Genomic DNA, 57671 nt, shown 5'->3' with positions numbered 1-57671 from the left:
GGTGGCGTCGCCAGACATGATCAGTTCAAAGGCGTCGCTTGCCTCGCTGCGGGTCAATGCTTCGCCGCCGGCGAGCTTGGCGATAAAGGGCTTGAGACCGCTCATATCCTCAACTTTCCTTGCCGTTTCACCTAGCGGACAATGGCTTGCTGGGCCAGGTTCTGGTTGACCGAGACGCCGTATTTCGTCTGCAAGCCGGAGACCATCTGATCGAGAATGTCATCGCCGGCAGCGTTGGCAAGCGTCGTGGACTGCTGGTCGTCGTTGTTCAATACTGAGGTCGTCGGCTGGTCATTCACTTCGGTCACCTTCAACACAATCTGTGTCGTTGGATCATTGCCGGGCGCAGAGGCGACGGTACCTTCCGGACCGCTAAACGCTGCCGATACTGCAGCGCTGCCAAGGACCGGATCATCCGTGCCGCGCTGGATTCCGCTTTTGCTCTCTACAGCGATTGCAAGTTCGGCAGCAACGGCGTCCATGGTTTCACCGTTCTGGATACGGGTCTTGATGTTTTCAGCCTTTGCGCCGAGCGCAGTCTTTTGCTGTTCCGCAGTCCAGTCGGCCACGGCCTTGTCGTGGACTTCTTCAAGGGTGCGGTCGCGCGCTGGTTCGATGCCGGTAACTTCAAACCAGATATATCCATCCTTGCCGAAATTGATCGGCAGTGGCTCCACACCGACTTCGGTCTGGAACGCCTCGCTCAAGAGCTTTGCACCGGCTGTCAGGTCAACATCCTTGCCATCGGGATCAAGTCCCCGGGCGTCGACATTGGCCACCTTCACAACCTTCAGATTGAGTTCCTTGGCAACATCATCCAGCGATGAGCCGGAGGCGCGCAGGTCCTCGAAACGGTCGTGCACATCGAGAATATCTTCGACAGCTGCAGCATCGGCAAGTTCCTTGCGGATCTCGTCCTTGACCTCGTCGAAGCTGCGCGTGCGGCCATTCTTGATATTGGTGATCCGCAGGATTACCGGGCCAAAGGCGCCGTCGATCACGGGCGTTATCGTTCCTTCCGTCTCGACTGCAAAGGCAGCATCGGCAATTGCCGGATCCGGCAGTTGTGCCTTGGTGAAATCGCCAAGGAGAACGTCTGTCGCTGTCTTGCCCTGATCGGAGACCAGTTGATCGAAAGTGGTTCCCGACGCCAGTTCCTCGGCTGCTGCATCAGCGACCTTGCGGTTTTCAAACGGGAGCTGTTCGATCGTACGGGTGCCGGGGATTTCGTAGGTCGCCTTGCGACGGTCGTAATCCGCGCGAACGGCGTCTTCCGTGATGGAGGCCGGCGCAGCAATATCCGAAGGCTCAAGCTTTACATATTCCAAGCCGCGATATTCAGGCGCGCGATAACGGCTCTTGACGGTCTCGAACCATGTCTTCAGCGTGTCTTCCGAAGGAGCCGCGACGGGATCGATATTGGCGTTGGTGAGCAGCAGGTAATTGATCCCGCGGCTTTCCGTGCGGTATTTCTTCAGAGCATCGATGAGGACGGTCGGTGCTGTAAAGCCATCGGCCGTTGCCTCGACAATCTGGGTGCGCACAGCGACCTTGGAGCGCTCCTTGATGTAGTCGTTCTCGTTCAGGCCGGAATTGCTCAGCCGTGTCGAGAAAAGCTGGCGACTGAATTTGCCACTGGCGTCCTTGAATGCAGGATCATCGGCAATGAGGCTTGCGAGACGATCTTCGGAGAGCCCGATATTCATGTTTTTCGACAGCTGATCGAGGGCGGCACCGGCGGCGAGCTGCGAGTAGACCTGGCTCTCGACGCCCAGGGCGCGAGCCTGTTCCGATGTGAGCTGCGTGCCAAAGCGGCGGCTCATATCCGAGAGCGTGCGCTGATAGGCCAAGCGAAACTCGCTCGAGGATATCTTCTGGTCGCCGACCGACATGACGGTGTCGGAGGTGTCGCTGACCAGCGAGCGCGAGACGCCCCAGATGCCGAAGGATGCGACCAGCAGCAGGAGAAGGATCTTGGCTACCCAGGTTTTGGCAGCTTTTCTCAACATGTTTAACATCGGGACGCGAACCTCGTGTCTTTTTATTGCCTGCGCGCGAAGCGGTTGACGTTCCTTAAAGCAAAGTTTCAAGGAAATGAAGGGATAGCAGGGGAAAAGGCTGCGGCTATTGCGCAAAGAAAAAGGCCCGGCAAATGCCGGGCCTTCATCAGGTGCCTGATCTCTTGGCTTAACGCTTGGAGATCGGTGTGTAATCGCGAGTCGGTGCGCCGGTATAGAGCTGGCGAGGACGACCGATGCGCTGTTGCGGATCTTCGATCATCTCGTTCCACTGGGCGATCCAGCCGACTGTTCGGGCAAGCGCGAACAGAACGGTGAACATGGTCGTCGGGAAGCCGAGTGCGCGAAGCGTGATACCCGAATAGAAGTCGACGTTCGGGTAGAGCTTCTTTTCCTTGAAGTAGTCGTCGTTGAGCGCATATTTTTCGAGCTCCAGCGCCACCTGCATCAATGGATCGTCGCCACGACCGGTTGCATCAAGTACCTCATACATCGTCTTCTGCATGATCTTGGCGCGTGGATCGTAGTTCTTGTAGACGCGGTGACCAAAGCCCATCAGACGGAACGGATCGTTCTTGTCCTTGGCCTTGGCGATGTATTCAGGGATGCGTTCAACAGAGCCGATTTCGATGAGCATGTTGAGCGCGGCTTCGTTGGCGCCACCGTGAGCAGGCCCCCAGAGGCAGGCAATGCCGGCTGCAATACAGGCGAACGGGTTGGCACCGGAAGAACCAGCGAGACGAACCGTGGATGTGGAGGCGTTCTGCTCGTGATCGGCATGCAGGATGAAGATACGGTCCATGGCACGGGCCAGAACCGGGTTCACCTGATATTCCTCGCAGGGAACGGCAAAGCACATGCGCAGGAAGTTTGCCGCATAATCCAGGTCGTTTTTCGGATAAACGAAGGGCTGGCCGATATGGTACTTGTAGGCCATGGCGGCAATTGTCGGCATCTTTGCGATCATGCGCAGCGAGGCAACCATGCGCTGATGCGGATCGGTGATATCGGTCGAGTCGTGGTAGAAGGCCGACAGAGCGCCGACGGTACCAACCATGACAGCCATCGGATGGGCGTCGCGGCGGAAGCCGGTGAAGAAGCGGCTCATCTGTTCGTGCACCATGGTGTGATGCGTGACGCGATGATCGAAATCCTTCTTCTGAACAGCTGTTGGCAGCTCGCCATAAAGCAGCAGATAGCAGGTCTCGAGGAAATCGCCTTGTTCGGCCAACTGTTCGATGGGGTAACCGCGGTGCAGCAGAATGCCTTCGTCACCATCGATAAAGGTGATCTTGGATTCGCAGGATGCGGTGGACGTGAAGCCCGGGTCGTAGGTGAAGGCGCCAGTGTTTTTGTAGAGTGCGCCAATGTCGACAACGTCTGGACCAAGGGTGCCAGTTTTGACAGTCAGGTCGACAGTTTTGCCACCGAGATTTATTTCAGCGCTTTTGTCCGTCATGCTAATCCTCCGAATGGGCGGGAGATGCCCTCAAATTGGGCACCACAGGTTAAGCGTCAGGCATTAGCTATATGATCCGAAGGTTAATGCCAAGCTATCGACCCGCCAAATTGTGCACTGCACTGCATGCGCTGCACTATCTGACCTGATGAACGCGCGTATACCGCGAGCATGTTCTGCTTAACAATCAACCGCTTCGCGAATAAGCTGTCCTCCGTGACTTGGTGTCGGCTTGGTTGTTGCCGTGAGCCGGACACTTCGTGGGGGCCGTACCATGCATGAAGCGTTGGAAAAGCACCTGGATACGATGCGGTCTGTTGGCAGGCCGCGCCCTGTCGCGCCTGTGCCTTCACGTCTGCGCCATACGCGCGAAGGAATGACGCGGCCGCGGTCTGCCCCCGAGTTCAGCGCGTTTTTTTCACGCCTTGCGAGCAGAAGCGCGGCATGCCTGGAAGACGAGCGTGATCACGGCCATGTTTTCCTGTTTCTGCCGGTTTTCATGGGTACTGGCGCTATTTTATGGTTTGCGGCTGATGATCCGCCCAAGCTTTTCGTGTTGATTTTGCTCTTTTGCGGTCTGGCTTGTCTCGGAGTTGTCAGCCGCTATCGCAATCCGTGTTGGCACTACGTCTTGCTGGCCTCGATGCTCATGACCGCCGGGTCTTTGTTTGCTGTTTGGGAAACGGCGCGTCTGGATACGGTCATGCTGGACAGCCCGGTCACGACTCATATCACAGGCATTATCGAGCAGCGAGAGGAGGGGGCGAGCGGCGAATGGCGCTATATCGTCCGTATTGCACAGACCCGAGAACCCCAGTTACGGCGCCCGCCTTCGAGAGTTTCGCTGGTGGCGCGCGCGGATCATAGACCATTTATGATCGGTGCCGCGATTGAGGGGAGGGCCAGATTATCTCCTCCCTCGGGGCCTGCGCTACCCGGACTGAATGACTTTGCCTTTTCTGCCTATTTTGACGGCATTGGCGCTATCGGCTTTTTCCTCGGCGCGCCTGATGTCGGCGATTCGACCCTATCCGACCAACCGCAAACGGATTTTTTGACCTCTGCGCAACGGGCATTGGCATCCAATCTACTGTCGGTGCGTGGCGCTATCGGCGAGCGGATACGAACGGCAATCGGCGGAGACGAAGGTGCTTTTGCTGCGGCGATCGTGACAGGTGAGCGGCGGGCGCTTTCAGAGCCCGTCCTGGACGACCTGCGGCGCTCCGGCCTTGCCCATGTGATTGCGATTTCCGGCCTGCATATGGCGCTGGCGGCTGGATTGTTCTTTGTCGGTCTACGGGTGGTGTTGAGCCAGTTCACAGGCTTTGCGCCATCCAGACCGATCAAGAAGTATGCAGCCGCTGGCGCGCTTGTCGCGGCATTCTTCTATCTGATGATTTCGGGTGCCCAGGTGTCGGCGCAGCGCGCTTTCGTGATGATGGCAATCATGCTCATGGCTGTGCTATTGGACAGGCCAGCGATCAGCATGCGCAATGTGGCACTGGCGGCCACGATCATACTGGCAATCTCGCCCTCCGAAGTGATGGGGCCAAGCTTTCAGATGTCATTTGCAGCAACCGTGGCGCTGGTGGCTGGATATTCCGCGTGGCGTTTCCGCAGATCCCGCGACGGCTATTTCGACTTTTTGCCTGATATGCCCTTTGCCGGTGCGATCATCCGCGTGGTTGGCGGGCTGATCCTCACTTCCGTGATTGGTGGTTTGTCGACGGCGATCTTTTCGTTGGAGCATTTCCACCGCCTCGCCGGCTATAGTTTACCGGCCAATCTGTTGGCGATGCCGATCATCACATTTGTGGTGATGCCGGCCGGCCTGGTGTCGATGTTGCTGATGCCCATCGGCCTCGACAGACTTCCGCTTGACGTCATGGGGCATGGACTCGGTCTCGTCATCGCGATCGCCCATACTGTCGCCGAATGGGGTGGCGATGTCGGTAGCGCGCGACTGGCCCGTTGGGTTTTGCCGTTAGCGGTTACGGGCATGCTGATACTGGCACTGCTTCGAAGTCGCATCAGGCATATTGGCACCGCCATCCTCGCAGGTGGTCTGATCACCGGATTGGCGCTTCCTAAAGACAGGACTGCCGATCTGCTGATCTATGAGGACGGTCGTCTGGTTGGGTTGATCGGCAATGGGGTCGACAATGCGGACGTGATCGCCACTACGAGCGCCCGACCGCCGGGCTTCATATTTACCCAATGGCAGAACGGTTTGCAGCGCCACAGCCATCAAAAACCTGCTTTCGAAGAGGATGCCTTGCTTGCCGAGGCGATTGCGCCGCGGGACATCACGACCCCTGATGGTGGTCGCCGCTTTCCCGTGCTTTCGGAAAATGCGATACGCTACGCCAGCGCGAAACTCGCGCATATGTTGGACATGTCGGTCGACGGCCAGTTCAGCTGCCTGAACAAGGTCTGGTGCGTTGCCCGTATCAGCGGGGGATGGCGGGTGGTCACACTTGAGGAGCCACGGCTTTCAGGCCTGGCCTGCGATCTCGGTGATATTGTTATTTCTGCGCGACGGCTTGGCTATGACCATTGCCGCTCGGGCGCGAGATTGATCACGCCCGATACACTTCGCAAAACGGGCTCTTTGGAAATATGGCTGGGCCCACACAGCAACGGGGCAATCGCTTTGCGCTCTGCTTTTTCCGGCCGTGCAAGGCCTTGGAGCCTGCATCGCAGATATGATTGGCGCAGCGGTCGCTATGATATGAAACTCGTGGAGACCGTGCTCACCGACCTCAGTGGTAGCGGCGGATCAGGCCGACCAGCTTACCCTGAACCTTGACCCTGTCAGGCCCAAAGATCCGTGTTTCGTAAGCCGGATTGGCCGCTTCCAGAGCAATCGACGCACCCTTGCGACGGAAGCGCTTCAGGGTTGCTTCCTCGTCATCGACCAGCGCCACGATGATATCGCCCGGACTGGCGGTCGAGCCGTTGCGGATGATCACGGTGTCGCCGTCAAGGATGCCGGCCTCGATCATCGAGTCACCCTTGACCTCAAGCGCATAATGCTCGCCGCTGCTGACCATTTCGGCGGGAATGCTGATTTCATGAGTGTTGTTCTGAATGGCAGAGATTGGCACACCGGCGGCAATGCGGCCCATTACCGGAACGGAAACCGTATTGTTGTTGTCTTCGCTCGGCTGGCGCAGCATCGGCGGTGGCGTCTTGCCGCGGCTGCCTTCAATGACGCTGGGCGAGAAACCGCCGCGACGTGGCTGCATGCTGGGTGAATAGGCTTCGGGAAGCTTGATCACTTCCAGTGCTCTTGCCCTGTTGGGTAGCCGGCGAATGAAACCGCGCTCCTCCAGCGCTGTGATCAGACGATGGATGCCGGATTTGGAGGCCAGATCCAGTGCATCTTTCATTTCATCAAAGGATGGCGGCACGCCGGACTCCTTCATTCTTTCGTGAATGAAGAGCAACAATTCCTGTTGTTTGCGGGTCAGCATTGCGATTCCCTTTGATGAAACAAATCCAGAACATACACTATCTGTTCCAGTTGTGTTCTGCAAGTGACTAAATTTTTGTGAGGCTGGCAACAATGGAATTGATGGGTCGGCGCGTGCGCATCAGGGCTACAATGCTCGATAAATTGCGATGTCTTGTGTTTGAGCCTGCGATGGCGCACAACCGACGCGTTTTTATGCTGAGGAACCGTTTATGGATTCATCGTCTGTTTCGCCGGCCCGCGCGCTCGATCATATTGTCCTGCCTGTCGGCGCGCTTGGGGTCGCACGCAACCGGTTGACGGCGCTCGGTTTTACTTTCGCAGCCGATGCGCTCCATCCATTCGGCACCGAAAATGCCTGTGTTTATTTTTCCGAAGGCGGATATCTGGAGCCTCTGGGTGTTGCCGATCCTGAGAAATGCCACGACGCGATACGGCAGGGCAATGTGTTTGTGGCGCGCCATGAAGCGTTTCGGGCAGATCGTGGCGAGGGGCTGTCGGCCATTATTGCCGAGAGCCGCGACGCGGATGCGGATCACGCAAGGTTCGAGGCAGAGGGACGGTCTGCCGGCAAGATGCTGTCTTTCGAGCGACCTGTTCAAGCGGCCGATGGAAGCGAGGCGAAAGCCGGTTTCAAGCTGGCTTTCGCCAGGGATGAACAAGCGCCTGACCTGCTGCTGTTTGCCTGTGAGCGACTGTTGCCGCTGGCCGTCGACAAGGAGGCGCTGGCGCGACACGACAATGGCGCAGTGCGTGTGAGTGGCGTGATCTTGACGGCGGAAGACCCCTCAATATTTGAGGGTTATATCGATGCTGTGTTGCAGACGCATGCTTCAGCAACCCGTGGCGGCAGACTGGAATTCGCTGCCGGCGGCACTCAGATAGAAGTGATGACGCCGGACGGATTTACCCGCAGCTATGGTCTATCTGTAATGAGCAGGACCGCCGGTCTCGAGGGCGCGGGATTAGTCTTTGCCGTGGGCGATCTTGGCGTGACAGGTGCGCTTCTTGCCGCTAATGGCATTTCTCACGAAGCCCGGGAGGGTCGCCTTGTGGTTCCACCATCGGCGGGTCAAGGCGTAACATTCATATTCGAGGACAAGGCATGAGCATTTCACCAAATTCAAGCGTGGTCGTTGGCGATGGCGCAAGCAAGGTCACCTTTTCCAATAGCGCGCGATTTTCGTTGATCGCCGGCCCTTGCCAGATGGAGAGCCGCGACCATGCCTTTATGATGGCTGGCGAGATCAAGGAAATCTGCGACACGCTCGGCATCGGCCTCGTCTACAAGTCCTCCTTTGACAAGGCCAACCGGACATCTCTGTCTGGAAAACGCGGTATCGGGCTGGAGCAGGCACTTGAGGTGTTTGCAGACCTTAAAAAGGAATTCGGCTTTCCTGTGCTGACCGACATTCACACCGAGGAACAGTGTGCCATCGTCGCGCCGGTGGTGGACGTGTTGCAAATCCCGGCCTTCCTCAGTCGCCAGACCGACCTGCTGGTCGCTGCTGCCAAGACTGGTCGTGCGATCAACGTCAAGAAAGGCCAGTTCCTCGCGCCCTGGGACATGAAGAACGTGCTCGCCAAGATCGTCGAAAGCGGCAATCCGAACGTGCTCTTGTGCGAGCGCGGTGCATCCTTCGGATACAATACACTGGTGTCTGATTTCCGCGCCTTGCCGATCATGGCGGCCATGGGGGCACCGGTGGTGTTTGACGCGACCCATTCCGTGCAACAACCGGGCGGGCAGGGTGGATCGACCGGTGGCCAGCGCGAATTCGTTGAAACGCTTGCGCGTGCCGCCGTTGCCGTTGGCGTTGGCGGGCTGTTCATCGAAACCCATCAGGATCCGGATAACTCACCTTCTGACGGCCCGAACATGGTTCATCTGAAAGACATGCCGCGGCTTCTGGAAACCCTTCTGGCGTTTGACGCAATCACCAAGGGGTGAGGCTGCGAAGTTTCGACACTGAGGCGAAGGCACTGTCGATGACCTCGGCTTGTCTCGCTTCAGGCGACACCAAGCTTTCATACTCTTGCCATTGTATTTTTCTCTTCTTCGATTAATACAGGCCCATCCTCAATCCCACCCAGAAACCGGGAGGTCCCCATGACTGCAATCACCGACATCATCGGCCGCGAAATTCTCGATAGCCGCGGCAATCCGACTGTAGAGGTCGATGTCTTTCTTGAAGACGGCAGCATGGGCCGCGCAGCCGTTCCGTCGGGTGCCTCGACCGGTGCGCACGAAGCCGTCGAGCTTCGCGATGGTGGCAAGCGCTATCTTGGCAAGGGCGTCGAAAAGGCCGTCGAAGCCGTCAACACCGAGATCTTCGATGCCATTGGCGGCCTGGATGCAGAAAACCAGATCCAGATCGACAACATCATGATCGAGCTGGACGGCACGCCAAACAAAGCGCGCCTCGGGGCAAATGCTGTTCTCGGTGTGTCTCTGGCCGTTGCCAAGGCTGCTGCCGAAGCCTCCGGTCTGCCGCTTTATCGTTATGTTGGCGGCCCGAACGCCCGCACGCTGCCAGTTCCGATGATGAACATCATCAACGGCGGCGCGCATGCCGACAACCCGATCGACTTCCAGGAATTCATGATCATGCCCGTGGGCGCGGACACCCTGCGCGACGCCGTTCGCATGGGCTCGGAAGTGTTTCATGTGCTGAAGAAGGAATTGAGCGCCAAGGGCCTCAACACCAATGTCGGCGATGAAGGCGGTTTTGCGCCAGACCTGAAGAGCGCGCCTGAAGCGCTCGACATTATCATGAAGGCGATCGAAAAGGCTGGCTACAAGCCTGGCGAAGACATCAGTCTCGCTCTCGATCCGGCGTCGACCGAATTCTTCAAGGACGGCAAATACGATCTGCAGGGCGAGGGCCGTGTGCTCGATAGCGCCGAGATGGCCGGTTATTATGCCGAACTGGTTGCCAAATATCCCATCATCTCCATCGAAGACGGTATGGCCGAAGACGACTGGGATGGTTGGAAGACCCTGACCGACATGATCGGCGACAAGTGCCAGCTGGTGGGTGACGATCTGTTCGTGACCAATTCGGCGCGTCTGCGTGACGGCATCAAGATGGGCGTTGCCAACTCCATCCTGATCAAGGTCAACCAGATCGGCACACTGACGGAAACGCTGGATGCCGTGGAGACCGCGCATAAGGCCGCTTACACAGCCGTCATGTCGCATCGCTCGGGCGAAACGGAAGACTCGACGATTGCCGATCTCGCTGTTGCGACCAATTGCGGACAGATCAAAACCGGCTCGCTGTCGCGTTCGGATCGTCTGGCAAAGTACAATCAGCTGATCCGTATCGAAGAGGGTCTCGGTCCGCAGGCTTTCTACGCCGGCACGTCGATCCTCAAGGGCTGATCGGTCCTCGATCGTTGAATTGAAAAGCCCGCGCCGGGAAACCGGGGCGGGCTTTTTGTCGTGACCGTGCGGCGTGCGACAGACAAATTCTACCGGTTTCTGACAGGGTCAACGATCGGTTAAACAATCAGAGCTAATTTGAACGCTTAGTTGAGTACCGCGTATCAAGGCCATACCCCCGCATGTGGACCCGCCATCATAAAAAACGTAAAATCGGTCGCCTGGTTCTCCCAGCGGTGACCATCGCCTTTCTGGGCTATTTCGGCTATCATTGCATTCATGGCGACTACGGTCTGATTGCCGCAGAGCATTTCGAGAAGCGTAGGGTCGTGCGTGAGCGAGAGCTTGCAGCGCTTGTGGATCAGCGGAAGACGCTGGAGAATCAGGTGGCGCTGATGAGCGATGGGTCGCTTGAGAAAGACATGATCGATGAGAAGGCGCGATATCAATTGAATATGTCGCGTCCCGATGAAATTGTGATCTTCAATAGCTATTTCAAGAATTAACTTGAATTCGGTTAATCTTCAATTTCCGTTAAAAAACATAGACTTATTCGGAATGCTAGGCATGCATTTATGGCATTGCCGGGCTGCCGTTTCTTGCTTATTGTACGCGACAACAAACATATCGCCCATAAAACCCAGGGAGGGATGAATGGCGCCGCGAAAACCCGCGTCTACCGCAGGACGCAAACCTGCTTCCAAAACAACCAAGACGGATTTTGAGCACGGCGCAGTCGCCGAGTTCAAGAAAGATCAGGAGCTTTCCGCCTATCGGCAGATGCTTTTGATTCGCCGTTTTGAAGAAAAAGCCGGCCAACTTTATGGCATGGGCTTCATCGGTGGTTTCTGTCACCTCTATATCGGTCAGGAAGCTGTCGTTGTTGGCATGCAGATGGCGCAGAAGGATGGTGACCAGGTCATCACCGGTTATCGCGACCACGGTCACATGCTGGCAACCGGCATGGAAGCGCGCGGCGTGATGGCGGAACTGACGGGACGCCGGGGCGGCTATTCCAAGGGGAAGGGTGGCTCCATGCACATGTTCTCCAAGGAAAAGGCCTTCTATGGCGGCCACGGCATCGTTGGCGCGCAGGTGTCGCTCGGAACCGGTCTGGCCTTTGCCAACCGCTACCGCGACAACAAGTCGGTCTCGATTGCGTATTTCGGCGATGGCGCGGCCAACCAGGGCCAGGTCTACGAGAGCTTCAACATGGCACAGCTGTGGAAGCTTCCGGTGGTCTATGTGATCGAGAACAACCGTTACGCCATGGGTACGTCGAACGCACGTTCGACTGCGCAGACCGATTACTCCAAGCGCGGCGCATCGTTCGGCATTCCCGGCATGCAGGTCGATGGCATGGACGTTCGGGCCGTGATGGCTGCAGCCGAACAGGCTCTCGAATATGCCCGCAGCGGCAAGGGTCCGGTCATTCTGGAAATGATGACCTATCGTTATCGCGGCCACTCGATGTCCGACCCTGCGAAATACCGTTCCAAGGATGAAGTGCAGAAGATGCGTTCCGAGCACGATCCGATCGAGCAGGTGAAAGCCCGTCTTATGGACAAGGGCTGGGCGAGCGAAGACGAGCTTAAGGCTCTCGACAAGGAAGTGCGCGACATCGTTGCCGATAGCGCCGATTTCGCACAGTCGGATCCAGAGCCGGATGTATCCGAGCTTTACACCGATATTTTGCTTTGAGCGGGGAGGCCTAGTTTATGACCGTAGAAATTCTCATGCCTGCCCTGTCTCCGACAATGGAAGAGGGCACCCTGTCGAAATGGCTGAAAAAGGAAGGTGACAAGGTCACGTCCGGCGACGTCATTGCGGAAATCGAAACTGACAAGGCGACCATGGAAGTGGAAGCCGTGGATGAAGGCACGATCGGCAAGCTGCTGATCGAAGCCGGCACCGAAAACGTCAAGGTGAACACGCCGATTGCTGTTCTTCTTGAAGATGGCGAAAGCGCCGATGACATCAAGGCTGGCGGTTCCGCATCCAAGGCCGAAGAAGCGCCTGCCGCTTCCGATGCGTCCGGCGGCAAGGCTCGCGAAGCCAAGGACGAGGCTCCGTCTGAAAAGGCACCGGCTGCGCCCAAGGTCGATGTTGCCTCCGATCCGGACATTCCGGCCGGTACCGAAATGGTGATGACGACCGTTCGCGAAGCACTTCGCGATGCGATGGCCGAAGAAATGCGCCGCGACGAAGACGTCTTCGTCATGGGCGAGGAAGTGGCTGAGTACCAGGGCGCCTATAAGATTACGCAAGGCTTGCTGCAGGAATTTGGCGCCAAGCGCGTCGTCGACACGCCTATTACCGAACACGGCTTTGCCGGTGTCGGCGTCGGTGCGGCGATGGCCGGTCTGAAGCCGATCGTCGAGTTCATGACCTTCAACTTTGCCATGCAGGCGATTGACCAGATCATCAACTCGGCCGCCAAGACGCTTTACATGTCGGGCGGTCAGATGGGTGCGCCGATGGTGTTCCGTGGTCCCAATGGTGCTGCTGCCCGCGTTGGTGCACAGCACAGCCAGGATTACGCGGCATGGTATAGCCAGATCCCCGGTCTCAAGGTCGTCATGCCGTATACGGCTGCTGACGCCAAGGGCCTGCTCAAGGCTGCGATCCGCGATCCGAACCCGGTTGTCTTCCTTGAGAACGAAATCCTCTACGGTCAGTCCTTCGAAGTGCCGAAGATGGATGATTTCGTTCTGCCAATCGGCAAGGCGCGCATCCACAAGAAGGGTAGCGATGCAACCATCGTCTCCTTCGGTATTGGCATGACCTATGCGCTGAAGGCCATCGAGGAACTGGAGAAGGACGGCATCGACGTCGAGTTGATCGATCTTCGCACCATTCGTCCGATGGATATTCCAACGGTGATTGAGTCGGTGAAGAAGACCGGTCGTCTGGTGACTGTCGAAGAAGGTTATCCGCAGTCGTCCGTCGGCACTGAAATTGCCACGCGCGTGATGCAGCAGGCCTTCGATTATCTCGATGCGCCGATCCTGACGATTGCTGGCAAGGACGTGCCGATGCCATATGCGGCAAACCTCGAAAAGCTGGCGCTGCCGAATGTCGGTGAGGTCGTACAGGCCGTTAAAACCGTCTGCTACAAATAAGGGGAGGCCTACACCATGCCGATCAATATCACGATGCCGGCGCTTTCCCCGACCATGGAAGAGGGCAATCTCTCCAAGTGGCTGGTGAAGGAAGGCGACAAGATCGGTCCCGGCGATGTCATCGCCGAGATCGAGACCGACAAGGCGACCATGGAAGTGGAAGCTGTTGATGAAGGCACGATCGCCAAGCTCGTTGTTGAAGCGGGTACCGAGGGCGTGAAGGTCAATGCCCTGATCGCGATCCTTGCCGAAGAAGGCGAAGACGTGAAGGAAGCAGCCGCCTCCGGTGGTGGTTCAGCAGCCCCGAAAGCCGATGCCGCGCCGGCCAAGCAGGAAGCCGCGTCAGCGGCTGCACCTGTCACGGATCAGGCACCGGCACCGTCTACACCTGCTCCGGTGACGAAATCCGGCGACCGGGTTTTTGCGTCGCCATTGGCACGCCGTCTGGCCAAGGAAGCGGGTCTCGATCTCACCGCTGTCTCCGGCACCGGACCTCATGGCCGTATCGTCAAGAGCGACATCGAAAAGGCCAAGTCCTCCGGTGGCGCGAAGGCTCCCGCTTCGGCTCCGCAGACGGGTGCAGCAGCACCGCAGGCGCCTAAGGGTCAGTCCGACGAGGCCGTTCTCAAGCTGTTCGAGGAAGGCTCTTACGAGCTTCTTCCTCATGACGGCATGCGCAAGACCATCGCTGCACGTCTGACAGAATCGCACCAGACTGTGCCATCCTATTTCGTGTCGATGGATTGCGAGCTGGATGCGCTGATGAAACTGCGTGCCGAGATCAACAAGTCGGCGCCGATGAATAAGACCGAGAAGGGCGAGGTTCCGGCCTACAAGCTCTCCGTCAACGACTTCATCATCAAGGCCATGGCGCTTGCGCTGCGTGACGTTCCATTGGCAAACGCCTCATGGACCTCGACGGCTCGCGTCAAGCACAAGCACTCGGATGTCGGCGTTGCCGTTGCCATTCCGGACGGTCTGATCACGCCGATCATCAAAAAGGCGGAGACGAAGACCCTGTCGACGATCTCCAACGAGATGAAGGACCTGGCCCGTCGTGCGCGTGACAAGAAGCTGAAGCCGGACGAATATCAGGGCGGCACGACTGCCGTGTCGAACCTGGGTATGTTCGGTGTCTCCAATTTCACCTCGATCATCAACCCGCCGCATGCCTCGATCGTGTCGATCGGTGCAGGCGTCGAGAAGCCGGTGGTGAAGAACGGTGAGATCAAGATTGCCAATGTCATGACAGCAACCTTCGCCTTCGATCATCGCGTGATCGACGGGGCGCTGGGCGCGGAACTGGCAGCGGCCTTCCAAAAGCACATCCAGAACCCGATGGGCATGCTGGTGTGATTTTTCTGACGCACCCCGTTCTCGGGGTGTGTCAGGGTCTCTGAGCCGGACTGTTTGGTCTTCATCTTTTGGTTGGAAATGGCGTGAGCAACATGAAATCCGTTCTGTGCTTTGGTGATTCCCTGACCTGGGGCTATGACCCGGTGAATATGGGACGGCATGCCTATGAGGACCGCTGGACAAGTGTTCTGCAAAAGGGGCTTGGGCACGGCGTTCGTGTTCTTGCCGAAGGATTGAACGGGCGCACCACAGCGTATGACGATCATCTCGCCGATTGCGAGCGCAATGGCGTGAAGCTTTTGCCGACCGTTCTGGAAACGCACAAGCCAGTCGATCTCGTCATTATCATGCTTGGCACCAATGACATGAAGCGCGGGATCGAGGGCACGGCCATCGGGGCTGCGAGCGGTATCAAGCGCCTGGTCAGCCTGGTGCGCAACCATGACTGGGGCTTCAATTTCGAGGGACCCGATGTTCTGATCGTCGCTCCGCCTGTTATCCGCGAAACGGCCAATGCGTTTTTTGCGGCCATGTTCAATGATGCGCTGGACGAAAGCGCGATGTTGGCAAGTCTTTATCGCGACATGGCGGATGAATTGAATTGCGGATTTTACGACGCAGGTTCGGTGGCCGAGACAACACCGCTGGATGGCATTCATCTGGATGCCGAGAATACGCGCGCAGTCGGTCGCGGTCTTGAGCCCGTTGTGCGCATGATGCTGGGCATTTGATCGGGATCAAGGAGAGAGACGAGGGAAAGTCTAGACTGGTGACATGAAATTCCAACACGGGAGAGATCACCATGTCGAACACACCCCACAAACTGGCGGATGAATTTCCGCAGTTCACGGCACTGATGCATCATCTGAAGGAGACAGATGGTCATTTTGCAAGATTGTTTGAGAACTACCAGACGGTGAACAGCGAGATCCATCGCGCCGAAACGAATATTGAGCCGACAGACGACGCCCACATGGAAGTCATGCGGAAAGAACGGATGCAGCTCAAGGATGAAATCTACGGGATGCTGGTTCGTCATGAACCGGAAGCCGAAATGCCGGATGTGAAATAACGCTGGCACGGGTGCTTCCAATCCCCAAAAGGGACGAGCGGTCAATCGCTTGGCCCATATGCAACGAAGGAGTGGAAGCACCCATGGCCAATGCTTATGACATCATCATTATCGGCTCCGGTCCCGGCGGCTATGTGGCGGCAATCCGTGCAGCGCAGCTTGGCATGAAGGTTGCCGTTGTCGAGCGCGAGCATCTGGCCGGCATCTGCTCCAACTGGGGCTGCATACCGACCAAGGCGCTGCTGCGCACCGCCGACGTGATGCACACGGCAACGCATGCCAAGGATTACGGGCTTTCTCTCGAAGGCTCCATCAAGCCGGATGTGAAGGCAATTGTTGACCGTTCGCGCGGTATCGCGCATCGCATGAACAATGGCGTCGGCTTTCTGTTCAAGAAGAACAAGGTCGACATCATCTGGGGTGAGGCCAAGATCACCAAACCCGGCGAGATCGTGGTCGGCAAGACGACCAAAGAGCCCGTTCTGCCCATGGGCCCTGTGCCGAAGAACACGCTGGGTGAGGGCACCTACACCGCCAAACACATCATCATTGCCACCGGTGCGCGTCCTCGTGCACTTCCGGGGATCGAGCCCGATGGCAAGCTGATCTGGACGTATTTCGAGGCGATGAAACCGGAAGAAATGCCGAAGTCTCTGCTGGTCATGGGATCGGGCGCGATCGGCATCGAATTTGCCTCCTTCTACCGCACCATGGGCGTTGACGTGACCGTGGTCGAAATCATGAAACAGGTCATGCCTGTCGAAGATGCGGAGATCTCGGCCTTTGCCAAGAAGCAGCTGGATAAACAGGGCATGAAGATCCTGCTGGAAGCCAAGGTTGCCAAGGTCGAAAAGGGGTCCAATTCCATCACGGCAACGATTGAGACCAAAGACGGCAAGACCCAGCAGATTACCGCTGACCGTATGATTTCCGCCGTGGGCGTTCAGGCCAATATCGAAAATATCGGACTTGAGGCCGTTGGCGTGAAGACTGATCGCGGATTCATTGTCATCGATGGCTACGGCAAGACAAATGTGCCGGGCATCTATGCCATCGGGGATGTCGCCGGTCCGCCGATGCTGGCCCACAAGGCCGAGCATGAGGGTGTCGTGTGCGTTGAAAAGATCGCCGGACTTCCAAATGTTCATGCCACCGACAAGTCCAAGGTTCCAGGCTGTACCTATTGCAATCCGCAGGTCGCCTCCGTTGGCATGACGGAAGCCAAGGCCAAGGAAGCCGGTCGCGATATCCGTGTGGGGCGGTTCTCCTTTGCCGCCAACGGCAAGGCCGTGGCGCTGGGCGAAGACCAGGGCATGGTCAAGACCATCTTCGACAAGAAGACCGGCGAATTGCTCGGTGCGCATATGGTCGGCGCTGAAGTGACCGAACTGATCCAGGGCTTTGTCGTTGCCATGAATCTCGAGACGACCGAGGAAGAGCTGATGCACACGATCTTCCCGCATCCGACGATTTCGGAGACGATGAAGGAAAGCGTGCTGGATGCCTATGGACGCGTGCTGAACGCTTAATGCATCTGCGTCTGGAACCATTTGTCGTCAACGGTGTTTGCGTTATGAATTTATTCAATCATCAAGGGGGCACACATGGATCTGAACGGCGTAGGACTACTAGGCGCAATCGTCATCGGCGGACTTGCCGGATGGCTGGCGGAACGCTTCATGCGCAGCAATATGGGGCTGCTCATGAATATCATCCTTGGGATCGTGGGAGCAGCGGCACTCAACTTCGTGCTGAAACTGGCGGGCATTTATACCGGCACTGGTTTGCTTGTATACCTGATCGTCGGTTTCATCGGGGCCTGCCTGTTGATCGCGATTGCGCGAATGGTTCGCCGTTAGCGTTCAACCTCCACCTATGCAAAAAGCGTTAGGCCGTCTTGCGTGAGACGGCCTGACTTTTTGCGTCTGACCGTCTATATTGATTGAAAGAAGTTCGCGGACGCGAGCAGTCTACAGGATATTTGATGGTTACCATTCTCGACAATATCACAGCGCCCAAAGAGCGCGCACGCCATCCGGAAAAAGCACACAAGCCCGACACCGAAGTGATGCGCAAGCCGGAATGGATCCGCGTTCGCGCGCCGACCTCCAAAGGTTATCAGGAGACCCGCGATCTGGTGCGCAGCCATAATCTGGTGACGGTTTGCGAGGAAGCGGGCTGCCCGAATATCGGTGAGTGCTGGGACAAGAAACACGCCACCTTCATGATCATGGGCGAGATCTGTACCCGAGCCTGCGCGTTTTGCAACGTGACCACCGGCCGGCCGAATGCGCTGGATATGGCGGAACCTGAAAATGTTGCCAAGGCCGTCAAGCAGATGGGCCTCAACCATGTGGTCATCACCTCCGTCGATCGCGACGATCTGGATGATGGCGGTGCCGAGCATTTCGAAAAGGTAATCTTCGCCATTCGTGCAGCATCGCCTGAAACGACGATCGAGATCCTGACGCCGGACTTCCTGAAGAAACCGGGTGCTCTTGAACGCGTTGTCGCTGCCAAGCCGGACGTCTTCAACCACAATATGGAAACCGTGCCGGGCAATTATCTGACGGTTCGGCCCGGCGCACGCTATTTCCACTCGATTCGTCTGTTGCAGCGGGTCAAGGAACTGGATCCAACCATGTTCACCAAATCCGGTATCATGGTGGGACTTGGAGAAGAGCGTAACGAAGTGCTGCAGCTCATGGATGACCTGCGCACTGCGGATGTCGATTTCCTCACCATTGGTCAGTATCTGCAGCCGACCCGAAAGCATCACAAGGTCGAAAAATTCGTCACGCCCGACGAGTTCAAGTCTTATGAGACCGTCGCCTATGCCAAGGGCTTCCTGATGGTGTCGTCTAGCCCGCTGACGCGCTCTTCGCACCATGCCGGCGACGACTTTGCCAGATTACGCGAGAACCGCGAAAAGAAGCTGGCGGCAGCGATTGCTGCTGAGTAAGCGTTTTTGATTCCAGCGTTTGAAAGCCCGGAGCGGTGGCGCTTCGGGCTTTCGTGTTTCGGTGTCGGGCCATCGTACTGCCAAATTCAGCCTGATCTCGAATGGCTGACTGACGCAGCGTCTGAGGGTGGGCTGCCCAAGGCGCTCAGGCGACAGCCGATCGCGTGCATCGCTGGACGTCAGTTCTGTCGACATGGGCGGATGAAGGCGCTAGACTTCGGGCGGGGGACTATATTTTCGGAGGTATGTCGCTACATGCTCCAGCAGATTAAGACTGCAGTGCTCTTACCATGGTATGCAATTTCCATCTTCACAGGAGAGAAGTCGTTTCGCCGCAATCCCATTCTCGGCTCCGTCCGGCTTAACAGACGCGGTCTCCATGTCTGGCGCGTCAAGCTGGCAGCGAGGATCGTCGCCTGGCGGCGTCAGTATCTCGAATATATGATCTCAGACGACGACCGTAACGCCTATGACGCGAACGGTTACATCGAAAAGCGCGACCTCTTGCCGCCGGACCTGTTTGCAGCTCTTGTCACGGAGATTGAAAATCTGCGGGTGCCTGCGCGAGAAATGTATGAAGGCAATGCAGTGACCCGTCGCACGCCGCTGACGCCGGACGTGGTCAAGGACAATCCGGCTATCAAGGCGTTCTTGGAGAGCAAGGAGTGGACCGGTCTGATTCGTTATATCGGCGGCTTCGATGTGGAGCCGGTGATCAGTGTGCAGACGATCTTCGCCGAGGCAACACCCAAGGGCAAAGGCAAGGATCCGCAGACAAACCTGCATATGGATACCTTTCATTCGACCGTTAAGGCCTGGTTTTTTCTCTATGATGTACCGATGGACGAGGGACCGTTCACCTATGTTCGGGGCTCGCACAAATTAACAAAGCGGCGTCTCGCCTGGCAGAAGCGCAAGAGCGTGCTTTCGGCACAGAATCATGCCGGTGGAGCCTTTCGCATTTCTCCAGGCGAACTCAAATATCTGCATTTGCCTGAACCGACCGCCTTTGCCGTGCCGGCCAATACACTGGTGGTTGGTGATACATTCGGCTTTCATGCGCGCGGCGCTTCAAGCCGGGCATCTGTGCGCGTGGAGATATATGCATCGCAGCGACCCAACCCGTTCCTGCCGGTCGTCGGCCTGGACACGGCGGCACTTCCTCTCGTGAAAGGCCGCAAGCAGGTCATTCCATGGGTGTTTGAAGATCTCGCCGTGAAGTTGGGGCTGGGCAAACAGAAGTGGTTTTCCGTTGGCAGACCAAAGCCGGGTGAGCCTGTCGCGAACGGAAAGGGGTGATCGGCTGTTGCGGCTATGCTGTCCTTGCGAAATGCAAATAGCTGCGGTGGTTGTGGACATTTACCGTTGAAATACAGACCAGAACCGGCGCTGTGCCTTGATCTGCAACGTATTGCCGCCTAAGTGGCATTTATGCCTCAATTTGAAACCACTCGTCATGTCCGCCACTCGCCCGATCGCATGTTCGATCTTGTGGCTGACGTGCAGCGCTATCCGGAATTCTTGCCGCTTTGCGATTCGCTTTCGGTGCGCTCGCGCAAGGAACGTGACGGCAAGATCCTGCTGGTGGCCGATATGACTGTTGGCTACAAGGCAATTCGCGAAACCTTTACGACCCAGGTGCTTCTGAACGAGGCCGAGCACACTATCGACGTCAAATATATCGATGGGCCGTTCCGCTATCTCGACAATCGCTGGCGTTTTCTGGCCGCGGGCGAGGGAGAGTGCGATGTTCATTTCTACATCGACTATGAATTCAAGAATCGCATTCTAGGGGCTCTCATGGGCTCGATGTTCGATCGCGCATTCCGCATGTTTGCCGAGGCTTTCGAGACCCGCGCAGACAAGATCTATGCGGTGTCCTGAGCGACTTTCATCAGCATTTCCAGCGCTGTTTTCACGGTCGCCAATCGCACGCCGTCACGGCCGAGATCGCCATAGCGCATGTCGCGGTGGAGCAGGGTACCCGTACGCGATTTGGCGGCCAGATGGACAAGACCGACCGGCTTGTCGGCCGAACCACCGCCAGGACCGGCAATGCCTGTGACAGCGACGGCCAGAGATGCACCCGATCGCTTCAATGCTCCATCAACCATCTGCAGTGCTGTCTGGCGGGAAACCGCGCCATATTCCATAAGGACCGCATTCGAGACGCCAATCATCTCGATCTTTGCGGTGTTGGAATAGGTGATATAACCGCGGTCGACGACGGCAGACGAGCCGGCGACCTCGGTTAGCGCGCCGGCAATCAGTCCGCCCGTGCAGGATTCGGCAGTGGCCACAGTCAGATTACGCTGCGTGAATTCGGTCACGATGCGGGTGGCCAGTTGTTCGATGTCGGCTGGGAACAGGCTCACGGCGTGTCATTTCGATAAATCACGGTCGCTGTGGCAATCGCCGCGATGCCTTCATTGCGACCGACGAAGCCGATCTGCTCATTGGTGGTGGCCTTGACCGAGCAGCGCTCGAGCGAGATGGAGAGGGTTTCTGCCAGTTTCTCCCGCATGGCCTGTCTATGCGGTCCGATCTTTGGTGCCTCGGCGATCAGCGAGACATCGGCATTCATGATCGTGCCACCGTTTTTGCGAACGATCTCGGCGGCGTGTTTCAGAAAGATATGTGAGGCTGCACCCTTCCATTGTGGATCGGATGGCGGAAAGTGGTCGCCGATATCGCCGGCACCGCAGGTCGCCAGGAGTGCGTCGGTCAGCGCATGAAGCGCGACATCTGCGTCAGAATGGCCATTCAGTTTGAGGTGGTGCGGGATGAATATGCCGCAAAGCCAGACACCATCACCGGGCTCCAATCGATGGACATCATAGCCGTTTCCGGTACGCACGTCGGGCAGGGCGCCATCCATACGGTGCTGTCCGGATAATGTCTGGTCGGCCATGTTGATATCCTGTCTGGTGGTCAGTTTGACGTTTTCGGAAGAGCTTTCGGCAATGCGAACCGGCACGCCTGCCCATTCTGCAATGGCTGCGTCGTCTGTGAAATCATCGCGGTTTTCGGCTGCTGCTCTTTCATGGGCGTCCAGGATTGTCTGGAAGTCGAAGCTCTGCGGGGTCTGGGCACCGTAGAGGCGTTCGCGTGAGACCGTTTCAGCGACCGTGCCATCCAGGTTGCCGCGCTTCAACGTATCTGTGACCGGGGCTGCGGGCAAAACGGCGGCTGCGCCGTCGGCCAGCATCGTCGCGATGCGGTCGAGAGTCACATGATCGATGAAGGGGCGCACAGCGTCGTGGATCATCACGTGCTGGACATTCTTGTCCTTCATCGCTTGAAGGCCGGCTCGCACACTTTGCTGCCGGGTGGCGCCGCCGATAACGGTTGTGATATTCGCATCGGATGTCAGAGTTGAGCGCGCTTCCTCGAAGAGGGCGCGATCATCGCCGTGAATGACTACGATGATTGGCCCCGCATCCTTCCAGGCGAGAAATCTCTCCAGCGTATGCACGATGACCGAACGTCCGCCGATCCGGCGATATTGTTTTGGCCCCTCAATGGAGGCGCCCGCGCGCTCGCCACGTCCGGCAGCGACAACAACTATCCCCGTGGTGTTTGCCTTCATGTGTTGCATCTGCACAAAAAATCCCGGACAAGTATCGGCGTTTCATGGCCCTGCTCTATCCCCGGGCGTTGGGCTTTTCCAGCAGTCGCTGTAAATTTTATGCATAGATTGACGAAACCCCTTGGCAAGCGCGAAAAGGGTGGCTAAAAATAGTGCATATTTTCCGCGTGCCCGAAAGATAATCACTTGTCTTCCAAAGCGCTTCATACTCCATTCGATATCGGGCCCATCGCAATTCGCAACCGTATCGTACTGGCTCCCATGTCGGGAGTGACCGACCTTCCGTTCCGCAAACTCGCACTGCGTTTTGGCGCCGGACTTGTCGTGACCGAGATGGTCGCTAGCCGCGAGCTTGTGCACAACACCGCTGAGTCCTGGTCGCGCCTGAAGAGTGCAGGCTTCAAACCGCATATGGTTCAACTCGCCGGACGCGAGGCCCTATGGCTGGCAGAGGCCGCCCGGATGTGCGAAGCCGAGGGTGCCGATATCATCGATATCAATATGGGCTGCCCGGCCAAGAAGGTGATCGGCGGCTATGCGGGCTCTGCCTTGATGCGCGACCCTGATCACGCGCTGTCTTTGATCGAGGCAACCGTGAAAGCGGTAAAGGTGCCAGTGACCTTGAAAATGCGTCTCGGCTGGGATGAAAACTCCATCAATGCGCCCGAGATCGCCCGTCGGGCTGAAGAGGCCGGTGTGCAGCTGATTACCGTACATGGGCGGACGCGCATGCAGTTTTACGAGGGGCGCGCCGATTGGGATGCGATTGCGGCGGTGCGCGACGTGATCTCGGTGCCGCTGATTGCCAATGGCGATGTCGACACGGTCGAGGATGCTGACGAGATCCTGCGGCGCTCTGGTGCAGATGCCGTGATGGTCGGTCGGTCCTGCCAGGGGCGTCCATGGCATGCCGGTGTGCTGGCCGGCGCTACTGCGCCTGACAATCTCTCAGATGTCATACTCGAACACTACGAGATGATGTTGGAACACTACGGCGAGAACGTCGGCGTTCGCCATGCCCGTAAACATCTCGGCTGGTACATGGAGCGGCTGGTGCCGGACATTGCCAGCCAAGAGAAAGCGGCGGTGATGACGTCCAAGGATGTCAAATTCGTCAAGGATGCCTTGCGCCGCATATTGACAGACAGTGCCCAGGTCGGGGCACGACGCCAGGAGGCCGCATGACATCTGCAGACCCGACCTCTGCCCAAAATTCACTGGCCATGGCTGTGCTGAATGCCGTGCAAAACCCGGTCATTCTTGTGGATGCTGCCGGTCTCATCTCTTTTGCCAATTGGGAGGCGGAAGCCTTTTTCGGTGCCAGTGCCAGCCACTTGGCTCGTTATCGCATTTCCACATTCATACCCTTCGGTAGCCCGCTGCTGGAACTGATCGATCAGGTGCGCGAGCGTCGCGGGCCGGTCAACGAATACCGTGTCGACCTTTCCTCGCCGCGGCTCGGGCAGGACAAGCTGGTCGATCTTTACGTCGCACCGGTGGTTAGCGAACCGGGCTCTGTGGTCGTTGTCTTTCAGGAACGCTCCATGGCCGATAAGATCGACCGGCAGCTGACCCATCGTGCGGCCGCCCGTTCGGTGACCGGTCTTGCCTCGATGCTGGCACATGAGATCAAGAATCCGCTATCCGGCATTCGCGGTGCGGCCCAGCTTCTGGAAAGCTCGGTCGAAGACGAAGACCGGGCGCTGACACGTTTGATCTGCGATGAGACCGACCGGATTGTCTCCCTTGTCGACCGCATGGAAGTGTTCTCCGACGAGCGCCCCGTCGACCGCGTGGCCATCAATATCCATTCGGTGCTCGACCATGTTAAGGCGATCGCCAAAGCCGGTTTTGCGCGCAATATCAAAATCAGCGAGAGCTACGATCCGTCTCTGCCGCCGGTCTATGCAAATCGTGATCAGCTGGTGCAGGTATTTCTCAATCTGGTGAAAAATGCCGCTGAAGCGGTGGGGGATCGTGCCGACGGCGAAATCCAGCTGACGACAGCCTACCGGCCGGGCATCCGCCTTTCGGTTGCCGGATCGCGGGAGAAGATCTCGCTACCGCTGGAATTTTGTGTGCATGACAATGGACCCGGCGTGCCGGAGGATTTGGTGCCGCATCTGTTCGACCCTTTCATTACCACCAAGACAAACGGATCCGGTCTCGGTCTGGCGCTGGTTGCCAAGATCATCGGCGGGCATGGCGGCATTGTCGAATGCGACAGCCAGGCCAACCGGACGACATTCCGTGTCTTGATGCCCGTATCGAAGGCGCTTGCGCCTGAAGACCTGACCGCTGAGCAATCCATGGGAAGCCTTTCATGACCGCCACGATTCTCGTCGCAGACGACGACGCCGCGATCCGAACCGTTCTCAATCAGGCGCTCAGTCGCGCCGGTTACGATGTCCGTATCACCTCCAATGCAGCCACACTCTGGCGCTGGGTTTCGGCCGGCGAGGGCGATCTGGTCGTCACCGATGTGGTGATGCCGGATGAAAACGCCTTTGACCTTCTGCCACGCATCAAAAAGGCAAGGCCTGACCTGCCGGTGCTGGTGATGAGTGCCCAGAATACCTTCATGACCGCCATCAAGGCCTCGGAGAAGGGCGCCTACGATTACCTGCCGAAGCCCTTCGACCTGACCGAGTTGATTGCCATTATCGGGCGGGCGCTATCCGAGCCGAAACGGCGACCGGCAAAGCTCGACGACGACATGCAGGATGGCATGCCGCTGGTTGGCCGTTCGGCAGCGATGCAGGAAATCTACCGTGTGTTGGCTCGTCTGATGCAGACAGATCTGACGCTGATGATCACCGGGGAATCCGGAACCGGCAAGGAACTGGTGGCCCGCGCGCTTCACGATTACGGCAAGCGCCGCAACGGTCCTTTTGTCGCCATCAACATGGCCGCCATCCCGCGCGATCTGATCGAGTCGGAACTGTTTGGCCATGAGAAGGGCGCGTTTACCGGCGCGCAGACGCGTTCCACAGGTCGGTTCGAACAGGCAGAAGGCGGCACGCTCTTTCTCGACGAAATCGGCGACATGCCGATGGACGCGCAGACCAGATTGCTGCGTGTTCTGCAGCAGGGTGAATATACCACTGTGGGCGGACGCACGCCCATCCGTACCGATGTGCGCATCGTCGCCGCCACAAATAAGGATCTGAAGACAACCATCAATCAGGGCCTGTTCCGCGAGGATCTGTATTACCGGTTGAACGTGGTGCCCCTTCGTCTGCCGCCTCTACGCGACCGCGCCGAGGATATTCCCGATCTGGTGCGGCACTTCGTCCAGACCGGGGAGAAGGAAGGTCTCGATCCCAAGCGTTTCGAAACTGAAGCGCTGGAAGTGATGAAGGCCTATCCGTGGCCCGGCAATGTGCGCGAGCTGGAAAACCTGATCCGCAGGCTGATGGCGCTTTATCCGCAGGACGTGATCACGCGCGAGATTGTGGAGTCTGAACTGCGTTCGGATGTGACTGACAGCCCGATCACCAAGTCGGGCATGGCCAGTGGTCCACTGACGATCGCCCAGGCGGTGGAAGAGAACATGCGCAGTTATTTCGCCAGTTTCGGCGAAGGCCTGCCTCCTTCGGGGCTTTACGAGCGTGTCCTTACTGAAATGGAATATCCGCTGATCCTGGCGGCGCTTACTGCAACGCGCGGAAACCAGATCAAGGCAGCAGATCTTCTTGGTCTCAACCGCAACACACTGCGCAAGAAGATCCGCGAACTGGGTGTGTCGGTCTACCGCAGTTCCCGCTCGGCTTGACAAGTCGGCGGCGGCCGTTGCAATTTCGCCACAAATCGTTGCTCAAAAGCCACGGAAGTGTTTAGTGAGTCCGGGACGATAGGTCAGTCGGGTTTGCGGTCACGAAGTGAATTTTGATTTGCCGACCTGGCTGGTCCTGAAAATCATAAGGTCGGCGGTTTCGGTATGTTTTGCCGATCATACCGGCAAATGCGTTTAGCAGTGGGGGACATAATGGTCAGGCGGGTCATCGCCAGCACGTCGGATGGGGAGGGAGCACCGCTTCATGACCGCCGTGCCTCCTTTGCCATGCCGGGCCTTCTGGTTGCCGGCGGTGCGCTGCTCTGCGCGATCCTGACGCTCCCCGTTCTTCTCGGTCTGACGCCCATTGCCCCCACATCGAATGTGCTGGTCGCGTCCGCCGTCATCAATGCGATGTTCGTTCTGGCGTTGATGTATCTGATCGGCAGGGAAGTCGTTCGTCTCTTTAGTGCGCGCACCAAGGGGCGAGCCGCTGCGCGTCTGCATGTCCGTATCGTTGCGCTTTTTTCGATTATCGCCATCACGCCGGCCATCCTTGTCGCGATCTTCGCTTCGATCACGCTCAATGTTGGACTGGACCGCTGGTTTTCCATACGAACCCAGTCCATCGTTTCGTCCTCCATGAATGTCGCCCAGGCCTATATGCTGGAAAATGCCAGCTATCTGCAGGGCCAGACCATTTCAATGGCCAACGACCTGGAGCGAAATCGCGCGTTGTTCTTTCTTGATCGTAATGGCTTTGTGGAGCTATTGACGCGTCAGGCGAAAGGGCGCGGTATGCTTGGCGCCTTTCTGGTGCGCCAAGATGGCTCCGTCATCACACAGGCGACGATCGATACCGAAAAACCTTTGCCGGCCATTCCGACGGATGCGCTGAAAAGTGCCTCAGCGGGACAGCCAACGCTTATTCCGCCAGGTGTCACCAATCTGGTGGGCGCCATCATCAAGCTTGAGCAGATTTCAGGTGCGTTCCTCTACACGATCCGGGCTGTCGACCCGAAGGTCATGGCCGCCATGCGGCAGATGGAGGAGAATACCGCCGAATACAAATCGATGGAGCAGGGCCGTGCCTCGCTGCAGATTGCCTTCGCGATCCTTTATCTGGGCTTTGCACTGATCGTTCTGTTGGCGGCCATCTGGACGGCAATCGCGGTTGCTGACCGCATCGTGCGGCCGATCCGTCTTTTGATCACGGCAGCCGACAACGTGGCCTCCGGCAATATGAATGTGGTTGTTCCGGTGCGCGTAGCCGACGGCGATGTCGGAAGCCTGTCACGCACCTTCAACAAGATGATCTCGCAGATCCGCACGCAACACGATGAAATTCTGGAAGCCAAGGATGAGGTGGATGACCGCCGTCGCTTCATCGAGGCCGTGCTTTCGGGTGTGACGGCTGCCGTGATCGGCGTTGAGGAAGACAGGTCGATCACCATCGTCAACCCGTCGTCGGAGTATTTCCTGTCGATGGATGCCGACAAGCTGATTGGCCGCAAGCTTGCTGATGTGGCGCCGGAAATCGATCTGGTGGTCCTCGAAGCCGCCGCTCGACATCGCGGTGAATTCCGTAAGCAGATCAATCTGGTGCGCGGCGGCAAGGAGCGCACGCTGAATATTCGCGTGACGCGTGAAGAAAATCGCGGCAGCGCTGAATCCTATGTCGTGACCCTCGATGACATCACGGACCTGGTGATTGCCCAGCGGTCGACGGCCTGGGCGGATGTTGCCCGGCGCATCGCTCATGAAATCAAGAACCCGCTTACGCCGATCCAGCTTTCCGCCGAGCGTTTGAAGAGGCGTTATGGCAAGCAGATTGACGAAAATGACCGTGCCGTCTTCGACCAGTGCACAGACACGATTGTGCGACAGGTGGGCGATATCGGCCGGATGGTGGACGAATTCTCAGCCTTTGCACGCATGCCCAAGCCGACGAAGGAAAGAGCGGATCTGCGCGATATCCTGAAGGATTCCGTTTTTCTGCGCGAAATCTCGGATGTCGACATCGCCTTCTTGCGCGAATTTGGCGACGATCCGCTGCTCGGCAGCTTCGATGCCCGCATGCTGGGACAGGCCTTTGGCAATCTGATCAAGAATGCGGTCGAGGCGATTGAGGCGGTGCCGGCGGACGAACGGCCGGAGAAGGGCAAAGTGCTGGTTTCGGCACAATTTGATGCGGTCCAGGACCGTTTCGTGGTGGATGTGATCGACAATGGCAAGGGTCTGCCGACCGAGAACCGCCACCGCATTCTGGAACCTTATATGACGATGCGCGACAAGGGCACCGGCCTTGGTCTCGCCATCGTCAAGAAAATCATTGAGGAACATGGCGGACAGATCGAATTGCACGATTCACCGGTCGATTTTGACAGCCGGCGAGGCGCGATGATCCGCGTATTGCTGCCACGTCTGGAGGCGGTCACACCCGCCGAAGACGAGAATGACAAGGAAGTAAGTTATGGCGTCTGACATTCTGGTCGTTGATGACGAGGAAGATATCCGCGAAATCGTCTCCGGTATCCTGAGCGATGAAGGGCATGAAACGCGCACCGCGCATGATGCTGACAGCGCACTTGCGGCGATCACTGATCGGGTGCCGCGACTGGTCTTCCTGGACATCTGGATGCAGGGGAGCCGGCTGGATGGTCTGGCACTGCTTGACGAGATCCGGGCACGGCATCCCGATTTGCCCGTTGTCATGATTTCCGGCCACGGCAATGTCGAAACAGCGGTTTCGGCGATCAAGCGTGGGGCCTTCGATTTTATCGAAAAGCCCTTCAAGGCCGACCGGTTGATCCTGATTGCCGAGCGTGCCTTGGAAAACTCCAAGCTCAAGCGTGAAGTGTCTGAGTTGAAGAAACGCGCTGGCGACAGCGCGGAATTGATCGGCACCTCGGTTGCCGTTTCGCAACTGCGCCAGACCATCGAGAAGGTTGCGCCGACCAACAGCCGTGTGATGATTGTCGGCCCGTCCGGCAGTGGCAAGGAACTGGTGGCGCGCATGATCCACAAGCGTTCGGTGCGGGGTGGTGGACCCTTTGTTGCACTGAATGCTGCTGCGATCACACCCGACCGCATGGAAATGGCGCTGTTCGGTTCCGAAGGTGCGCCCGGTCAGGCGCGCAAGATCGGTGCGCTGGAAGAGGCTCATCGCGGTATTCTCTATCTCGACGAAATCGCCGAAATGCCACGCGAGACACAAAACAAGATTCTGCGTGTTCTTGTCGATCAGCAGTTCGAGCGCGTGGGCGGAACCAAGCGGGTGAAGGTCGACGTGCGCATCATCTCGTCGAGCGCCTATAATATCGAGGCATTGATTGCCGAGGGGCGGTTCCGCGAGGATCTGTTCCACCGATTGGCTGTTGTGCCGGTCAGAGTGCCGGCGCTCGCCGAACGGCGCGAGGATATTCCGTTCCTCGTCGATATGTTCATGCGTCAGGTGTCGGAACAGGCCGGTATTCGTCAGCGCCGCATCGGTGACGACGCCATGGCTGTGCTGCAGGCCAATGAATGGCCGGGCAATATCCGCCAGTTGCGCAACAATATCGAGCGCCTGATGATCCTGGCTCAGGGTGACGGGCCGGATACGCCGATTTCGGCCGACATGCTGCCAACCGATCTGTCTGACATGCTGCCGAAGATCGCGGCGCGGGACGACGCGCACATCATGACGCTGCCACTACGCGAGGCTCGCGAAATGTTCGAGCGCGATTACTTGATGGCGCAGATCAACCGATTCGGCGGAAACATCTCGCGGACGGCGGAGTTCGTCGGCATGGAACGCTCGGCACTTCACCGCAAGTTGAAGTCGCTTGGCGTTTAAGCTGACCGCGTCCAAACCCGAACTGGCGAGACAGACACTATGAAAGTAATCATTTGCGGCGCGGGACAGGTGGGCTACGGCATCGCCGAGCGACTGGCCGAGGAAGACAATGACGTATCGGTGATCGATACCTCAGCCTCTCTTGTGAGCCGCATTACCGAGACACTGGACGTTCGCGGCTATGTCGGCCACGGGGCCCATCCCGAGGTGCTCAAAAAGGCCGGGGCCGATCAGGCGGACATGCTGATCGCGGTGACGCTCTATGACGAGATCAACATGATCGCCTGTCAGGTGGCCCATTCCCTGTTTAACGTGCCCACCAAGATCGCCCGTATCCGGTCGCAGAATTACATGCAGCCGGAATATTCCGATCTGTTTTCGCGCGATCATCTGCCGATTGACGTCATCATCTCGCCGGAAATCGAAGTGGGCAAGATGGTGCTGCGGCGCATCTCCTTTCCCGGTGCGACGGATGTGGTGCGCTTTGCCGACGATCATATTTCCATGGTGGCGATCGAATGCATGGAGGACTGCCCGGTCCTCAACACGCCGCTCAACCAGTTGTCGCAGCTCTTTCCCGACCTGATGGCGACGGTCACGGGTATCTACCGCAACGGCAAGCTTTATGTGGCCCATTCGACCGACCAGTTGCTGGTAGGGGATCTGGCCTATGTGATCTGCCAACGCGATCATACCCGCCGTACTCTTGGCCTGTTCGGGCACGAGGAGCAGGAGGCCGGGCGCATGGTGATCGCTGGCGGTGGCAATATAGGCTACTACGTCGCCCGCACCATTGAGGACATGCAGCCGAAAACAAAGATCAAGATCATTGAAAGCGAGCGCGAGCGCGCCGTTATGGTGTCCGATCAGCTCAACAATACGATTGTGATCAACGGTTCGGCTCTCGATCAGAACATTCTTCAGCAGGCCGATATTCAGGATGCCGACCTCATGGTCGCGCTGACAAACAGCGACCAGACCAACATCCTGTCTGCGGCCATGGCAAAGCGCCTGGGCTGCCGGTCGGCCATGGCGCTGATCAATAATTCGTCCTTCCAGGAAATCACGGCTTCCATCGGCATCGATGCCTATATCAATCCCAAGGCGGTGACGATATCGCGCGTTCTTCAGCATGTCCGCAAGGGCCGCATTCGCTCCGTCTACGCCATCCAGAAGGGCGAGGCCGAGGTCATCGAGGCGGAAGCGCTGGAAACCTCTCCGCTGGTCGGCGTGCCGTTTCGCGATCTGGAACTGCCAAGCGGCATCCGGATCGGTGCGGTCTATCGCGGCGGTACCGTGATCCGTCCGGACGGCAATCTCAAGATCAAGACGGGAGACCGTGTCGTGCTGTTTGCCACGGCGGAATCCGTGCGTCATGTGGAGCAGATGTTCCGCGTTTCGATTCAGTATTTCTGATTGGAAGCCTGCTGCGTTCAGGCCTCATACTCCCCAGTAATGGGGAGGGTGGCGCTGTTCGTCTCGACTTGCGCTTGTAAAAATGGCCAGCCGACAAGGATACACAAGTGTATGTTTTGGCGCTGCAATCGCTTTGGATCGTGAATTCGACCGAAGGGACGCACGAGGACGAGTCTGCAAGCTTTGCGGGCGCGTTTTCGACATTGCAGAAAAGACGATGATTTGATACCAACTTAGCGGCGAAAAGGGGTATTGGGGGCAATCCCGGTCCACTTTCTGCATCATTGCACTATCCCACCGGCACTCGTGCTGGCAAAAAAGAAAGAATCGGCGCTATGGCGGAACGTTCTCAGAATTTGCAGGATCTGTTTCTCAACACAGTTCGCAAGCAAAAGATCTCCCTGACTATCTTCCTTATCAATGGTGTCAAGCTGACGGGCGTTGTGACCTCGTTTGACAATTTCTGCGTGCTATTGCGGCGCGACGGACATTCGCAGCTTGTCTACAAGCACGCAATCTCGACGATTATGCCTGGGCAACCGGTGCAGATGTTCGAGACCGAAGAAGCCGCTTCCTGAGCGCTTCGCATCTGGCGGTGGCGCTGCGCATTGCATAAGTCCGGCCCCAAGCCTATATGGCAGTCCAAGGGCCGGACGCCTTACTTATTTGCGCATTGATCGACAGGAAAACCGCCATCTCCATTCGCGACACGAAAAACGATTCCCTAATTCCGGAACAGGAAATGCACCGCGACGACATGCGCGCGGTTGTGCTGGTTCCCGTATTGAAGCAACAGCCAAAGCAGGCCGCAAAGCCCGCGGGCGATCTTTTGAATTCGCGCTCAAGCGAGGGGCGACTGGAAGAGGCAATGGGCCTTGCCCGCGCTATTGACCTGACGATTGCCGCAGGACTGGTCGTGCCGGTCAACCAGCCGCGACCGGCGACCCTGATGGGAAGCGGCAAGATTGCCGAAATTGCTGAATTACTGGATCGTGAAAATGCCGGACTGGTGATCGTCGATCATCCGTTGACACCCGTACAGCAACGCAACCTTGAAAAAGAACTCGATGCCAAGGTGATCGACCGCACCGGTCTGATCCTCGAGATCTTTGGCCGGCGCGCATCCACCAAGGAAGGGACGCTGCAGGTAGAGCTTGCGCATCTCAACTATCAGAAGGGTCGACTGGTTCGAAGCTGGACCCACCTTGAGCGCCAGCGTGGCGGTGGTGGCTTCATGGGCGGTCCAGGTGAAACCCAGATCGAGGCCGACCGGCGCATGCTGCAGGACCGCATCGTGAAGCTCGAGAAAGAGCTGGAACAGGTGGTGCGCACGCGCCAGCTGCACCGTGCCAAACGCCGCAAGGTGCCGCATCCGATCGTGGCGCTTGTCGGCTACACCAATGCCGGCAAGTCGACGCTGTTCAACCGCATCACCGGGGCTGGTGTCCTGGCGGAAGATATGCTGTTTGCCACACTCGACCCGACGCTTCGCCGCATGAAACTGCCGCATGGACGCACCGTGATCCTGTCCGACACCGTTGGCTTCATCTCCGATCTGCCGACCCATCTGGTTGCCGCCTTCCGTGCGACGCTGGAAGAGGTTCTGGAAGCCGATCTGATCTTGCATGTGCGCGACATGTCCGATCCGGACAATGGCGCTCAGTCCGCCGATGTGATCCAGATCCTCGACGATCTCGGCATTGAAGAAGATGAGCGCTCCGAGCGCATTATCGAAGTCTGGAACAAGATCGACCGGCTTGAGCCCGTGGCCCATGATGCGCTGATTACCCGAGCCAACGGTCGTGAAGACATCATGACGGTATCCGCCGTGACCGGCGAAGGGCTTGATCCGCTGATGGATGTGATATCGGCGCGCTTGTCAGGCGTGCTGACGGAAACCACAGTGGTGATCCCGACGAACAAGCAGGCTCTGATATCCTGGGCCTATGACAATGCCATCGTCGATAGTCGACAGGACAATGAAGACGGCTCTGTGACGCTTGATCTCAGGCTTGCGGAACGTCAGGCCGACGAACTGGACCGCAAGCTTGGCCATGGCGCTACGCCCGAGAAGGAAGACTGGGAGCGGTGAGGAAAGCGGTAGCTTTGCGACCGTTGCTTCGCGCAAGAAAGCCCAGGCCGTGACACTTGATCCCATCATACTCCTGTTCGTCTGTCTGGTACCGGCTGTCTGGGACTTCAAGCGCATACAGCGCCGCTACGGCTTCATTCCCGCCATCCTGTCCGCAGCTGTTGTCGCTGGAGGATTATATCTTTGGCTCACATATCTCGCAGCCGGCATCTTGTTTCTGCTCAATGCGCAGCCTCTGGCCGTTGATTTTGTCGAATTTTCCGCAATCGCCACTGTCCCTCCGGTCGCGACCTGGCTCGTGGGTCGGAAAAGCAGTCTGGCACCGGGCATTGTCGCTGGTGTTGTTGCAGGTGTGGCCATCGTTTTGATGGCCAGTGCGCTGAAGATGTCTCTATTCGGCGCCTAAACTTGCACTCGAGTTTTTAGACAATGAACAAGCTGCAGGGCCTTTTTTCGCCGCCTGCCACAGCCCCTCCATGCGCTCCAGGGTCGCTCCGTCCACTGTCTCGCCTGCCGCCTCGAGTTCTTGTTCGATAAACCGGAACCGCCGACGAAATTTCGTATTCGTACCTCTCAGCGCCTGTTCGGGTTCGACCTCCACATGCCGGCCGATATTGACGACAGCGAAGATCAGGTCGCCGAGTTCGTCCTTGACCTTATCGGGGCTGCCTTGTGCCAATGCCTCGCGCAACTCGCCGATCTCTTCTTCGATCTTGTCGAGAATGGGGGCGGGTTCGGACCAGTCGAAGCCGACCTTGGCGGCCCGCTGCTGAAGCTTGAGGGCTTCCGTGAGGGCCGGGAAGGAGCGCTGGACGGAGCCTAGATGACCGGCCTTGAAGTCTTTGGCGGGCGCGGCGGTCTCGCCGCCTGCCGTGAGCTCAGCACGGGCAGCGCGGCGGGCGGCACGCTCGGCCTTTTCCTGCTGCTTGATTTCATCCCATTGCAGCTTGACCGCCTGCGGCGTGTCGGCGTCCGAGCGGGCGAAGACATGGGGGTGGCGGCGGATCATCTTCCTGGTGATCGCCTCGACCACGTCGCCGAAGGAAAAGAGGCCCTTTTCCTCGGCCATACGGGCATGGAACACCACCTGCAGCAGAAGATCGCCAAGTTCGTCGCAGAGATCGTCGGGATCGTTGCGTTCGACGGCATCGGCCACCTCGTAGGCTTCCTCGATCGTGTAGGGCAAGATGGTCTCGAAAGTCTGGACGATATCCCAAGGGCAGCCAGTGTTTGGGTCGCGAAGGGCTGCCATGATCTCGATCAGGCGGCCGATGTCCTTGGATGGTTGCATGTCTCTTCTTTCGTCTATTCCGGTGCGCGGTGGCAGACCGCTTCTATGCGGTATCCGTCCGGGTCGATGACGAAGGCCGCATAATAATGGGGGTGATATTTGGGGCGAAGACCGGGCGCGCCGTCGTCGACTCCACCATTGGCAATAGCTGCTGCATGAAAGGCATCAACCGCTGCGCGATGGGGTGCGGAAAGCGCATAGTGGGTCTTGGGATGCGTTTTTAGCGTGTCTGCGTCCACAAGGTTGACATAGAAATCATCGGCTCCATCCACCGACCAGCCGGCAGACACCTCGGTCACATTGCACTCGACCGCGCCGAGGGCTCCAAGAGCCGCCGTATAGAAACGCCGGGCGCGCTCGAGGTCGGTGACGGCGAACGATATATGGTCGATCATGCCCATGAGAGATATTCCTGTGTCGTGAAATCAATCAGTTGAGGGGAATGGAATTGTCGCTTTTCGTCGACTGATAGCTGTCCGACAGCTCCGCGTAAATTCCCTTGATCCGGACCGTCTGTTCCTGCATCGTCTGGCGTTGCGGCTCCGGCGCGGTCTCCACCAGATCTGCTGTCCAGAAGGAATTCCAGAAGGCATTCGAACGGCGATAGCCACCGGGTTCCAGGCCGAAGACTTCTTTCAGGATCCTCAGATCATGGGGAATGGAAAAGGCATCGCGGCTGTCTTCGTGAGAGAAGAAATAATAGAAATTGTCAAAGCCTGCCCAGGTGATTGCCGACATGCACATGGTGCAGGGTTCGTGCGTCGACAGAAAGATCAGGTCTTTGGTGTCCGGCTTGTCGGCCATCTCGTAAAAACGTTTCAGAGTGTGGACTTCGCCGTGCCAGAGCGGGTTTTCCAGTTCGTTATTGGTTTCTGCGAGCACCAGCGAGAGATCGGATTTCCTCAGCAGCGCCGCGCCGAACACCTTGTTGCCAAGCGCCACACCTTTTGTGGTGAGCGGCAGGATATCGTGTTCGATGACATCGAGCAGGCGGGCGGTCAGGGCAGGATTGGTCACGGGCGGGTTCCTTTGACAATAGCTATGGTTACGGGCGCCTACTCCCCCATTCGGCTTAAGGTCACCTCGCCACAGGTGGGGAGAATACGCGCCGAAAGCGCTTTCCCGCAACAATGCTGCGAGACACCGTCTGCGTTAGAGGAACGGGATAGGCTACCCGTATCGATCATGTCCACCTATCCTTCGCCACCCATCGGGTAAATGTAAAATGGAATTTACGAGGATCGTCCTATCCGACAGGCGGGCGGTGATATTTACTCCGTATCGCACGATGACTAGCAAAGAAATGTTCGCGCAGAGATGGCGCCGGATTTCTGTTTCTTCAATTGTCGCGCCGAAACAGGAATATTTGCTGCAATGATAACAGGACCGACCAATGCAAGCAGATGACAACAGATTGGGCGTCTTTCCCGCCTTCTTCCGTGTAGCGGATGAAGTGGTCGTCATTTGCGGTGGCGGCGATGAGGCGTTTGCGAAGGCGCGGCTGATTGCCAATACCAAGGCGCGCGTCATCGCTTTTGCCGAGGCGTTTGAAGCGGATTATGATTCATATCTGAAGCGCTCGGGCATTGAGCATTATGTGGCGACGTTCGACGCGTCCCAGCTGGACGATGCCAAACTGGTGTTTGCTGCGACGGGTGATGGTGCTGTCGACCGTGCGGTCGTCACTGCCGCGCGGGCGAAAAAAATCCCAGCCAATGCCGTCGACCAGCCTGACTGGTGCGACTTCTTCACGCCGGCTCTCGTGAACCGTGCTCCGATTGCGGTCGCCATTGGCTCGGAGGGGGCAGGGCCTGTTCTGGCGCAGATGATCCGCGCCGATGTCGACCGGATGTTGCCAAAGTCGCTCGGCAGGCTTGCATCTCTTGCCAGCAGCTATCGCTCGGCGGTGGACAGTCTGTTGTCGCGCGGTGTCGCGCGCCGCCTGTTCTGGCGCTCCTTCTTCAAGGGCGATGTGGCTGACGCGATTGAAGCGGGCGATACAAGTCAGGCGCGTCGTCTGGCGACACGGCTATTGAAAAAATCTCGCGCGCATGCGCCGGAAGGCCGTGTCTACCTGATTGGTGCGGGTCCGGGTGCGGAAGATCTTTTGACGCTCAGAGCGCATCGCATCCTGATGGAAGCCGATGTGATCCTGTTCGATGCCTTGGTTCCGCAGGCCGTGGTGGATATGGGCCGTCGTGACGCCGAGCGTATTTCGGTTGGCAAGCGCAAAGGCTGTCATTCCAAGTCGCAAAACGAAATCAACGATCTGCTTGTCCAACTTGGCCTTGAGGGCAAGCGCGTCGTCCGGTTGAAAGCCGGCGATCCGCTTGTATTCGGTCGTGCCGGTGAGGAAATGGCGGCACTTCGCGCGGCAGGCGTTGCCTATGAAATCGTGCCTGGCATCACCTCGGCACTGGCAGCTGCTGCCGATTTCGAATTGCCGTTGACACTGCGTGGTGTGTCGTCTTCGCTGGTGTTTACAACCGGACACGATCTCAACGGCAAGAGCCTGCCGGACTGGGCCAAGCTGGCACTCTCCGGTGCCTCTGTCGCCGTCTATATGGGCCGCAGCAATGCGGCGTCAGTTGCCAAGCGGCTGATCGATGCCGGGCTTGCCGAAGATACCACTGTCGCGGTGGTGGAAAATGCCGGCCGCACATCCAGGCGCCTGCTGCATGGCACATTGTCGGAACTGCCTCGCCTTGAGCAGGTGGAGGGACTGGATGGGCCTGTGATGGTGATCATCGGCGATGCAGTGGCTGGTGCCAATTTTGACCATTCCGAAGCTCTGTCGCTTGCCAAGGCGCCGGCTTCTTTCGAACTGACGAGGAACTGACATGGCTGACAAGGTATTGACCGCCAACCGGCTCACCGACGGCATCGCTGTCTGGCTGGATGCTTCGGGAGACTGGGTCGAAGACCTGCAGGTTGCCTTCATTGCCCGCCATGCGGAAGCTGTGCAGGCACTGGAAGAAACCGGCAAGCGGGCTCTGGCAGACAATCTTGTGGTCGATGTCAACGTGATCGACGTCGAGGAAACCGATGGCAAGATCTGGCCCACCCGTTTGCGCGAGCGTATCCGCGCTGCTGGCCCCACCATGGCCTATGCCAAGGATCACGGCTTTGCAGATCCAAATTTCATTGCCGCCTGAGGACTGTTATGTATCGTTACGATGAATTCGACCACGCCTTCGTATCAGCCCGTGTATCGCAGTTTCGCGATCAGGTGGAGCGGCGCCTGTCCGGGGAGATCACCGAAGATGCCTTCAAGCCGCTCAGGCTTATGAATGGTGTCTATCTGCAGCTGCACGCCTACATGCTGCGGGTGGCCGTTCCCTATGGCACGCTCAATTCCAAACAGATGCGTATGCTCGGGCATATCGCTCGCGAATATGACCGCGGCTACGGCCATTTCACCACGCGGCAGAACATCCAGTTCAACTGGCCGAAGCTGTCGGACATTCCGGAAATCCTGGAGAAGCTCGCAAGCGTCGAAATGCACGCGATCCAGACTTCGGGCAATTGCATTCGCAATGTCACCGCCGATCACTTTGCCGGTGCCGCCGCTGACGAAGTGGCCGATCCACGTCCCTATGCGGAAATTCTGCGGCAGTGGTCGTCGGTTCACCCGGAGTTTTCCTACCTGCCGCGCAAGTTCAAGATCGCGGTGACCGGTGCGGAGGCCGACCGGGCTGCCATCCAGGTGCATGACATTGGTCTGCAACTGAAGAAGGATGAAGACGGCAAGCTCGGCTTTGCGGTTTATGTCGGTGGCGGGCAGGGGCGTACCCCGATGATTGCCAAGAAGATCCGAGACTTCCTGCCGGAAGAAGACCTGCTCACCTATGTGACTGCCATCGTGCGCGTCTACAATCTGCACGGTCGGCGCGACAACAAATACAAGGCCCGGATCAAGATCCTGGTCCATGAGACCGGCGTTGAGGAACTGACGAGCCAGATCGACGCAGAGTTCGCACATCTTCGCGACGGCGAGCTGAAACTGCCCGATCAGGACATTCGCTCGATCGAGACTTATTTCGCACCGCCGGAACTGCCGGAGCGTGCCGAGGGTTGGGAGGCGATGGCAAAGGCGCAGAAGGCCGATTCCGGTTTTTCCGACTGGGTTCGCCGCAATGTCGGTGCCCACAAGCATCCTGACTACGCAACGGTGACGATTTCGCTGAAGCCGATCGGTGGCATTCCGGGCGATGCGACGGACGACCAGATGGACCATGTCGCCGATCTGGCCGAGCGCTATGCGTTTGACGAGATCAGGGTTTCCCATGAACAGAACCTGATATTCCCGCATGTGGCGCGTGCCGACCTGAAGGCGCTTTACGATGCGCTGCTGGAGGATGGTTTGGCGACTGCCAATGCCGGCCTGATTACCGACATGATCGTCTGTCCCGGGCTCGACTATTGCGCGCTTGCCAATGCACGCTCCATTCCGGTTGCGCAGGAATTGTCCGTTCGGTTCGGGTCTGCCGCCCGTCAGGCCGAGATTGGCGATTTGAAGATCAAGATTTCCGGCTGCATCAATGCCTGTGGTCACCACCATGTCGGCCATATCGGTCTTCTGGGCGTGGAAAAGAAGGGTGCAGAACTCTACCAGATCACGCTCGGCGGATCGGGTGACGAGAACACCTCGATCGGTGAGATCGTCGGTCGCGGGTTCGAGCCTGAAAAGGTGACGGATGCGGTTGAGACCATTGTCGACACCTATATCGGTTTACGTCATAGCCCCGACGAGACCTTCCTCGACGCTTATCGCCGCGTTGGACCGCAACCCTTCAAGGACGCGCTTTATGGCGTGGCCGAAGCTGCCTGAGGGACGTGACAAATATGACCCGCATCTGGAAAGAAACCGGCTTTATCGACAATGACGCCTGGGTAGTGGAAACCGAAGAGGTAAAGGCCGGCGAGGGGGAGCGCGCACTTCTGCCGCTTGAGGATTTCATCAAGGCGGCCGATGAGAGCAACGATGTCGGTATGGGGGTGCTGCTGGGGCCTGCCGATGACGTGATGGCGCTTGAGCCCTATCTGTACCGTCTGGAAGTGGTGGCGCTCACCTTCAAGGCGTTCAGCGACGGTCGCGGCTTCAGCCAGGCGTCGCTGCTGCGTGACCGGCTGGACTACAAGAACGAGATCCGTGCCACTGGCGATGTTCTCATCGACCAGATCCCTCTGATGTTGCGGACCGGTATCGACAGCTTTGTTGTCACCAATGAGGTGGCGCTGAGACGGCTCGAAGAAGGGCGTTTACCAGGGATCGACGAGCATTATCAGCCGGCAGCGAGAACGTCGGCCGAGACTGGTCGCTATAGCTGGCGGCGATTGGGATAAGCGTCATGCAGGGCCCGCAATGTAATCCAAATGGATTGACGCGGATCAAGGAAATCTGGATAAACCGGTGCAAGATTTTTAAGTAGGTCGTGGCTGGCGCGAGATTTAGTGCTGGTTTCAGGCCTCACCGCTGGCAATGCCAGCACGCACCGCCGACCGACAGAACGAGACGAATAGGACGAGATAGCGAATGAACGCTCCTGCAAAGATCGAGACCCCGGCCGTTGCCGTTCCCGACGGCGTTTATGCCGAGACGGTATTGAGTGTGACCCACTATACGGACCGCCTGTTCCGCTTTCGCATGACGCGTCCGGACGGCTTCCGTTTTCGTTCGGGCGAATTCGCCATGATCGGGTTGATGGTCGGTGAAAAGCCGATCTATCGCGCCTATTCGATTGCAAGCCCCGCCTGGGATGAGGAACTGGAGTTCTTCTCCATCAAGGTGCCCGATGGTCCGCTGACATCGCATCTGCAGGCGATCAAGCCGGGCGACAAGGTGCTGATGCGCAAGAAGCCCACAGGCACGCTCGTCCTCGATGCGCTCACACCGGGGAAACGTCTTTATATGTTTTCGACCGGCACCGGGATTGCACCCTTTGCCAGCTTGATCCGCGATCCGGAAACCTATGAGAAGTTCGAGGAAGTGATCCTCACCCATACGTGCCGCGATGTCGCGGAACTGAAATACGGCTTCGACCTGATCGAGGAAATCAAGAATCACGAATTCCTGCCGGACATCGTCGGCGACAAGCTGAAGCTCTATTCCACGGTGACGCGCGAAGATTATCCGTTCAAGGGTCGTATTACCGACCTGATGGAAAGCGGTAAACTGTTTGCCGATCTCGGCGTGCCACCGCTCGATCCGGCTGTGGACCGTGGGATGATCTGCGGCTCTACGGCCATGCTGAAGGATACCAAGGCGCTACTGGAAAAGGCAGGCCTTCACGAAGGCGCCAACAACAAGCCGTCTGAATTTGTGATCGAACGGGCATTCGTGGGCTAAGGCTCGCTAAGCCATCATCGCTACTGTTAAGGCGCTGACCGATTTGGTTGGCGCCTTTTTACTGTCCGCTTACGAGGGGTAATATTCCAGCGACTTCGCATAACAGCGGCCGTAGGCGATAGACCCATTGATCGAGATTTTCGTGTCCCTCCCGTCTACGCAGGGGACGAGGCGCCTTGAGTAGTTGAGGGGGGCGGAGGATCGCGGCGGATCGAGCAGGGCAGACAAGTCCTGCGGCACTGTATAGGCGTAAGCGGGCGCGCTTGCGGCGATGGTAAAAAGGGCAGAAGTGACGGTCAGGCAAAGCAATGGGATCGAGCGGGGCATGGCATTATCCTGTTGCGTGAGCCCACTCAGGTTCGAGTGAACTTCCAAAGGTCGCCTGACGCCCTGTTTTCGGTTCGGTCGAGCCCGATTGCCCAACTCACATGCGCGACGCAGACGAGTACATGAAAATGATCTCGAATTATCCTTACCTAAGGCTTAACGGCCGTTTTGTCGTCGCAAGCCCGGCTTCCGCCCGTTTGCTGCGCATCGCTCCGCAGATCGCCTGTCGAGGCGAGATTCCGTGTTTTCGGAAAAAATTCCTATGGCTGGAATGATTTTGCGTCCGCAGCCTATTGGGGGTGTTAGTCAATAATAAACAATGCGTTGCGAATGCGCCTATTCATGGCGAAGGGCATCGATCGGGTTCAGTCTTGCAGCACTTCGCGCGGGAAAGTAGCCGAAGACCATGCCGATTGCTGCGGAGAAGAGAAACGCAATCATGATGATGGAGGGGCTGGTGACAAAGGGCAGTGCCATGAAGGAGGTCGCGCCGTAAGCAAGGCCGAGGCCGAACAGAATACCGACAGCGCCGCCAAATACGGACAAGGTCACGGCCTCGACCAGAAACTGCATCAGCACCTGGCCTTCCAGCGCGCCGATGGCCAGTCGCGTTCCGATTTCGCGCGTGCGCTCGGTCACAGAGACCAGCATGATGTTCATGATGCCTATCCCTCCAACCAGCAGACTGACAGCGGCCACGGCGCTCAAGAGACCGGTCATCAACGTCGTCGTCCCGGTCAGTGTCGAGGCCATCTGCGTCATGTCGTTCACGGAGAAATCATCCTTTCGTCCAGCGATGATCTTGCGGCGCTCGCGCAAGAGGCGCTCGACATCTGCCTGAACCTTCTGCGTCGATACGCCATCGCGGGCCGAGATGACGATGGAGGAGATCATGTTCGAGCCGCCGATGCGCCGGTTGAACACCTTGAGCGGCATGAAGATCACATCGTCCTGGTCATTGCCCATGCCGCTCTGCCCTTTCTTGTCGAGAAGGCCGATCACGGTGCAGGCGACAGAGCCCACGCGGACCGATTTGCCCAGGGGCGGGGTGGAGCCGAAAAGCTCCTGTTGTAATGTCGCGCCGATAATACAGACTGCCTGGCCGCTTTTATCCTCAGACGAGGAGAAACCGCGACCTTCACCGATGGTCCAGTTTTGGGCGATCAGGTAGTCGCTGACAGTGCCGGTGACCGTGGTGCTGTGGCTCTGGCCGGAAAAGATCGCCGTCGCACTCGACTGATTGACGCCGGCAACGGCCTGCAATCCGGAGATCTGGTCGCGGATCGCCTCAACATCGCGCTCGGTGAACTTCTTCGCATCGGCACTGGCACGACCAGGCCCGAACTGACCGGGACGCACAAACAAAAGGTTGGTTCCGAGTTTGGAGATCTGCTCGGTCACCTGGGCTGTCGTTCCATTGCCGATGGTCACCATGGCGATAACAGCGGCGACGCCGATCACCACGCCCAGCACGGTCAGAAAGGAACGCAAAAGGTTCCGGGTGATGGCGCGTAGCGCGAGCTTGACCGTCTCAAGAAACATGCTGGCCCTCAAGGTTGCGTTCGTCGGATTGTATGTGACCATCGACGAAACGGACCACCCGTTTGGCATAGGCTGCGATATCGTCTTCGTGGGTTACCATGATGACGGTAATGCCGTGGTCGCGGTTCAGGGCCACAATCAGATCCATGATTTCATTGCTGGTTCTGCTGTCGAGATTGCCTGTCGGTTCATCCGCCAACAGGACCTCGGGAGTCGAGACTATGGCGCGGGCAATGGCCACGCGCTGCTGTTGTCCGCCGGAGAGTTCCTGTGTCTTGTGGTGCTCGCGACCGGCAAGGCCGACCTGCGCCAGGGCCTTTCGCGCCATCTCCCGTCGCTGTCTCGTCTCCATGCCCCGATAGATCAGCGGCAGCTCGACATTCTCCATCGCTGACGTCCGTGCCAGGAGATTGAAGCCCTGGAAGATAAAGCCCAGCATGTGCCGTCTGAGGATCGTGCGCTGCGCCCGGTCCAGTCCATTGATGGACATGCCCTGAAACAGATATTCGCCGGAACTGGGCACATCGAGGCATCCCAGGATATTCATCGAGGTCGATTTACCGGAGCCCGACGGTCCCATGATGGCGACGAACTCACCGGTATCGATGCGCAGGTCGACATTGTCGAGCGCGCGAATGGTCGCTTCGCCGCGACCATAGACCTTGGAGACCTTGCGAAATTCGACCAGCGGAGGAGGGATCTGATCCACCATTAGCTGCGGCTCGCGCTGTCGTCGGTGATGACCTTGTCGCCAATGGCGATGTCTCCCTCCACCACCACCGTGTTCTGGCCGTCCGTGGCGCCAATGGTGATGTTGACCGCCTTGGGCACGCCATCCTTGAGCAGCCAGACCGTGCGCTGGTCGCCTGTCGGTTCAGGCGCGGTAATGGGACCCATGCGGGGCGGACGGAACATGCTGAACATGCCGGGTTCGCTGTCCGAGGCAGACTGGCTGGCCACCGCGCTGGGGCTGTAGCGCAAGGCGGAGTTCGGCACGACGAGTGCATCCGTCACCTGCTTGACGATGATATCTGCCGTCGCGGTCATGCCCTGGCGCAGTTTCATCTCGGCATTGTCGACCGACAGGATGCCGGTATAGGTGACCACGTCATTGGTGGTGGTCGACGCATAACGGACCGAGGTGATTTCAGCGGGAAAGTGCTGGTTGGGGAAGGCGTCTACGGTGAATGTCGCTTGCTGCCCGACCTCGACTTCGCCCACATCAGCCTCGTCGATGGCGACTTCGAGCTGCATCTTCTTCAGATCTCCGGCGATGGTGAAGAGCGTTGGCGCTTCCAGGGAGGCCGCAACCGTGGCACCCGGATCGACATCGCGCGACAGAACGATGCCGTTTGTCGGCGCAACGATGGTGGCCTTGGCAAGGTTTGTGCGGGCGGTGTCCACGGCAGCCTCGCCGAGCATGACATTGGCCTTGGCGCTGTCGCGCGTGGCCATCGCGGCCTCGTAATTATAGCGCGCTGCGTCGAGATCCTGCTGGGTAGAGACGCGGCTGCTGACGAGTGAGGTCAAGCGGTCGAGCGAGGCCTTTGCGGACTTCATGTCCGCTTCCGCTTTCGCCACGGAGGCCTTGTAGCCCAGCAGGCTCGCTTCGGCGCTTTTCAGGGCAGCCTCCAGCGACGTCGTGTCGAGCTTGGCCATGACCTCGCCCTTCTTCACCTGGCTGTTGTAGTCGACCATGACTTCCCGAACCGTGCCGGACTGTTCGCTCGAGACATTAATCTGTACAGTCGGCTCCAGCGTTCCGGTCGCCGTCACCAGAACCGTGATATTGCCCTTGGCAGCGTCTGTTGTCTTGTATGTGTAGACCGGGCCATCGGCGCTCAGATAGAAATAGCCTGCTGCCCCCGCAAGGATTGCCAGTGTGAAGATAGAACGCCAGAGCCAGCGGGAACGCCCCTTTTTCTTACCCTCTGCTGCAAGTACGGCTGCAAGATCTGTCTTTGTCGATTTGCCGGCGGGAGTTGGGGTGTCTTCAGTGCTCATCCATGCTTTCCAAAATTCAATTCCGACCGCCATTTTCAAGCGAGTCGCGACCAGTCAGACCTGTCTGGCGTCAAACTGGTCGCGTTTTCCGGGATAATGCGGACCATGATCATCGCTGTTCAGGTAGGAAGTTGGCGTAAAATTTCACAGAATTGACAAAAACATCAGTGAAATAAATTTAATGTTTTGCAGTGCAGCAGAACTGTGGCTAACATAAGTACGTGTTCGACGTGCCGCAGAGCGGCTTTCCGGGCATAAATCGGCGTCGAAGCGCTTCTTTTCAGAATTTCCCAGCAAGCCAGACTTTAGTCTTATAACTTTTTGTCAATTGCGGCATTACGCGCGGTTGTTAGCCTCCCATTTGCGCCTCTGAGGAGTAGAGCGCATGAATAGACGACTTGGGAGGAGTCTAATGTCGAAATTTCTGATGAATCGGCGCGGTCTGATCAAGGTGGGCGCCGCCTCCGGTGTTGCGCTCGCGACCCCGCTGCATTTCGTGCGCGGCGCCTATGCCGAAGACATGTCTTGCAACATGCCGACCGGCGACACCGTTACCTTTGGTTTCAACGTTCCGCAGTCGGGACCTTACGCTGACGAAGGCGCGGACGAATTGCGTGCCTATCAGCTGGCCGTCAAGCATCTGAATGGAGAGGGAGACGGCGGTGCGCTGACGACCTTCTCATCCAAGGCGCTGAAGGGTAATGGCGTTCTGGGCAAGAAGGTGGCTTTCGTCACCGGTGATACGCAGACAAAATCCGATGCCGCTCGAGACAGCGCCAAGCGCATGATCGAGAAGGAAGGCGCCATCATGATCACCGGTGGTTCGTCGTCCGGTGTGGCGGTTGCCGTTCAAAGCCTTTGCCAGGATATGGGCGTCATGTTCATGTCGTGCCTTACACACTCCAACGACACCACCGGCAAGGACAAGAAGCGCTATGGTTTCCGTCACTTCTTCAATGCCTATATGTCCGGTGTGGCGCTTGGGCCGGTTCTCGCCGAATATTACGGCAAGGATCGTCGCGCTTACCACCTGACAGCCGACTATACCTGGGGCTGGACGCAGGAAGAGTCGATCAAGAACGCAACCGAGGCTCTGGGCTGGGAAACGGTCAATGCCGTTCGCACCCCGCTGGGTGCAGGCGACTTCTCGCAGTATCTGACACCGGTTCTCAGCTCGGGTGCCGACGTCCTGATCCTGAACCACTATGGCAAGGACATGGTGAACTCGCTGACGCAGGCCGTACAGTTCGGCATGCGTGAGAAGCAGGTCAACGGCAAGAACTTCGAGATCGTTGTTCCGCTGTTTTCCGAACTGATGGCACAGGGTGCCGGCGATGCGATCAAGGGCATTCTCGGCACGGCCAACTGGGACTGGAAGCTCGACAACGACGGCACGAAGGCTTTCGTTCAGTCGTTCGGCAAGGAATACAGCACCCCGCCATCGCAGGCCGCACAGACCGCCTACGCGCAGACCATCCTTTATGCGGATGCCTGTGAGCGTGCCGGGACCTTCTTTGCGCCGGAAGTCATCAAGGCGCTCGAAGGTTTCGAGTTCGACGGTCTTGGTAATGGTCCGACGCTTTACCGCGACAGCGACCACCAGTGCTTCAAGGATGTTCTCGTCGTGAAGGGCAAGGACAATCCGAAGGACAAGTACGACCTGTTGCAGGTTGAAAAGATCGTTTCGGCCAAGGACGTGACCTACGATCCAGCGATCTTCGGTGGTGACCTCGGTCCCTACGACGCAAAGCAGTGCTGATCTGCTGAGCATTCCATTTCGGCCGCCGGTGTATGGCGGCCGTTTGGCCTTGTGTATTTATCCTTGCTGAGGTTGTGGCGGCCCCATGGACGCAATTATTCTTCAAATTCTGAACGGACTCGACAAGGGAGGGGCCTATGCGTTGATCGCATTGGGGCTCACTCTGGTTTTCGGCACGCTGGGCGTGGTCAATTTTGCGCATGGCGCCCTGTTCATGCTCGGTGCCTTTTGCGCGGTGACCTTCAACAAGTTGCTGACGCTGGAAAAGGTCGTTGTCGATCCAAGCCAGACCACGGCCTGGGGCACGCCGATGGAAATCCGCACGCCCTATATCGAAGCCTATATGGGCGACTTCGGGCAGTTTCTGCTGAACTACTCGGTTCCTGTCTCCATTATCGTCGCCATCCCGGTGATGCTGCTGATCGGCATTGCCATGGAGCGCGGGCTCATCCGCTATTTCTACAATCGGCCACATGCGGATCAGATTCTGGTGACATTCGGCCTTGCCATCGTCATTCAGGAAATCATCAAGCATTTCTTCGGCGCAAATCCCATTCCACAGGGCGCGCCGGATGCATTTTCCGGCACCGCTCAGGTGGGCATGCTGATGGGGCTGGGCGATGCGATCCCTTATCCGTGGTGGCGTCTGGTCTACCTGTTCTTCTCGCTCGGCGTCATCGGTGCGGTATTTGCCTTCCTCCAGTTCACAACCTACGGAATGGTCGTGCGTGCCGGCATGCGTGACCGCGAAACGGTCGGTCTGCTGGGGATCGATATCGAGCGCCGCTTTACCGTCGTCTTCGGCATTGCCGCTGTGGTGGCAGGTGTTGCGGGTGTCATGTACACGCCGATCCTGCCGCCGGACTATCACATGGGCATGGACTTTCTGGTTCTGTCCTTCGTCGTGGTGGTCGTCGGGGGCATGGGCTCGCTGCCGGGTGCCGTTGCCGCCGGTTTCCTGCTCGGCATTCTGCAATCTTTCGCATCGATGAATGAAGTCAAAAGCATCTTCCCGGGCATCGACCAGATCATCATCTATCTGGTTGCCGTGGTGATCCTTTTGACCATGCCGCGTGGGCTCTTGGGCCGTAAAGGCGTGATGGAGGACTGATCCAAATGTTTGCAAATCTCTCGCGTCGTGACTGGATCATGTTCCTGGTGTTTTCCGCCGTGGTTCTGGCCGCTCCCATTCTCTTCAAGCCGCTGGGTGCTGCCTATCCGGCGCTGTTGCAGAAATTCTGTATCTTCGGGATTTTCGCGATCGGCTTCAATATTCTGTTCGGCCTAACCGGCTACCTTTCGTTCGGTCACGCTGCCTTTCTGGGCGTCGGGTCCTATGCCGCTGTCTGGTCGTTCAAGCTGTTTACGATGAATGTGATCCCGTCGATCCTGATGTCGGTGGTGTTTGCCGCCATCTTTGCAGCCGTGATCGGCTTTGTCAGCCTCAGGCGGTCGGGTATCTACTTCTCGATCCTCACGCTGGCCTTTGCGCAGATGTGCTACAATCTGGCCTATTCGGTGCTGACGCCGCTCACCAACGGGGAAACGGGACTGCAATTGTCCCTTCGCGATCCGCGGGTGATCGATGCGATGTTCATCACGCCAGGAGCTGGACTGCCGCGCACCAATTTGTTTGGCATGGATATTTCAGGCGGCGGTCTGGGCGGATTTTACTTTACCGCTGTTATGCTGATCGTCGGTTTCTTCATCGCCATGCGCATTTTCCGTTCGCCTTTCGGAATGATGCTTAGAGCGATCAAGTCCAACCAGACCCGCATGCGCTATACGGGCTTCAACACGCGGCCTTATCTGCTGACGGCCTTCATCATTTCCGGCATCTATGCAGGGGTTGCAGGTTCGCTGATGGCGGCAACCGATCCGCTGGCCGGTGCCGAACGTCTGCAGTGGACGGCGTCGGGTGAAGTGGTCCTGATGACCATTCTGGGCGGTGTGGGGACGTTGATCGGCCCGGTGGTCGGTGGCGTTGTGATCAAGTATTTCGAAAACATCTTCTCGTCGTTCAACGATGCCACCCTGCATTCGGCGTTCAGCTTTCTGCCGGAATTCATCGAAAAACCGGTGGTCGGCATCCTGTCGTTGTTCGTTGGGGAAGGGTGGAGCCTGACGCTGGGTGTGGTGTTCATGCTGATCGTCATCTTCCTGCCGGGTGGCATCATGGAAGGCGTGCGCCGTCTCGCCAACCTGTTTGGCAAGGGCGGAGACGGTGACAAGAAGGCCATAAGCGGCCATGCGCAGCCGGCGGAGTGAGACAATGACGACATCCGACAAGAATATCGTCCTGCATGTCGCGGACGTCCACAAGAGCTTCGGCGGTCTGAGAGCGCTTTCCGATGTCGACCTTCAGGTCGAGGAGGGAAAGGTCCATGCCATCATCGGGCCGAACGGCGCCGGAAAGTCGACACTGCTCAATGTCTGCATCGGGCGTATCAAGCCGGACAGGGGACATGTGGTCTTCAATGGCAATACGCTGGATCGCCATGCGCCGCATGAGATCAACCAGCTCGGCGTGAGCCGTGTGTTCCAGACGCCGGAGATCTTTCCGGATCTGTCACTGCTCGACAATGTCATGATCCCGGCCTTCGCCAAGCGGGACGGTGCGTTTCGGTTCAATGCAATGAGAGGTTTGTCCGGAGAGAAAGATATCCGCGAAGAGGCAGAGTTCACGCTTCAGGATATCGGACTGTTCGAGCGTCGCTTTGACGAGGCGGGCTCGCTCTCGCGCGGCGACAAGCGGCGACTGGAGCTGGCCATGTGCCTGATCCAGAAGCCCAAGCTTCTGCTGCTGGACGAGCCGACGGCCGGCATGGCGCGGCACGATACCAATATGACCATCGAGCTTTTGAAGCGCATCAAGGCGCGCGGCATGACCAAGGTCATCATCGAGCACGACATGCATGTGGTGTTCTCGCTGGCCGACAAGATCAGTGTTCTTGCGCAGGGACGCATTATCGCCGAAGGTTTACCGGAGGAGGTGCGCGGCAATCCCAAGGTGAAAGAAGCCTATCTGGGGGAGGCGCATGAATGAATGTTGTGGCTCATAATACCATGACGACGGGAGAGGTGAAAACCGTGCAGGCTGCCGACGACAAACCGTTTTTCAGCGTTAGAGATATCCATTCCTGGTATGGCGAATCCTATATCGTTCAGGGCGTCTCCTTCGATATCAACAAAGGTGAGATCCTGTCATTGCTCGGCCGCAATGGCGCAGGCAAGACGTCGACCCTGCGCACATTGGCGCGTGCCGACAGTCCGGCACTCAAGAGCGGCGAGATCTGGCTCGACGGAGAGCCTTTGCACAATATGAAGGCCTTTCAGGCAGCCCAGGCGGGCGTGCAGCTTGTGCCCGAGGACCGGCGTATCATTGGTGGGTTGACGGTGGAGGAAAATCTGATCCTCGCACAGGTCTCAGGGCAAATTGGATGGACGCTGGAGAAGATCTACGATCACTTCCCGCGCCTTGCCGAGCGGCGCATGCAGGAGGCCACAACCATGTCCGGCGGCGAGCAGCAGATGCTGTCGGTTGCCCGCGCATTGGCGCGCGATATCAAGATCCTGTTCCTGGACGAGCCCTATGAGGGACTGGCGCCGGTTATCGTGCAGGAGATCGAAAAGATCGTCCGGCAGATCCGCGATCTCGGCATTACAACCATCATCGTCGAGCAAAACGCAGTGGCGGCCCTTCGGCTGTCCGACAAGGCTGTGATCATGGATACAGGCACCGTGGTCTTTGCCGGTTCCGCCAGAGAAGTTCTCGACAATGAAGAGCTTCGCAATGAATATCTGGCGATCTGAAGCCATCGTCACAGACTGACAGTTTATCCCGGAGAGGGGATTTGGGGCCCGGCATTGCCGGGCTCTTTTTTGTGCGTATCAGAGGCTGGAGCACGGGTCTCCAATCACGCGTGTATGGTTTTATGAAAAATTCTCCGCCCGGTGAACTTCCTTGCCGCCAAGCAGGGTCAGAAGCACTTGCGTATCGCCGATCTCGTAGACATCGCAGTGGAAAATATCGCGATCGAGGATGATCACATCGGCGTATTTTCCCACCGACAGCGAACCCGTATCGCGGGCACGCCAGGCTGCTTCGGCAGCATGCGTTGTGTAGCCCTTCACGCATTGCTCGCGCGTCAGGCGTTGTTCGGGCAGGAATGGCTCGACATTGCTTTTGCGCTTGCGCGGCTGGCGGGTAATGGCCGTTTCCATGATCTTGAACGGATTGAGCGTGGAAACGCCCCAGTCGCTCGATAGCGCATAGGGCGCACCGGCATCGATCAACGAGCGGAAGGCATACATGTATTTCGTCCGCTCCGGCCCCATCATCGGCGCAGCACAATCCGTCACAGAAGGCTCGTTGCGCGCCCAAAGGGTCTGGATATTGGCAACGACGCCCAGGTCATGGAAGCGCGGAATATCGTCTGGATGGATGGCCTGTATGTGGGCGATCTGATGCAGGCTTGGCCAGGCGCCATTGGCTTTGCGCGCCGTCTCCATGCCGTCGAGTGCTGCGCGCACGGCGCCGTCACCGATCGCGTGGACATGGATCTGGAAACGGGCGGCATCGAATGCCGTGAAGAGTTCCTTGACCTGTTCATAGTCGAACATCAGCGGGTAATTTCCTCCGGCCTCATCGCTATAGTCATCGATCATCACGGCGGTGCGGTTTTCAAACACGCCATCGAGGAAGAATTTCGCCGAGTGGATCCGATACATCTCTGTATCGTTTTCGCGACGCAAGGCCTCGACGCGGGCAAGGGCATTTGCCGTATCTTCTTCCGGCAATACCTTGGCGGTAGCGCAGATGCGGACACTCAGTTCACCCGCGGCCTCCAATGACCGGTAGACGCGTGCGTGGCGCTCATTGACCGAGGCGTCCAACACGCCGGTAATGCCATGGCTGTTGGCGTGGGCCTGGGCAAAGCGAACACCGTCGGCGAAATCCTCGTCGCTGGGGGCCGGCATCCGCTCCTTGGCCCAGTCGATTGCGTCTTCATAGAGAAGCCCGGTTGGAACGCCATCGGCATCCAGAACGAAATGGCCGCCGGGAGGATCGGTGATGCCTTTTGCGATGCCGAGCAACTCGCAGGCCTTTGTGTTCATGCAGGCATTGTGCCCATCTGAGGCCAGGATATAGCACGGTCGGTCTGCGACGACTTCGTCCAGCACCTGACGCGTCAGGTTGTGTTCGGTAAAGATGCCGGAATACCAGCCGACGCCATTGACCCATTCGGCATCGGTGCCAGCTCCCCACTCGCGCAAAACCGTTTGCAACGCTTCCACGGTTTCGCAGCCATCGAGATTGGCGTTCTTTCCATATTCGAAGCCGCTATCCTGGAGATGCAGGTGCGTGTCCTGAAATCCGGGCAGGACCAGTCTGCCGCCGGCGTCTATGACTTTGGTGTCGGGTCCGGCCAATGAGGCGATTTCTTCTGCTGATCCCAGTGCTGCGATGCGGCCGGCCGATATGGCGAGTGCCGCGACACGCGGCGTCAACGGATCCATGGTGACGATATCGCCATTGGTAACGATCAGATCAGGTGCCGTCATGGACGTTTGCCTTTCAGTGGGCATGCAGGGTGCGGACCGGCCTTAAAGACCGGTCGATTCGCTCGGGTTGTCGGATCCTAAACGTCGGTAGCAGATAGCTGCGCTCCGCCCCGCCGTCGCAACAGTTCAGCGGTCACCGCCAGAATGGTGGAGGCAATCAGGATCAGCGAACCGAGTGCCAGCACAGAGGGGAGTTTATTGGGAAATCGCAGCTGGCCATAGAGAAAGACCGGAAGTGTCGGCTGGGTCCCCGACAGGAAGAACGCCATCACGAATTCATCAAAGGAGGTGACAAAGCACATCAGCAGGCTGGAGATGACGGCTGGCATCACAAGCGGCAGCGTGACCCTGCGAAACGTGCCCCAGCTTCCTTCGCCCAGATCATAGGAGGCTTCCTCCAGGCTGCGATCGAGTCCTTCCAGCCGCGCCATCAGGACCATCACGGAGAAGGGCAGGCAGAGGAAGATATGGGCAATCATGATGGTCCAGAGCGACAGGTTGATGCCCAGAACCTTGACCATCAATACCAGGAATGCGACCGCGAAAATGATCGAGGGAACGATCAGCGGCAGCATGATGGTGCCCAGAAGAAAATTGCTGGCCGGCAGCTTCTTTCGCGACAATGTGATGGCGGCAACCAGCCCCAGCGCCGTCGCTGTTACCGATGCAATGACGCCCACCATCAGGCTGTTGCCGAGCGCATCCAGCATGGACCTGTTGTCGGCCATCGCCACATAGTGCTTCAGCGTGAAGCCCTTTAGCGGGAAGATGGCGAAGGTGTTGTCATTGAACGAAAAGAGCGGCAACAGCACGACGGGTGCATAGAGAAAGACCATGAAGACGAGCGCATAGGCGGTAAAGCCATCGAAAGATTTCTTCATGTTCTCAGGCGCTCCGTTCGCGCATTTTCTTGTAGCCGACCGCCCAGAGGAAAAGTCCACTGACGCCGATGGTGAATACCAGCATCGCGACAGAGACGGCAGCACCGAGCGGCGCATTGTCCTGCTTGAAGAACAGCGCCTGAATGACGTTGCCGATCATGCTGCCGCCGGGACCGCCCACCAAGGTCGGTGTCACGTAATCGCCGACGGTCGGAATGAAGACCAGCAGAGATGCCGACACGACGCCGGGCAGAGAGAGCGGCAGGGTGATGCGGCGAAAGCGCCGCCATTTGCTATCGCCGAGATCGGTCGCGGCCTCAAGTAGCGAGCGATCGAGCTTTTCCAGCGAGACATAGATTGGCAAAATGGCAAATGTGACCCAGGCATGGGCGAGTGTGAGCACCACGGCTGCCGGGTTATAAAGCAGGAACGAGAGTGGTTCCCTGATGATGCCGAGGCTCATCAGACCGCTGTTGATGGCCCCGTTATAGCCCAGCACAATCTTCCAGGCGAATATGCGCAGCAGATAGCTGGTCCAGAATGGAATGCTGATCAGGATAAGCCATACGACCTTGTGCTTTGTCACCCTGAAGGCGAGGAAATAGGCCATTGGGTAGGCCATCAAAATGACCGAGGTCGTGGCCGCAAGCGACATGATCAGCGATTTGACCAGAAGGACGGCCGGAACCGGATATTGAAGCGGGAAGGGGATGCCCATCCACACCGTTGCCCGGTCGCTCGGCTCAATCAGCTTCCAATAATTGTCGAAGGTGAAGGCCGGCAGGATGTCGAATCCCTGCTGGCGCCAGAAGCTCATCACCAGAAGAATGATAAGCGGAGCGGCAAGCAGGAGGAATATGCCGGCAGCAATAGCGGAACGTGCCGCTAATGCCGGTCCGGCAGATGCAGTCTTGCGATATAAAGTCATGACACCCTTAAAGTTTGAGCGCCTTGATCTGCTCCCAGGCCTCCGTCTGTTCGTTCACAACAGCGCTGGGCTGCGGCTCGAACAGGGTCGCGCTTTTCATGAATTCGACCGGATCGGTGATGCCCATGGCTTCCACCTGCTTGGGATCTGCAGCTTCGAACGACTTCATGTTGGAATGGCCATAGCCGGAGCCTTCAATCAGCAATTTGCCTGTTTCCGGCGACAGCCATGCATCGATGAAGTCATAGGCAAGCGCCGGATCGGCCTTGCCGCTATTGAGAATGGTCAGACCGCAGAACCATGTGAAATAGCCTTCCTTTGGCCTGGCATAGGCAATATTGATGCCTTCGCCCTTGAGGTTCTTGACTGCGTCGTTCCAGGCATAGGCCGCAACAATCTCGCCTGAGGCAAGCGCCTGCTGCACTTCAGTCTGATCGCCGCCGAGGAAGCGGCTGTTGCGCACGGCCTTTGCGGCAAAATCGAGCGATGCCTGAAGCTCCGTGCCGGTCAAAAGATTGGCCTGCTTGTAGGGCATGCCCTTGACCATGGCCCCGAGTGCAATGACCAGCGGATCGTCGAGCAGGGCGACTTTACCTTCGAAGGCATCGTCGAAGAAGATCGACCAGCTCTCGCCATCCTTGAAGGCGTCGCCGATCAGATCTGGACGGTAGATGATCGAAGACGAGCCCCAATCTGCCGGCACCATGACGACGTTGCCGTCGACGACGACGCCGTTGGCCGTCTGCAGTTCCGGAAAGACATCCTTCCAGTTGGAGAGCTTGGCGGTATCGACCGGGACGGTGAGGCCAGCCTCGACGAAGCGTCCCACGGAATAGTTGCAAGGGTGCATCATGTCGGCGTTGAAGCCGGCACGGACCTTGGCAAGCGCTTCTTCCTCGCCGGAAAAGGTGGAGAAGTTCGGCGTGCCATGCTTCGATTCAAACGGCGAAAAATAGGCGGGATCGTCGAAGCCTGCCCATTCCATGCAGGTGAGTACCTCTGCAGCCTGCGCACCTGGAGGCTTGATCGCCATGCCAACGCCGAAAGCGGCTGCTGCCTTGAGTGCGTCGCGGCGCGAGATGCGACCGGTGGCAAGGCTGTCAATAAAACTGGTGCGACGCATCATATTCCCCTTGGTGATTTTGGATGGTCATTCAATGGCGGAATTAACTACCTCCGTGATTTCGCTGTCAATTGGGAAAATGGCGGCCGTAAGAACAATCGTTCTTTGCTTTAAAATACTGATTTCGTGACCTTAATTCTCTCCCTGCAATCGCCGCTATCCGCTCGCTATGTGTCATAGCGGTTTGGTTGCGGATCGAGTGACTGCCATGAGCGGCCGGTCGGCGTCTGTCACAGCGACTATCGTCGCGACGACATTTTGCCAACCTGCGATTGCAAAGCGATGCGCGTCCCGGAGATCGGTGGGCGGGCACGCTCAACGAATACCGCATCGGTTGAGGAACCTGACACGGGCGCAAAAGCGTGCCAAATCGGGACCGGCCCGACAGCTTTTGCGTGAACCTAAAGCATTTTAAATATTATGCTTTATAAAGTGTTTGGCTTTATTTTGTGCCTGAAAAGCATCACGGTTAACCAATCGTGAATTATTTATTTGGACTTGCATAACATACTATGCCGAAGCTTTAATAAACGGTTGCACGAAGAAAGCCGATGTCTTCTTTTGCCCCCAATGTTTAAATTCTGGGGGTTTGTTATGTCTATTGAAGATCGCATTGGCAGTGGTGAAGAAAATGTTGTGGGCCTGAGCGAAAGTGCTTCAGCGCTCGAAGATTTCATTTCTTTGAACGACACCAGCGACCGTGTTGGCGAAGTTCAAATCGCACAGGCGGAAACTCAATCAGCGCAGCGCACCGATCGCGTTCCTGAAGGACAGGCATTCCCGACCGAACTTGCAGCAAACGAGAATAATGTCGTTGTCCTGCCGGAAAATGCGACGGTCGACGAGATCCGGGTTGAGGGCGATGACCTCATTCTCGTCCAGGCCGATGGCCGCGAGATCGTCATTCTCGGCGGCGCCGACAACATTCCGACGTTCCTGATCGGTGACGTCGAAGTTCCGCAGCAGGTTGTGGTCGCGGTTCTCGAGCAGAGCGGCATCAATGTCGCCGCCGGTCCTGAAGGCAATCTGGCCGTCGTCACAGCCGGTGCGGATGGCTCGGGCGGCGATTTCGACGATGGTCTTCCGAATGTGGACAACGCGCCGCCATCCTTGCTGGATCTTCTGGGCAATACGGAGCTGGCCTTCGGTGCCGATGGGAACAATGAGGAAGATTTCGACGATACGCCGACCATCATCGCGAGCGGACCATTCTTCCTTGAAGAAGATGCGGATGGCAATCTCTTTGAAACTGGGGTTATCAAGGGTTTCTTCGGCTTTAACGGTGGTGCCGATGGCGGTGTGATTACGGCAATCGGCTTCGCCGGCGCGTTCGATATGGACGAGCCGAGCGACACGGGAACAGCGACCGGGCTGACCTCCGGTGGCGTAGACGTGATTGTCACATCGTCTGTGGATGGATTGACGCTGACGGGGACAGCTGGCGGCGTTGTGGTCTTCACTCTTGAGATCACGGATGTCACAACTGGCGCTTTCACCTTTACTCAGCTTGCGGCGGTCGATCACCCAGACCTCGGTGAAACGAGCGCTGAAGACATCCTGCGCCTGAATTTCACCTATACGGTCACCGATCTCGACGGCGATGCTGTCGTCGGTACCGCATCCATCGACATCGGAGACGATGCTCCGGTTGTCGGAACCAGCGAAAGCGCGACGGTTGAAGATGAGGGGCTGATTGGCGGAAATGACGAGGCTGACGGTTTTGCAAAGTCCGTCAGTGGCGTCTCCCTCAATATCGATTGGGGTGCCGATAACGCGAATGCCGGCGGCAGCAATGACCGTTCTGTCGCATTCACCGATGCAGCTGTTGCAGTTGAAGGCGCCTATGGCGCGGAACTCACCTCGGGTGGCAATGCAGTCCATACGGTCGTTCTCGCCGATGGTACATTGGTCGGCTACACCGGCGCGGAGGTGCCTGCAGCGATCGATGGCGCAGGTGTCGTGTTCCATGCCGAATTGTCCGACGCCAACGACGGTGAATACAGCTTTACGCTGGTCAAGCCGCTCGATCATGCGGAAGGCGACGGCGAAAATGCGCTTTCGCTCACCTTCAATTTTACCGCGAGCGATTCGGATGGCGACACCGCAACCGGCAGCTTTGTCGTGAATGTTGTCGACGATGTGCCGTTGATTGATGCCTCTGCGATTGAAAGCGGTGTGGTCGAGGAAGAGCAGCGTGCGGTTGCTGGCCCGGGCAACGAGGACCGTGGCGGTCTGGGCGACGACGACCGCCTGTTCAATTATGACGTGACCACCAACAAGACCGGCGGGACGCTGGCGATCGCGTGGGGTGCCGACAACGGCGACAACGAAAGCCTGACGGGT

Annotated in this window: 52 protein-coding genes (1 of these 52 running past the window's edge); 35 read left to right on the top strand and 17 right to left on the bottom strand. The window is 57.8% G+C overall.

From position 1 onward, the window contains the following. From trpD to gltA, 3 genes are all read right to left on the bottom strand, one after another. On the bottom strand, positions 1-105 hold the 5' end (the start) of the coding sequence (gene trpD / locus ACQQ2Q_RS09555) for an anthranilate phosphoribosyltransferase (RefSeq protein WP_428186843.1). Its footprint begins 912 nt before the window's first position; 105 of the gene's 1017 nt are visible here — the first part of the coding sequence; the start codon lies at positions 103-105; its stop codon lies off the left edge, out of view. Between the two features lie 26 nt (positions 106-131). Beyond that, complete coding sequence (locus tag ACQQ2Q_RS09550; RefSeq protein WP_428186842.1) at positions 132-2018, bottom strand: SurA N-terminal domain-containing protein; 1887 nt, start codon at positions 2016-2018, stop codon at positions 132-134. 169 nt (positions 2019-2187) lie between these two features. Further along, entirely contained in the window at positions 2188-3477 is a 1290-nt protein-coding gene (gene gltA, locus ACQQ2Q_RS09545) for a citrate synthase (protein ID WP_428186841.1), read from the bottom strand. A gap of 274 nt (positions 3478-3751) precedes the next feature. Between gltA and ACQQ2Q_RS09540 the strand changes: the two genes are divergently transcribed. Then, positions 3752-6286, top strand: coding sequence for a ComEC/Rec2 family competence protein (locus tag ACQQ2Q_RS09540; protein ID WP_428186840.1), 2535 nt, complete (start codon positions 3752-3754; stop codon positions 6284-6286). Here the strand turns inward: ACQQ2Q_RS09540 and lexA are convergent. Continuing rightward, positions 6240-6953 carry a transcriptional repressor LexA gene (gene lexA / locus ACQQ2Q_RS09535; protein ID WP_428186839.1) on the bottom strand — a complete coding sequence of 238 codons (714 nt, stop codon included), beginning with the start codon at positions 6951-6953 and terminating at the stop codon, positions 6240-6242. The genes ACQQ2Q_RS09540 and lexA overlap by 47 nt on opposite strands. Before the next feature lie 211 nt (positions 6954-7164). Between lexA and ACQQ2Q_RS09530 the strand changes: the two genes are divergently transcribed. The 14 genes from ACQQ2Q_RS09530 to ACQQ2Q_RS09465 all read left to right on the top strand — a co-directional run bounded on the left by ACQQ2Q_RS09530 (position 7165) and on the right by ACQQ2Q_RS09465 (position 20733). Further along, positions 7165-8061 (top strand): VOC family protein, encoded by an 897-nt coding sequence (locus ACQQ2Q_RS09530; protein WP_428186838.1) that lies wholly within the window; start codon positions 7165-7167, stop codon positions 8059-8061. After that, positions 8058-8903 (top strand): 3-deoxy-8-phosphooctulonate synthase, encoded by an 846-nt coding sequence (kdsA, locus tag ACQQ2Q_RS09525; protein ID WP_428186837.1) that lies wholly within the window; start codon positions 8058-8060, stop codon positions 8901-8903. The genes ACQQ2Q_RS09530 and kdsA overlap by 4 nt, the downstream gene beginning before the upstream one ends. 159 nt (positions 8904-9062) lie before the next feature. Continuing rightward, positions 9063-10337: a phosphopyruvate hydratase gene (gene eno, locus ACQQ2Q_RS09520; protein ID WP_428186836.1), complete on the top strand. Its 1275-nt coding sequence runs from the start codon at positions 9063-9065 to the stop codon at positions 10335-10337. Between the two features lie 182 nt (positions 10338-10519). Then, on the top strand, positions 10520-10843 hold the full coding sequence (locus tag ACQQ2Q_RS09515; protein ID WP_428186835.1) for an FtsB family cell division protein: 324 nt from the start codon (positions 10520-10522) through the stop codon (positions 10841-10843). Between the two features lie 148 nt (positions 10844-10991). After that, the gene (gene pdhA / locus ACQQ2Q_RS09510; protein WP_428186834.1) at positions 10992-12038 is read left to right on the top strand and encodes a pyruvate dehydrogenase (acetyl-transferring) E1 component subunit alpha; all 1047 of its coding nucleotides are present in this window, start codon (positions 10992-10994) and stop codon (positions 12036-12038) included. A 17-nt stretch (positions 12039-12055) separates the two neighbouring features. Next, positions 12056-13459: a pyruvate dehydrogenase complex E1 component subunit beta gene (locus tag ACQQ2Q_RS09505; protein ID WP_428186833.1), complete on the top strand. Its 1404-nt coding sequence runs from the start codon at positions 12056-12058 to the stop codon at positions 13457-13459. A 15-nt stretch (positions 13460-13474) separates the two neighbouring features. Beyond that, positions 13475-14815: a pyruvate dehydrogenase complex dihydrolipoamide acetyltransferase gene (locus tag ACQQ2Q_RS09500; RefSeq protein WP_428186832.1), complete on the top strand. Its 1341-nt coding sequence runs from the start codon at positions 13475-13477 to the stop codon at positions 14813-14815. Positions 14816-14907: 92 nt separating this feature from the next. Further along, a complete protein-coding gene (locus ACQQ2Q_RS09495; RefSeq protein ID WP_428187474.1) occupies positions 14908-15546 on the top strand; it encodes an SGNH/GDSL hydrolase family protein in 639 nt (212 codons plus the stop codon). A 71-nt stretch (positions 15547-15617) separates the two neighbouring features. Then, a complete protein-coding gene (locus ACQQ2Q_RS09490) occupies positions 15618-15887 on the top strand; it encodes a YdcH family protein (RefSeq protein WP_428186831.1) in 270 nt (89 codons plus the stop codon). Positions 15888-15970: 83 nt separating this feature from the next. Then, positions 15971-17416 carry a dihydrolipoyl dehydrogenase gene (lpdA, locus tag ACQQ2Q_RS09485; RefSeq protein ID WP_428186830.1) on the top strand — a complete coding sequence of 482 codons (1446 nt, stop codon included), beginning with the start codon at positions 15971-15973 and terminating at the stop codon, positions 17414-17416. 75 nt (positions 17417-17491) lie between these two features. Next, positions 17492-17746, top strand: a complete 255-nt coding sequence (locus tag ACQQ2Q_RS09480; RefSeq protein ID WP_428186829.1) for a GlsB/YeaQ/YmgE family stress response membrane protein — start codon at positions 17492-17494, stop codon at positions 17744-17746. A 125-nt stretch (positions 17747-17871) separates the two neighbouring features. Continuing rightward, positions 17872-18849 carry a lipoyl synthase gene (lipA, locus tag ACQQ2Q_RS09475; protein ID WP_428186828.1) on the top strand — a complete coding sequence of 326 codons (978 nt, stop codon included), beginning with the start codon at positions 17872-17874 and terminating at the stop codon, positions 18847-18849. 255 nt (positions 18850-19104) lie between these two features. Then, positions 19105-20148, top strand: a complete 1044-nt coding sequence (locus tag ACQQ2Q_RS09470) for a phytanoyl-CoA dioxygenase family protein (protein ID WP_428186827.1) — start codon at positions 19105-19107, stop codon at positions 20146-20148. A 132-nt stretch (positions 20149-20280) separates the two neighbouring features. Next, the gene (locus tag ACQQ2Q_RS09465; RefSeq protein WP_428186826.1) at positions 20281-20733 is read left to right on the top strand and encodes a type II toxin-antitoxin system RatA family toxin; all 453 of its coding nucleotides are present in this window, start codon (positions 20281-20283) and stop codon (positions 20731-20733) included. On the opposite strand, the gene ACQQ2Q_RS09460 is transcribed toward ACQQ2Q_RS09465, so the two are convergent. Beyond that, positions 20718-21224 (bottom strand): CinA family protein, encoded by a 507-nt coding sequence (locus tag ACQQ2Q_RS09460; RefSeq protein WP_428186825.1) that lies wholly within the window; start codon positions 21222-21224, stop codon positions 20718-20720. The genes ACQQ2Q_RS09465 and ACQQ2Q_RS09460 overlap by 16 nt on opposite strands. Beyond that, positions 21221-22438: a bifunctional 2-C-methyl-D-erythritol 4-phosphate cytidylyltransferase/2-C-methyl-D-erythritol 2,4-cyclodiphosphate synthase gene (locus ACQQ2Q_RS09455; protein ID WP_428186824.1), complete on the bottom strand. Its 1218-nt coding sequence runs from the start codon at positions 22436-22438 to the stop codon at positions 21221-21223. The genes ACQQ2Q_RS09460 and ACQQ2Q_RS09455 overlap by 4 nt, the downstream gene beginning before the upstream one ends. A gap of 156 nt (positions 22439-22594) precedes the next feature. Here ACQQ2Q_RS09455 and dusB point away from each other — a divergent pair, with 156 nt between their 5' ends. The 9 genes from dusB (at position 22595) to ACQQ2Q_RS09410 (ending at position 33965) form a co-directional block, all read left to right on the top strand. Continuing rightward, the gene (dusB, locus tag ACQQ2Q_RS09450; RefSeq protein WP_428187473.1) at positions 22595-23623 is read left to right on the top strand and encodes a tRNA dihydrouridine synthase DusB; all 1029 of its coding nucleotides are present in this window, start codon (positions 22595-22597) and stop codon (positions 23621-23623) included. Next, on the top strand, positions 23620-24765 hold the full coding sequence (locus ACQQ2Q_RS09445) for a two-component system sensor histidine kinase NtrB (protein ID WP_428186823.1): 1146 nt from the start codon (positions 23620-23622) through the stop codon (positions 24763-24765). The genes dusB and ACQQ2Q_RS09445 overlap by 4 nt, the downstream gene beginning before the upstream one ends. Then, positions 24762-26213 (top strand): nitrogen regulation protein NR(I), encoded by a 1452-nt coding sequence (gene ntrC, locus ACQQ2Q_RS09440; protein WP_428186822.1) that lies wholly within the window; start codon positions 24762-24764, stop codon positions 26211-26213. The genes ACQQ2Q_RS09445 and ntrC overlap by 4 nt, the downstream gene beginning before the upstream one ends. 213 nt (positions 26214-26426) lie before the next feature. Continuing rightward, positions 26427-28697 carry an ATP-binding protein gene (locus ACQQ2Q_RS09435; RefSeq protein ID WP_428186821.1) on the top strand — a complete coding sequence of 757 codons (2271 nt, stop codon included), beginning with the start codon at positions 26427-26429 and terminating at the stop codon, positions 28695-28697. Beyond that, on the top strand, positions 28687-30051 hold the full coding sequence (locus ACQQ2Q_RS09430; RefSeq protein ID WP_428186820.1) for a sigma-54-dependent transcriptional regulator: 1365 nt from the start codon (positions 28687-28689) through the stop codon (positions 30049-30051). The genes ACQQ2Q_RS09435 and ACQQ2Q_RS09430 overlap by 11 nt, the downstream gene beginning before the upstream one ends. Positions 30052-30090: 39 nt before the next feature. After that, a complete protein-coding gene (gene trkA, locus ACQQ2Q_RS09425; protein ID WP_428186819.1) occupies positions 30091-31467 on the top strand; it encodes a Trk system potassium transporter TrkA in 1377 nt (458 codons plus the stop codon). A gap of 335 nt (positions 31468-31802) precedes the next feature. Continuing rightward, a complete protein-coding gene (gene hfq / locus ACQQ2Q_RS09420) occupies positions 31803-32045 on the top strand; it encodes an RNA chaperone Hfq (protein WP_428186818.1) in 243 nt (80 codons plus the stop codon). A 164-nt stretch (positions 32046-32209) separates the two neighbouring features. Beyond that, the gene (gene hflX, locus ACQQ2Q_RS09415; RefSeq protein ID WP_428186817.1) at positions 32210-33559 is read left to right on the top strand and encodes a GTPase HflX; all 1350 of its coding nucleotides are present in this window, start codon (positions 32210-32212) and stop codon (positions 33557-33559) included. Positions 33560-33608: 49 nt separating this feature from the next. Next, entirely contained in the window at positions 33609-33965 is a 357-nt protein-coding gene (locus ACQQ2Q_RS09410) for a hypothetical protein (RefSeq protein ID WP_428186816.1), read from the top strand. Here the strand turns inward: ACQQ2Q_RS09410 and mazG are convergent. The 3 genes from mazG to ACQQ2Q_RS09395 are packed head-to-tail and all read right to left on the bottom strand — an operon-like array spanning position 33951 to position 35867. Continuing rightward, complete coding sequence (gene mazG / locus ACQQ2Q_RS09405) at positions 33951-34850, bottom strand: nucleoside triphosphate pyrophosphohydrolase (RefSeq protein WP_428186815.1); 900 nt, start codon at positions 34848-34850, stop codon at positions 33951-33953. The genes ACQQ2Q_RS09410 and mazG overlap by 15 nt on opposite strands. 14 nt (positions 34851-34864) lie before the next feature. Continuing rightward, positions 34865-35245, bottom strand: coding sequence for a VOC family protein (locus tag ACQQ2Q_RS09400; RefSeq protein ID WP_428187472.1), 381 nt, complete (start codon positions 35243-35245; stop codon positions 34865-34867). 34 nt (positions 35246-35279) lie between these two features. Further along, positions 35280-35867, bottom strand: coding sequence for a deaminase (locus ACQQ2Q_RS09395; RefSeq protein ID WP_428186814.1), 588 nt, complete (start codon positions 35865-35867; stop codon positions 35280-35282). Positions 35868-36243: 376 nt separating this feature from the next. Between ACQQ2Q_RS09395 and cysG the strand changes: the two genes are divergently transcribed. From cysG to ACQQ2Q_RS09370, 5 genes are all read left to right on the top strand, one after another. Beyond that, entirely contained in the window at positions 36244-37689 is a 1446-nt protein-coding gene (cysG, locus tag ACQQ2Q_RS09390; RefSeq protein WP_428186813.1) for a siroheme synthase CysG, read from the top strand. A 1-nt stretch (position 37690) separates the two neighbouring features. Next, entirely contained in the window at positions 37691-38005 is a 315-nt protein-coding gene (locus ACQQ2Q_RS09385; protein WP_428186812.1) for a DUF2849 domain-containing protein, read from the top strand. 8 nt (positions 38006-38013) lie between these two features. Continuing rightward, complete coding sequence (locus tag ACQQ2Q_RS09380; RefSeq protein WP_428186811.1) at positions 38014-39681, top strand: nitrite/sulfite reductase; 1668 nt, start codon at positions 38014-38016, stop codon at positions 39679-39681. Between the two features lie 14 nt (positions 39682-39695). Beyond that, entirely contained in the window at positions 39696-40196 is a 501-nt protein-coding gene (locus ACQQ2Q_RS09375) for a DUF934 domain-containing protein (protein WP_428186810.1), read from the top strand. Between the two features lie 190 nt (positions 40197-40386). Beyond that, a complete protein-coding gene (locus ACQQ2Q_RS09370; protein ID WP_428186809.1) occupies positions 40387-41199 on the top strand; it encodes a ferredoxin--NADP reductase in 813 nt (270 codons plus the stop codon). Between the two features lie 69 nt (positions 41200-41268). Here the strand turns inward: ACQQ2Q_RS09370 and ACQQ2Q_RS09365 are convergent, their stop codons facing one another. The 4 genes from ACQQ2Q_RS09365 to ACQQ2Q_RS09350 form a co-directional block, all read right to left on the bottom strand. Then, a complete protein-coding gene (locus ACQQ2Q_RS09365; protein WP_428186808.1) occupies positions 41269-41526 on the bottom strand; it encodes a hypothetical protein in 258 nt (85 codons plus the stop codon). A 336-nt stretch (positions 41527-41862) separates the two neighbouring features. Then, the gene (locus tag ACQQ2Q_RS09360) at positions 41863-43068 is read right to left on the bottom strand and encodes an ABC transporter permease (protein ID WP_428186807.1); all 1206 of its coding nucleotides are present in this window, start codon (positions 43066-43068) and stop codon (positions 41863-41865) included. Then, positions 43058-43780, bottom strand: a complete 723-nt coding sequence (locus tag ACQQ2Q_RS09355; RefSeq protein ID WP_428186806.1) for an ABC transporter ATP-binding protein — start codon at positions 43778-43780, stop codon at positions 43058-43060. Before ACQQ2Q_RS09355 ends, ACQQ2Q_RS09360 begins: the two co-directional genes overlap by 11 nt. Next, positions 43780-45072: an efflux RND transporter periplasmic adaptor subunit gene (locus ACQQ2Q_RS09350; RefSeq protein WP_428186805.1), complete on the bottom strand. Its 1293-nt coding sequence runs from the start codon at positions 45070-45072 to the stop codon at positions 43780-43782. The genes ACQQ2Q_RS09355 and ACQQ2Q_RS09350 overlap by 1 nt, the downstream gene beginning before the upstream one ends. A gap of 412 nt (positions 45073-45484) precedes the next feature. On the opposite strand from ACQQ2Q_RS09350, the gene ACQQ2Q_RS09345 reads away from it, so the two are divergent. The 5 genes from ACQQ2Q_RS09345 (at position 45485) to ACQQ2Q_RS09325 (ending at position 50644) form a co-directional block, all read left to right on the top strand. Then, positions 45485-46831 carry a substrate-binding protein gene (locus ACQQ2Q_RS09345; RefSeq protein WP_428186804.1) on the top strand — a complete coding sequence of 449 codons (1347 nt, stop codon included), beginning with the start codon at positions 45485-45487 and terminating at the stop codon, positions 46829-46831. An 85-nt stretch (positions 46832-46916) separates the two neighbouring features. Continuing rightward, complete coding sequence (locus ACQQ2Q_RS09340; RefSeq protein ID WP_428186803.1) at positions 46917-47942, top strand: branched-chain amino acid ABC transporter permease; 1026 nt, start codon at positions 46917-46919, stop codon at positions 47940-47942. A 5-nt stretch (positions 47943-47947) separates the two neighbouring features. Next, entirely contained in the window at positions 47948-49099 is a 1152-nt protein-coding gene (locus ACQQ2Q_RS09335) for a branched-chain amino acid ABC transporter permease (RefSeq protein ID WP_428186802.1), read from the top strand. 4 nt (positions 49100-49103) lie between these two features. Then, on the top strand, positions 49104-49877 hold the full coding sequence (locus ACQQ2Q_RS09330; protein WP_428186801.1) for an ABC transporter ATP-binding protein: 774 nt from the start codon (positions 49104-49106) through the stop codon (positions 49875-49877). A 20-nt stretch (positions 49878-49897) separates the two neighbouring features. Beyond that, positions 49898-50644 carry an ABC transporter ATP-binding protein gene (locus tag ACQQ2Q_RS09325; protein ID WP_428187471.1) on the top strand — a complete coding sequence of 249 codons (747 nt, stop codon included), beginning with the start codon at positions 49898-49900 and terminating at the stop codon, positions 50642-50644. Positions 50645-50764: 120 nt separating this feature from the next. On the opposite strand, the gene ACQQ2Q_RS09320 is transcribed toward ACQQ2Q_RS09325, so the two are convergent. The 4 genes from ACQQ2Q_RS09320 to ACQQ2Q_RS09305 form a co-directional block, all read right to left on the bottom strand. After that, a complete protein-coding gene (locus tag ACQQ2Q_RS09320; protein ID WP_428186800.1) occupies positions 50765-52396 on the bottom strand; it encodes an amidohydrolase in 1632 nt (543 codons plus the stop codon). Positions 52397-52473: 77 nt separating this feature from the next. Then, the gene (locus tag ACQQ2Q_RS09315; protein ID WP_428186799.1) at positions 52474-53277 is read right to left on the bottom strand and encodes an ABC transporter permease; all 804 of its coding nucleotides are present in this window, start codon (positions 53275-53277) and stop codon (positions 52474-52476) included. A gap of 4 nt (positions 53278-53281) precedes the next feature. Then, positions 53282-54205 (bottom strand): ABC transporter permease, encoded by a 924-nt coding sequence (locus ACQQ2Q_RS09310; protein WP_428186798.1) that lies wholly within the window; start codon positions 54203-54205, stop codon positions 53282-53284. Positions 54206-54212: 7 nt separating this feature from the next. Then, a complete protein-coding gene (locus ACQQ2Q_RS09305; RefSeq protein WP_428186797.1) occupies positions 54213-55331 on the bottom strand; it encodes an ABC transporter substrate-binding protein in 1119 nt (372 codons plus the stop codon). 591 nt (positions 55332-55922) lie between these two features. Between ACQQ2Q_RS09305 and ACQQ2Q_RS09300 the strand changes: the two genes are divergently transcribed. Further along, the coding region (locus tag ACQQ2Q_RS09300; RefSeq protein WP_428186796.1) for a DUF5801 repeats-in-toxin domain-containing protein at positions 55923-57671 on the top strand (1749 nt) is incomplete at its 3' end.

The sequence above is a fragment of the Agrobacterium sp. ES01 genome (assembly GCF_050320885.1).
GTDB lineage: Bacteria > Pseudomonadota > Alphaproteobacteria > Rhizobiales > Rhizobiaceae > Allorhizobium.
Note: the sequence above shows the minus strand (reverse complement) of the source record. Positions and strands in the feature narration are given on the sequence as shown.

Excerpts from the sequence above, each read along its gene's own strand:
- ACQQ2Q_RS09550 (WP_428186842.1), bottom strand. The coding sequence starts at position 2,018 with ATGTTAAACATGTTGAGAAAAGCTGCCAAAACCTGGGTAGCCAAGATC.
- gltA (WP_428186841.1), bottom strand. The coding sequence starts at position 3,477 with ATGACGGACAAAAGCGCTGAAATAAATCTCGGTGGCAAAACTGTCGAC.
- ACQQ2Q_RS09540 (WP_428186840.1), top strand. The coding sequence starts at position 3,752 with ATGCATGAAGCGTTGGAAAAGCACCTGGATACGATGCGGTCTGTTGGC.
- lexA (WP_428186839.1), bottom strand. The coding sequence starts at position 6,953 with ATGCTGACCCGCAAACAACAGGAATTGTTGCTCTTCATTCACGAAAGA.
- ACQQ2Q_RS09530 (WP_428186838.1), top strand. The coding sequence starts at position 7,165 with ATGGATTCATCGTCTGTTTCGCCGGCCCGCGCGCTCGATCATATTGTC.
- kdsA (WP_428186837.1), top strand. The coding sequence starts at position 8,058 with ATGAGCATTTCACCAAATTCAAGCGTGGTCGTTGGCGATGGCGCAAGC.
- eno (WP_428186836.1), top strand. The coding sequence starts at position 9,063 with ATGACTGCAATCACCGACATCATCGGCCGCGAAATTCTCGATAGCCGC.
- ACQQ2Q_RS09515 (WP_428186835.1), top strand. The coding sequence starts at position 10,520 with ATGTGGACCCGCCATCATAAAAAACGTAAAATCGGTCGCCTGGTTCTC.
- pdhA (WP_428186834.1), top strand. The coding sequence starts at position 10,992 with ATGGCGCCGCGAAAACCCGCGTCTACCGCAGGACGCAAACCTGCTTCC.
- ACQQ2Q_RS09505 (WP_428186833.1), top strand. The coding sequence starts at position 12,056 with ATGACCGTAGAAATTCTCATGCCTGCCCTGTCTCCGACAATGGAAGAG.
- ACQQ2Q_RS09500 (WP_428186832.1), top strand. The coding sequence starts at position 13,475 with ATGCCGATCAATATCACGATGCCGGCGCTTTCCCCGACCATGGAAGAG.
- ACQQ2Q_RS09495 (WP_428187474.1), top strand. The coding sequence starts at position 14,908 with ATGAAATCCGTTCTGTGCTTTGGTGATTCCCTGACCTGGGGCTATGAC.
- ACQQ2Q_RS09490 (WP_428186831.1), top strand. The coding sequence starts at position 15,618 with ATGTCGAACACACCCCACAAACTGGCGGATGAATTTCCGCAGTTCACG.
- lpdA (WP_428186830.1), top strand. The coding sequence starts at position 15,971 with ATGGCCAATGCTTATGACATCATCATTATCGGCTCCGGTCCCGGCGGC.
- ACQQ2Q_RS09480 (WP_428186829.1), top strand. The coding sequence starts at position 17,492 with ATGGATCTGAACGGCGTAGGACTACTAGGCGCAATCGTCATCGGCGGA.
- lipA (WP_428186828.1), top strand. The coding sequence starts at position 17,872 with ATGGTTACCATTCTCGACAATATCACAGCGCCCAAAGAGCGCGCACGC.
- ACQQ2Q_RS09470 (WP_428186827.1), top strand. The coding sequence starts at position 19,105 with ATGCTCCAGCAGATTAAGACTGCAGTGCTCTTACCATGGTATGCAATT.
- ACQQ2Q_RS09465 (WP_428186826.1), top strand. The coding sequence starts at position 20,281 with ATGCCTCAATTTGAAACCACTCGTCATGTCCGCCACTCGCCCGATCGC.
- ACQQ2Q_RS09455 (WP_428186824.1), bottom strand. The coding sequence starts at position 22,438 with ATGAAGGCAAACACCACGGGGATAGTTGTTGTCGCTGCCGGACGTGGC.
- ACQQ2Q_RS09445 (WP_428186823.1), top strand. The coding sequence starts at position 23,620 with ATGACATCTGCAGACCCGACCTCTGCCCAAAATTCACTGGCCATGGCT.
- ntrC (WP_428186822.1), top strand. The coding sequence starts at position 24,762 with ATGACCGCCACGATTCTCGTCGCAGACGACGACGCCGCGATCCGAACC.
- ACQQ2Q_RS09435 (WP_428186821.1), top strand. The coding sequence starts at position 26,427 with ATGGTCAGGCGGGTCATCGCCAGCACGTCGGATGGGGAGGGAGCACCG.
- ACQQ2Q_RS09430 (WP_428186820.1), top strand. The coding sequence starts at position 28,687 with ATGGCGTCTGACATTCTGGTCGTTGATGACGAGGAAGATATCCGCGAA.
- trkA (WP_428186819.1), top strand. The coding sequence starts at position 30,091 with ATGAAAGTAATCATTTGCGGCGCGGGACAGGTGGGCTACGGCATCGCC.
- hfq (WP_428186818.1), top strand. The coding sequence starts at position 31,803 with ATGGCGGAACGTTCTCAGAATTTGCAGGATCTGTTTCTCAACACAGTT.
- hflX (WP_428186817.1), top strand. The coding sequence starts at position 32,210 with ATGCACCGCGACGACATGCGCGCGGTTGTGCTGGTTCCCGTATTGAAG.
- mazG (WP_428186815.1), bottom strand. The coding sequence starts at position 34,850 with ATGCAACCATCCAAGGACATCGGCCGCCTGATCGAGATCATGGCAGCC.
- ACQQ2Q_RS09400 (WP_428187472.1), bottom strand. The coding sequence starts at position 35,245 with ATGATCGACCATATATCGTTCGCCGTCACCGACCTCGAGCGCGCCCGG.
- cysG (WP_428186813.1), top strand. The coding sequence starts at position 36,244 with ATGCAAGCAGATGACAACAGATTGGGCGTCTTTCCCGCCTTCTTCCGT.
- ACQQ2Q_RS09385 (WP_428186812.1), top strand. The coding sequence starts at position 37,691 with ATGGCTGACAAGGTATTGACCGCCAACCGGCTCACCGACGGCATCGCT.
- ACQQ2Q_RS09380 (WP_428186811.1), top strand. The coding sequence starts at position 38,014 with ATGTATCGTTACGATGAATTCGACCACGCCTTCGTATCAGCCCGTGTA.
- ACQQ2Q_RS09375 (WP_428186810.1), top strand. The coding sequence starts at position 39,696 with ATGACCCGCATCTGGAAAGAAACCGGCTTTATCGACAATGACGCCTGG.
- ACQQ2Q_RS09370 (WP_428186809.1), top strand. The coding sequence starts at position 40,387 with ATGAACGCTCCTGCAAAGATCGAGACCCCGGCCGTTGCCGTTCCCGAC.
- ACQQ2Q_RS09365 (WP_428186808.1), bottom strand. The coding sequence starts at position 41,526 with ATGCCCCGCTCGATCCCATTGCTTTGCCTGACCGTCACTTCTGCCCTT.
- ACQQ2Q_RS09360 (WP_428186807.1), bottom strand. The coding sequence starts at position 43,068 with ATGTTTCTTGAGACGGTCAAGCTCGCGCTACGCGCCATCACCCGGAAC.
- ACQQ2Q_RS09355 (WP_428186806.1), bottom strand. The coding sequence starts at position 43,780 with ATGGTGGATCAGATCCCTCCTCCGCTGGTCGAATTTCGCAAGGTCTCC.
- ACQQ2Q_RS09350 (WP_428186805.1), bottom strand. The coding sequence starts at position 45,072 with ATGAGCACTGAAGACACCCCAACTCCCGCCGGCAAATCGACAAAGACA.
- ACQQ2Q_RS09345 (WP_428186804.1), top strand. The coding sequence starts at position 45,485 with ATGTCGAAATTTCTGATGAATCGGCGCGGTCTGATCAAGGTGGGCGCC.
- ACQQ2Q_RS09340 (WP_428186803.1), top strand. The coding sequence starts at position 46,917 with ATGGACGCAATTATTCTTCAAATTCTGAACGGACTCGACAAGGGAGGG.
- ACQQ2Q_RS09335 (WP_428186802.1), top strand. The coding sequence starts at position 47,948 with ATGTTTGCAAATCTCTCGCGTCGTGACTGGATCATGTTCCTGGTGTTT.
- ACQQ2Q_RS09330 (WP_428186801.1), top strand. The coding sequence starts at position 49,104 with ATGACGACATCCGACAAGAATATCGTCCTGCATGTCGCGGACGTCCAC.
- ACQQ2Q_RS09325 (WP_428187471.1), top strand. The coding sequence starts at position 49,898 with ATGACGACGGGAGAGGTGAAAACCGTGCAGGCTGCCGACGACAAACCG.
- ACQQ2Q_RS09320 (WP_428186800.1), bottom strand. The coding sequence starts at position 52,396 with ATGACGGCACCTGATCTGATCGTTACCAATGGCGATATCGTCACCATG.
- ACQQ2Q_RS09315 (WP_428186799.1), bottom strand. The coding sequence starts at position 53,277 with ATGAAGAAATCTTTCGATGGCTTTACCGCCTATGCGCTCGTCTTCATG.
- ACQQ2Q_RS09310 (WP_428186798.1), bottom strand. The coding sequence starts at position 54,205 with ATGACTTTATATCGCAAGACTGCATCTGCCGGACCGGCATTAGCGGCA.
- ACQQ2Q_RS09305 (WP_428186797.1), bottom strand. The coding sequence starts at position 55,331 with ATGATGCGTCGCACCAGTTTTATTGACAGCCTTGCCACCGGTCGCATC.